The organism is Nitrococcus sp. (genome assembly GCF_059432795.1).
The window spans coordinates 1-50,705 of record NZ_JBXWZQ010000201.1 but is presented as its reverse complement, the minus strand read 5'-3'; the positions used below and the strand labels follow the sequence as shown (position 1 = coordinate 50,705).

The 50,705-nt window shown below is 61.4% G+C and carries 47 protein-coding genes; 28 read left to right on the top strand and 19 right to left on the bottom strand.

Features of this window, described 5'->3' with window-relative positions; all coding sequences use genetic code 11:
• The 9 genes from AC52Q4_RS14050 to AC52Q4_RS14010 all read left to right on the top strand — a co-directional run.
• Nucleotides 1-327, top strand: a 327-nt coding sequence (locus AC52Q4_RS14050; RefSeq protein WP_495537420.1) for an STAS domain-containing protein, incomplete at its 5' end; no start/stop codon positions are given.
• A 395-nt stretch (nt 328-722) separates the two neighbouring features.
• Complete coding sequence (locus AC52Q4_RS14045) at nt 723-2,759, top strand: chemotaxis protein CheA (RefSeq protein WP_495537419.1); 2,037 nt, start codon at nt 723-725, stop codon at nt 2,757-2,759.
• 43 nt (nt 2,760-2,802) lie between these two features.
• On the top strand, nt 2,803-3,345 hold the full coding sequence (locus tag AC52Q4_RS14040) for a chemotaxis protein CheW (RefSeq protein ID WP_495537418.1): 543 nt from the start codon (nt 2,803-2,805) through the stop codon (nt 3,343-3,345).
• 437 nt (nt 3,346-3,782) lie between these two features.
• Nucleotides 3,783-5,597: a methyl-accepting chemotaxis protein gene (locus AC52Q4_RS14035; protein WP_495537417.1), complete on the top strand. Its 1,815-nt coding sequence runs from the start codon at nt 3,783-3,785 to the stop codon at nt 5,595-5,597.
• A gap of 111 nt (nt 5,598-5,708) precedes the next feature.
• The gene (locus tag AC52Q4_RS14030; protein WP_495537416.1) at nt 5,709-6,566 is read left to right on the top strand and encodes a CheR family methyltransferase; all 858 of its coding nucleotides are present in this window, start codon (nt 5,709-5,711) and stop codon (nt 6,564-6,566) included.
• Nucleotides 6,566-7,231, top strand: coding sequence for a chemoreceptor glutamine deamidase CheD (locus tag AC52Q4_RS14025; protein ID WP_495537415.1), 666 nt, complete (start codon nt 6,566-6,568; stop codon nt 7,229-7,231). The genes AC52Q4_RS14030 and AC52Q4_RS14025 overlap by 1 nt, the downstream gene beginning before the upstream one ends.
• Nucleotides 7,228-8,355, top strand: coding sequence for a protein-glutamate methylesterase/protein-glutamine glutaminase (locus AC52Q4_RS14020; RefSeq protein WP_495537414.1), 1,128 nt, complete (start codon nt 7,228-7,230; stop codon nt 8,353-8,355). The genes AC52Q4_RS14025 and AC52Q4_RS14020 overlap by 4 nt, the downstream gene beginning before the upstream one ends.
• Nucleotides 8,356-8,457: 102 nt before the next feature.
• On the top strand, nt 8,458-9,618 hold the full coding sequence (locus AC52Q4_RS14015) for an isocitrate/isopropylmalate dehydrogenase family protein (RefSeq protein WP_495537413.1): 1,161 nt from the start codon (nt 8,458-8,460) through the stop codon (nt 9,616-9,618).
• Between the two features lie 134 nt (nt 9,619-9,752).
• On the top strand, nt 9,753-11,018 hold the full coding sequence (locus AC52Q4_RS14010; protein ID WP_495537412.1) for an aspartate aminotransferase family protein: 1,266 nt from the start codon (nt 9,753-9,755) through the stop codon (nt 11,016-11,018).
• Nucleotides 11,019-11,076: 58 nt separating this feature from the next.
• Here the strand turns inward: AC52Q4_RS14010 and AC52Q4_RS14005 are convergent, their stop codons facing one another.
• The 3 genes from AC52Q4_RS14005 to AC52Q4_RS13995 are packed head-to-tail and all read right to left on the bottom strand — an operon-like array spanning nt 11,077 to nt 14,977.
• Nucleotides 11,077-12,519 (bottom strand): NAD-dependent succinate-semialdehyde dehydrogenase, encoded by a 1,443-nt coding sequence (locus tag AC52Q4_RS14005; protein ID WP_495537411.1) that lies wholly within the window; start codon nt 12,517-12,519, stop codon nt 11,077-11,079.
• Between the two features lie 36 nt (nt 12,520-12,555).
• On the bottom strand, nt 12,556-13,977 hold the full coding sequence (locus AC52Q4_RS14000) for an amidase (protein ID WP_495537410.1): 1,422 nt from the start codon (nt 13,975-13,977) through the stop codon (nt 12,556-12,558).
• Between the two features lie 4 nt (nt 13,978-13,981).
• Nucleotides 13,982-14,977, bottom strand: a complete 996-nt coding sequence (locus AC52Q4_RS13995; protein ID WP_495537409.1) for a D-2-hydroxyacid dehydrogenase — start codon at nt 14,975-14,977, stop codon at nt 13,982-13,984.
• 172 nt (nt 14,978-15,149) lie between these two features.
• On the opposite strand from AC52Q4_RS13995, the gene AC52Q4_RS13990 reads away from it, so the two are divergent.
• Entirely contained in the window at nt 15,150-16,361 is a 1,212-nt protein-coding gene (locus tag AC52Q4_RS13990) for a pyridoxal phosphate-dependent aminotransferase (RefSeq protein ID WP_495537408.1), read from the top strand.
• Nucleotides 16,362-16,377: 16 nt separating this feature from the next.
• On the opposite strand, the gene AC52Q4_RS13985 is transcribed toward AC52Q4_RS13990, so the two are convergent.
• Entirely contained in the window at nt 16,378-17,940 is a 1,563-nt protein-coding gene (locus AC52Q4_RS13985; protein WP_495537407.1) for a GNAT family N-acetyltransferase, read from the bottom strand.
• A 159-nt stretch (nt 17,941-18,099) separates the two neighbouring features.
• Here AC52Q4_RS13985 and AC52Q4_RS13980 point away from each other — a divergent pair, with 159 nt between their 5' ends.
• On the top strand, nt 18,100-18,498 hold the full coding sequence (locus AC52Q4_RS13980; RefSeq protein WP_495537406.1) for a TraR/DksA family transcriptional regulator: 399 nt from the start codon (nt 18,100-18,102) through the stop codon (nt 18,496-18,498).
• Between the two features lie 125 nt (nt 18,499-18,623).
• Here the strand turns inward: AC52Q4_RS13980 and aroB are convergent, their stop codons facing one another.
• The 7 genes from aroB to AC52Q4_RS13945 form a co-directional block, all read right to left on the bottom strand.
• Nucleotides 18,624-19,730 carry a 3-dehydroquinate synthase gene (gene aroB, locus AC52Q4_RS13975; protein ID WP_495537405.1) on the bottom strand — a complete coding sequence of 369 codons (1,107 nt, stop codon included), beginning with the start codon at nt 19,728-19,730 and terminating at the stop codon, nt 18,624-18,626.
• Complete coding sequence (gene aroK, locus AC52Q4_RS13970; RefSeq protein ID WP_495537404.1) at nt 19,723-20,247, bottom strand: shikimate kinase AroK; 525 nt, start codon at nt 20,245-20,247, stop codon at nt 19,723-19,725. The genes aroB and aroK overlap by 8 nt, the downstream gene beginning before the upstream one ends.
• A gap of 128 nt (nt 20,248-20,375) precedes the next feature.
• On the bottom strand, nt 20,376-22,502 hold the full coding sequence (locus AC52Q4_RS13965; RefSeq protein ID WP_495537403.1) for a type IV pilus secretin PilQ: 2,127 nt from the start codon (nt 22,500-22,502) through the stop codon (nt 20,376-20,378).
• Nucleotides 22,503-22,549: 47 nt separating this feature from the next.
• Entirely contained in the window at nt 22,550-23,104 is a 555-nt protein-coding gene (locus tag AC52Q4_RS13960) for a pilus assembly protein PilP (RefSeq protein WP_495537402.1), read from the bottom strand.
• On the bottom strand, nt 23,104-23,721 hold the full coding sequence (locus AC52Q4_RS13955) for a type IV pilus inner membrane component PilO (protein ID WP_495537401.1): 618 nt from the start codon (nt 23,719-23,721) through the stop codon (nt 23,104-23,106). The genes AC52Q4_RS13960 and AC52Q4_RS13955 overlap by 1 nt, the downstream gene beginning before the upstream one ends.
• Entirely contained in the window at nt 23,721-24,296 is a 576-nt protein-coding gene (locus AC52Q4_RS13950; protein ID WP_495537400.1) for a PilN domain-containing protein, read from the bottom strand. Before AC52Q4_RS13950 ends, AC52Q4_RS13955 begins: the two co-directional genes overlap by 1 nt.
• A gap of 1 nt (nt 24,297) precedes the next feature.
• Nucleotides 24,298-25,383, bottom strand: coding sequence for a pilus assembly protein PilM (locus tag AC52Q4_RS13945; RefSeq protein WP_495537399.1), 1,086 nt, complete (start codon nt 25,381-25,383; stop codon nt 24,298-24,300).
• Nucleotides 25,384-25,529: 146 nt separating this feature from the next.
• On the opposite strand from AC52Q4_RS13945, the gene AC52Q4_RS13940 reads away from it, so the two are divergent.
• Entirely contained in the window at nt 25,530-27,965 is a 2,436-nt protein-coding gene (locus tag AC52Q4_RS13940) for a penicillin-binding protein 1A (protein ID WP_495537398.1), read from the top strand.
• 49 nt (nt 27,966-28,014) lie between these two features.
• Nucleotides 28,015-28,599, top strand: coding sequence for a hypothetical protein (locus tag AC52Q4_RS13935; protein WP_495537397.1), 585 nt, complete (start codon nt 28,015-28,017; stop codon nt 28,597-28,599).
• A gap of 80 nt (nt 28,600-28,679) precedes the next feature.
• Here AC52Q4_RS13935 and AC52Q4_RS13930 read toward each other — a convergent pair whose 3' ends face one another.
• The 4 genes from AC52Q4_RS13930 to AC52Q4_RS13915 all read right to left on the bottom strand — a co-directional run bounded on the left by AC52Q4_RS13930 (nt 28,680) and on the right by AC52Q4_RS13915 (nt 31,736).
• Nucleotides 28,680-29,981, bottom strand: a complete 1,302-nt coding sequence (locus AC52Q4_RS13930) for a citrate synthase (RefSeq protein WP_495537396.1) — start codon at nt 29,979-29,981, stop codon at nt 28,680-28,682.
• Nucleotides 29,982-30,579: 598 nt separating this feature from the next.
• On the bottom strand, nt 30,580-30,837 hold the full coding sequence (locus tag AC52Q4_RS13925) for a type B 50S ribosomal protein L31 (RefSeq protein ID WP_495537395.1): 258 nt from the start codon (nt 30,835-30,837) through the stop codon (nt 30,580-30,582).
• A gap of 136 nt (nt 30,838-30,973) precedes the next feature.
• The gene (locus tag AC52Q4_RS13920) at nt 30,974-31,342 is read right to left on the bottom strand and encodes a DUF3135 domain-containing protein (protein WP_495537394.1); all 369 of its coding nucleotides are present in this window, start codon (nt 31,340-31,342) and stop codon (nt 30,974-30,976) included.
• A gap of 151 nt (nt 31,343-31,493) precedes the next feature.
• On the bottom strand, nt 31,494-31,736 hold the full coding sequence (locus tag AC52Q4_RS13915) for a Rho-binding antiterminator (RefSeq protein WP_495537393.1): 243 nt from the start codon (nt 31,734-31,736) through the stop codon (nt 31,494-31,496).
• A 64-nt stretch (nt 31,737-31,800) separates the two neighbouring features.
• Between AC52Q4_RS13915 and AC52Q4_RS13910 the strand changes: the two genes are divergently transcribed.
• Nucleotides 31,801-32,178 carry a SirB2 family protein gene (locus AC52Q4_RS13910; RefSeq protein WP_495537392.1) on the top strand — a complete coding sequence of 126 codons (378 nt, stop codon included), beginning with the start codon at nt 31,801-31,803 and terminating at the stop codon, nt 32,176-32,178.
• A 77-nt stretch (nt 32,179-32,255) separates the two neighbouring features.
• On the opposite strand, the gene hemW is transcribed toward AC52Q4_RS13910, so the two are convergent.
• From hemW to rph, 3 genes are read right to left on the bottom strand one after another with little or no spacing between them, the layout of a single operon-like run.
• The gene (gene hemW, locus AC52Q4_RS13905; protein ID WP_495537424.1) at nt 32,256-33,383 is read right to left on the bottom strand and encodes a radical SAM family heme chaperone HemW; all 1,128 of its coding nucleotides are present in this window, start codon (nt 33,381-33,383) and stop codon (nt 32,256-32,258) included.
• Nucleotides 33,384-33,426: 43 nt separating this feature from the next.
• Entirely contained in the window at nt 33,427-34,023 is a 597-nt protein-coding gene (rdgB, locus tag AC52Q4_RS13900) for an RdgB/HAM1 family non-canonical purine NTP pyrophosphatase (RefSeq protein WP_495537391.1), read from the bottom strand.
• Between the two features lie 5 nt (nt 34,024-34,028).
• Nucleotides 34,029-34,745: a ribonuclease PH gene (gene rph, locus AC52Q4_RS13895; RefSeq protein ID WP_495537423.1), complete on the bottom strand. Its 717-nt coding sequence runs from the start codon at nt 34,743-34,745 to the stop codon at nt 34,029-34,031.
• A 128-nt stretch (nt 34,746-34,873) separates the two neighbouring features.
• On the opposite strand from rph, the gene AC52Q4_RS13890 reads away from it, so the two are divergent.
• From AC52Q4_RS13890 to ubiA, 8 genes are all read left to right on the top strand, one after another.
• On the top strand, nt 34,874-35,740 hold the full coding sequence (locus AC52Q4_RS13890) for a YicC/YloC family endoribonuclease (protein ID WP_495537390.1): 867 nt from the start codon (nt 34,874-34,876) through the stop codon (nt 35,738-35,740).
• A 182-nt stretch (nt 35,741-35,922) separates the two neighbouring features.
• Complete coding sequence (gene gmk, locus AC52Q4_RS13885; protein ID WP_495537389.1) at nt 35,923-36,549, top strand: guanylate kinase; 627 nt, start codon at nt 35,923-35,925, stop codon at nt 36,547-36,549.
• 190 nt (nt 36,550-36,739) lie between these two features.
• Nucleotides 36,740-37,003 (top strand): DNA-directed RNA polymerase subunit omega, encoded by a 264-nt coding sequence (gene rpoZ / locus AC52Q4_RS13880; protein ID WP_495537388.1) that lies wholly within the window; start codon nt 36,740-36,742, stop codon nt 37,001-37,003.
• A gap of 6 nt (nt 37,004-37,009) precedes the next feature.
• The gene (locus AC52Q4_RS13875) at nt 37,010-39,190 is read left to right on the top strand and encodes a RelA/SpoT family protein (protein WP_495537422.1); all 2,181 of its coding nucleotides are present in this window, start codon (nt 37,010-37,012) and stop codon (nt 39,188-39,190) included.
• 104 nt (nt 39,191-39,294) lie between these two features.
• Entirely contained in the window at nt 39,295-39,681 is a 387-nt protein-coding gene (locus AC52Q4_RS13870; RefSeq protein ID WP_495537387.1) for a RidA family protein, read from the top strand.
• Nucleotides 39,682-39,701: 20 nt separating this feature from the next.
• A complete protein-coding gene (recG, locus tag AC52Q4_RS13865) occupies nt 39,702-41,786 on the top strand; it encodes an ATP-dependent DNA helicase RecG (RefSeq protein WP_495537386.1) in 2,085 nt (694 codons plus the stop codon).
• A 117-nt stretch (nt 41,787-41,903) separates the two neighbouring features.
• Complete coding sequence (locus AC52Q4_RS13860) at nt 41,904-42,419, top strand: chorismate--pyruvate lyase family protein (protein ID WP_495537385.1); 516 nt, start codon at nt 41,904-41,906, stop codon at nt 42,417-42,419.
• 37 nt (nt 42,420-42,456) lie between these two features.
• On the top strand, nt 42,457-43,314 hold the full coding sequence (gene ubiA, locus AC52Q4_RS13855) for a 4-hydroxybenzoate octaprenyltransferase (protein WP_495537421.1): 858 nt from the start codon (nt 42,457-42,459) through the stop codon (nt 43,312-43,314).
• On the opposite strand, the gene AC52Q4_RS13850 is transcribed toward ubiA, so the two are convergent.
• A complete protein-coding gene (locus tag AC52Q4_RS13850) occupies nt 43,299-44,039 on the bottom strand; it encodes a ComF family protein (RefSeq protein WP_495537384.1) in 741 nt (246 codons plus the stop codon). The two genes, ubiA and AC52Q4_RS13850, sit on opposite strands and share 16 nt — an antisense overlap.
• A gap of 71 nt (nt 44,040-44,110) precedes the next feature.
• Here AC52Q4_RS13850 and bioB point away from each other — a divergent pair, with 71 nt between their 5' ends.
• From bioB to AC52Q4_RS13820, 6 genes are all read left to right on the top strand, one after another.
• A complete protein-coding gene (gene bioB / locus AC52Q4_RS13845) occupies nt 44,111-45,133 on the top strand; it encodes a biotin synthase BioB (protein WP_495537383.1) in 1,023 nt (340 codons plus the stop codon).
• Between the two features lie 14 nt (nt 45,134-45,147).
• Nucleotides 45,148-46,035 (top strand): malonyl-ACP O-methyltransferase BioC, encoded by an 888-nt coding sequence (gene bioC / locus AC52Q4_RS13840; protein WP_495537382.1) that lies wholly within the window; start codon nt 45,148-45,150, stop codon nt 46,033-46,035.
• 144 nt (nt 46,036-46,179) lie between these two features.
• Nucleotides 46,180-46,740 (top strand): DUF2244 domain-containing protein, encoded by a 561-nt coding sequence (locus AC52Q4_RS13835; protein ID WP_495537381.1) that lies wholly within the window; start codon nt 46,180-46,182, stop codon nt 46,738-46,740.
• Nucleotides 46,741-46,921: 181 nt separating this feature from the next.
• Nucleotides 46,922-47,872: a cytochrome c oxidase subunit II gene (gene coxB, locus AC52Q4_RS13830; protein ID WP_495537380.1), complete on the top strand. Its 951-nt coding sequence runs from the start codon at nt 46,922-46,924 to the stop codon at nt 47,870-47,872.
• 46 nt (nt 47,873-47,918) lie between these two features.
• Nucleotides 47,919-49,523 (top strand): cytochrome c oxidase subunit I, encoded by a 1,605-nt coding sequence (gene ctaD / locus AC52Q4_RS13825; protein ID WP_495537379.1) that lies wholly within the window; start codon nt 47,919-47,921, stop codon nt 49,521-49,523.
• 328 nt (nt 49,524-49,851) lie between these two features.
• Nucleotides 49,852-50,705: cytochrome c oxidase subunit 3 (locus AC52Q4_RS13820; RefSeq protein WP_495537378.1), on the top strand; the 854-nt coding region annotated here is incomplete at its 3' end.

Genomic DNA, 50,705 nt, shown 5'->3' with positions numbered 1-50,705 from the left:
TGGGTACAAAAAATGCCAACAGGCAACGACGTCAAAAGCCGGGGAACAGCCACTTCGGTGGTTACGTTGATGCCGGAGCAGACCATCGGCGACGTGACTGGCTTACACACCAAGCTCCTCGACGGTTTGAACCGCTGTGCCAGAGTCCGCCTCGTGGCGGCGGATGTGGTTCACATCGACACGGCGACGCTGCAACTGCTCTGCGCGTTCGTCCTCGAGGGCCGACAACGCGGCGTCGCGGTGGAGTGGGAAACCCCCTCGGAAGCTTTCACGACGGCGGCTCGGCTGCTGGGACTCGATGAGGTGCTGGTGCTGGCGCTGGAGTAGGGGATATCACCCTCTGGCCGTGGACCGCAGGTGGAGGCGATGGCAAGCATTTTGGCGGTGAATGATCGGGTTTCGATGCGTACCGTGGTAACCGTGTCGATGCAAGCGGTCAGGCACGATGGCATCGCGGCGAGCGACGCAATTGCTGCGCTCGCACTGGCCGATCGGCTACGGATAGCTCGCAACGTGCCACACCGGTGCGCCAGTGCCCTGAACCATGTACCCCTTAGTGAGCGCCCTCACGGCCGCTCGATACCCGCTGTTTTGCTGATCGCCAGGCGGGCAGCAAAGCGCGAACCGGTGGTTTGCGAGGCGGGCACGACGACTTGGGTGGGCAAGCTCCTCGGAGCGGATCCGCTCATGGGGTTCATAAGCGGCATAGCCGGTTTGGCGTCATGAGTCTCGATCTCGCCCAATTCCACGCAACGTTTTTTGACGAGAGTTTCGAAGCGCTCGAGTCAATGGAACTCGCGTTGCTCAAGCTCAGCCCGGGCAAAGCGGAGGCGGAGCTTGTAAACACGATCTTCCGGGCTGCCCATTCGATCAAGGGAGCGGCGGCCATTTTCGGGTTCGCGCAGGTTACGTCTTTCACACACGCCGTGGAAACGTATCTCGATGCGCTGCGCGGTGGTCGGTTGGCAGTGAGCCAGCAAGGCATTGATCAGTTGCTGAAGGCAATCGATCTGCTGCGCGCTCTACTGCTCGGCATGCAGCAGGGCGGGAGCGTCGATCCGCAGCCGATCGAGGCGTTGCAATCCGAGCTCGAGCAGTTGCTGCGTGCGACGGGAGCGCAAGAGAGCCTTGGGTCCGAAAGGGGGACGGCGGGCGTCTCTGCCTCTGCGCTCGAGGCCGGCCACGTTTGCGGCGCGGCGCTCTCGGCGGGCGGCTGGCGCATCGATTTCAGACCGCACCTCGAGTTGCTCCAGCAAGGCAATGACGTCGTGCGTCTGTTCGCCGAGTTGGAGCGGCTCGGCACGCTGGCGTGCCGCGCGGACATTGGCCGGCTACCCTCGCTTACGGCTATGCGCCCGGAGCATTGCTATCTGAGCTGGGAGCTTGAAGTTCAGGGCAAAATCGACCAAACCGCCGTGGAAGAGATTTTTACCTGGGTGGCGGATGATTGTCGCGTGGCGATCGAGCCGATTGAAGCCGCCGACGCCTCGACATTGAGGCCGTCGGCGTTCCGACCGAGCGGCGAGCCGCCGCGCGACCGCATTGCGGAGTCGCCGACGGACGCTCCTGCGGCAGCATTCGCCGAGAGTGGTTCGATCCGGGTCAGTACCGACAAGCTCGACGACCTCATCAACCGGGTTGGGGAGCTGGTGATAATCCAGTCCATGCTCAACACGCTTGCCAGCGGCGCGGACGCAGCCGAGGCCGGTCGGCTGCAAGTTGGTCTGGAGCAGCTCGAGCGCAATACGCGGGAGTTGCAGGAGAGCGTCATGCGGATGCGTATGTTGCCGGTCAATGTCGTCTTTGCTCGCTTTCCCAGAATGGTTCGCGATCTCGGGCGCAAATTGGACAAGCGCGTGCAGCTCACGCTCTGCGGCGAGCAGACCGAGCTCGACAAGGGCGTGCTGGAGAAGATCAGCGATCCGCTGGTGCATCTGCTGCGAAATGCCATCGATCATGGCATCGAGACGCCCGAAAGGAGGCGTCAGCTCGGCAAGCCCGAAACCGGCCAGCTCGATCTCGAGGCCTGTCACAAGAGCGGCCGAATCCGTATTTGCTTGAGCGACGATGGGGCGGGGCTCGACCGCGAGAAAATCCTCGGCAAAGCGCGTTCCGCTGGTCTCGTCGGAGACGAGGAACTCAGCGATGAGGCCATCTGCGATCTCATATTTCATCCCGGTCTGTCCACTGCCGATAAAACAACGGACCTATCCGGGCGCGGCGTGGGTATGGATGTGGTGCGTAGGAACATCCGAGCGCTCGGTGGATCCGTCGAAGTCAGCAGTCAACCGGGGTTAGGTACGACGTTCAGCATCGTGCTGCCACTGACGATGGCGATCATGGACGGTCAATCCGTTGTGCTCGGCGACGAGCGCTACATTATTCCGCTCGCTTCGATCGTCGAGTCATTGCAGCCAAAACCCGAGTTGATCGCCAATGTGGGCGCTCGCAACGAGCTTCTCCTGTTTCGGGATAAATACGTGCCGGTTCTACGCCTGGACGAGCTTCTTGGTACCCGCATCCACAGGCGGGCGCTAACCGAGGGCTTGATTGTCATCGTGGAAAACGACGAGTGCCATCTGGGCATCGTTGTGGATGACCTGCTGGGACAGCAGCAGATCGTCATCAAATCGCTGGAGGAAAACTACCAAAAGGTCGAGGGGATCTCGGGCGCCACTATTCTCGGCGGCGGTTCGATCGCTTTGATCCTGGATATTCCAGAGCTGATTCGGATCGCCGAGAGGCGAGAAACCGCCTGAACCGCCACGCATTCGTTGCTGGATATTGAAAGGGGAAACAGACATGCCAACGCAGACCGAGCAGCAAACAGCGTCCACAGCGCAGGGCGGTGCGGCGCAAGAGAAGGGATCGCAATACCTCACGTTCATGCTTGCCGGCGAACATTATGCAGTAGAGATTCTCCGCGTGCGGGAAATACGTGGCTGGACGTCGGTGACGCGAATTCCGAAATCCCCGCCGTTCCTGTTGGGTGTTCTGAACCTCAGGGGTGCCATCGTGCCGATCATCGATCTGCGCCTGCGATTGAGCCTGGAGGCGGTGGAGTATACCTCCGTGACCGTCACCATCGTGCTGGCGGCGGATTCATCCCTGGGCAAGCGCAATTTCGGCATCGTCGTCGACGGCGTCTCGGATGTCCTGGAAGTGCCGCCTTCCGACATTCAGGGTCCGCCGGAAATGGGCAAAAGCGCGAACCCGGAATTCATCACCGGGCTTGCGACCATTGGCGAGAAGATGGTGATGCTGCTCGATATCGATCAACTAATGAACGAAAAGCAGCTTGCCGCGGCCGTGGAGAGTCCGGAAACGGCTCTCAACTCCGCCTGAGTTCCCGGTGAGCGCCCAACCTGCCGTTGGCTGATATCGCAAAGAAGCGGGATCTGCGGCGAAACGCGCTGGCAGTGGCCACGCAGTTTTGCCAAGGGATGCTTTTGGGCCGTGCTCGCAAGCCTTCAAGTTCGCGTGAGACGTTCCGATAACAATAAGGAGTGAGCCGGCGCAGGGCGATCGACGGGAACGGGAAAACGCTCCCCGACAGGCGAGCTGCGCTCGGGTGCCGGGGCGGGCGCCGCCTCGCTGGCGGCGGTTTCGCGGCCAGCGTCGATTAACCGTTCCAGGACGATGGCGGGGTTTCGGGTATCCCTGCGCATGCGGGGGACGAGCGAATCGATCTTCTGAAGGTAATTTGGATGTCTCGACGCCATGCCTCATGGTCCGTCGGACTGGACAGGCGGGACGGCAACGGCCGTCAAAAGGAGTTGACAATGGGTTTCTTCAACAAAAGTCTTTTTTGGAAGTTTGCCTTGCCGACCGGTGTGCTCTTCGTGATTTGCATTATCGCGATGGGGTTTTTTGTGCCGAATCTGCTCAAGCAGAGCGCCATTGATGGAGCCGTGGCAAACGCCAAGGAAACGGTCACCCAGTTCAAGACGTTACGTCAATACTATACCGAGAATGTGGTAAAAAAACTGGGCGATCGCGGCGACGTTGAATTCTCGGAAAACCACAAGCGTGACCAAACGTTGCCGCTGCCGGCCACCGTCATCCTCGACATGAGCGAGCTGTTGCGGAACGAGGGCACCACGCTGCAGCTCTATAGTCCTTATCCGTTTCCGAATCGCAAGGGTCGTGCCCTCGATGAGTTCAACCAGGAAGCGTGGGCCTATCTGAAGAACAATCCCGACGGCATCTACACCAAGACGGTGGAAGTGAACGGCAAGAAAATCGTGCGCGTGGGTATGCCCGACAAGATGAGCAGCCAGAGCTGTGTCGACTGTCACAATTCGCGCACGGACTCCGCCAAGCGTGACTGGCAGCTTGGCGAGTTGGGTGGCGTTCTGGAGGTCGATTCCAACATCGATGATGCGCTCGCCGCTGGCATGCGCACCAGCCAATGGGTGGTGCTCGCAGTCATCGTACTTGCGCTGGCTGTCATGGCTTTTGCCTATTACATCTTCAAAAAGCGCATCACCGCGCCGTTGTCAAATGCCAGTGCGGTTGCCAAGAGCATCAGTGAGGGCGATCTGTCCATCACCATCGATCAGGCATCTCAGGACGAGGTCGGCGAGCTGTTGGCATCCCTTCGGGTGATGCAGGCCAAGCTGACGGACATCCTCGGTGACATGCAGGGTGGCCCTGACGCCATTGCTCATGGTTCGCAAGAGATCTCCAGCGGCATCGACGATCTCTCCCAGCGCACGCAGGAGCAGGCGGCGGCGCTCGAGGAGACCGCCTCCAGCATGGAGGAGATGACGGCCACGGTGAAACAGAATTCGGACAATGCAAGCCGAGCAAATCAGCTCGCCATGAGCGCGAGGGAGCAGGCCGAGCGGGGCGGATCGGTGGTCTCGGAGGCGATTTCCGCCATGCAGGATATCAACCATTCGAGCCAGAAGATCTCCGAGATCATCGGTGTAATCGATGAGATCGCATTCCAGACCAACCTGCTGGCGCTCAATGCCGCGGTGGAGGCGGCTCGTGCCGGCGATCAGGGCCGGGGCTTCGCGGTGGTGGCAAGCGAGGTCCGCAGCCTCGCCCAACGTAGCGCCGGTGCTGCCAAGGAGATCAAGGAACTGATCCAGGACAGCGGCAGCAAGGTCGAGGCGGGTAGCGCGCTCGTGGATCGTTCCGGCGCAACGCTCAAGGAGATCATGGAGGGTATCAAGAAGGTATCCGATATCGTGGCGGAAATCTCGGCCGCCAGCCAGGAGCAGTCCGCCGGCATCGATCAGGTCAACAATGCCGTCATGCAAATGGATGAGGTGACCCAGCAGAACGCGGCGCTGGTCGAGCAGACGGCGGCGGCCAGCCACTCCATGTCGCAGCAGGCTATAGAACTGCGTGACCGTCTCGGATACTTCCGGTTCGCAAAGGAGGCGACCGCCATCCCCACTGGCGAGCAAACGCCAAGTCCGGTGCGCGAGCATTCCAAGGCTAAGGCGCCGCAGGCCCGTTTGAGCGCGCACTCTGGGCACAACGCGAGCCAGCAGCGCTCACAGCACAGTGCCGCCCGGCCTAACGGCAAAAGTTCCGCGGCGCGCTACAACGGCGACGACCACGGTATTTTGCAGGAGTTCTGACCACGGCGTTTGAATCGTTGGCGCCGGACGAGCCGTCGGCTCGGACGTAGGGTTCGACGGCGGATCGTCCGGCACCGTAGCGAGAATGACCGGGCCGGGAAGTGAGAGTGCATGATGCTAGCGGCGGGCGCACCCAGTTATTCGACGGAAGCGATCAGCGAGGCTGACTTTCGTTATATTCAGGCGCTCATCGCCGAGCATGCGGGTATTCAGATCACCGAGCAGAAGCGCTCGATGGTGCTCGGCCGCCTCTCCAAGCGTGTACGCCAGCTGGGGCTTTCGAGCATAGCGGCGTATTGCGAGCAGGTACGCGACTATCCGGAGCGTGAGCTCGCCGAGTTGATCAGTGCGCTCACCACGAACGTCACCGCCTTCTTCCGCGAAGCTCATCATTTCGTCTTCCTGGCCGAACGCGTCATTCCCGAGCTACTGGTGCGCAACGCTGCCACTCGCCGTATCCGTATCTGGTCAGCAGGTTGCTCGACGGGGGAGGAGCCGTACTCGATTGCGATAGCGGTGCTCGAAGCGCTTCCCGCGGGTCAGTCCTGGGATGTCAAAGTGCTTGCAACCGACCTCGATCAGCAGGTCATCGCGGTGGGCCGGGAAGGAGTATACCGCAGGGACCGGCTCGACCCGATTCCGTTGGAGCGACGCCGTCGCTGGTTTAACGGCGCCGGGGGGAAGTCGCCCGATCAGATCCAGGTGGTCGAGGAGTTGCGCGATCACGTGCGATTCGCGCGTCTCAATCTGATGGGCCCATGGCCCATGAAAGGGCCTTTCGATGTGATCTTCTGCCGCAACGTCATCATCTATTTCGACAAGGAACGCAGGGAGCGGCTCATCGGGCGCTTTGCCGAGTTGACCGCCCCCGAGGGCCATCTGGTTATCGGCCATTCCGAGTCGCTCTACGGTTTGACGGAGCGTTTTCGACCGATCGGCAAGACAATATACAGGAAGGGCGAGGCGTAATGCTGAAACCACTGCCGCAGCGGGCGCTTGGCGCCATCGCCGATCGGATGACCGGGTTGCCCGGTTTCGATCATATAGGACGCTATCGCGACAAGGGCAGGACCATCGCGAAGATTCTGCCCGGCGAGTACTACGTGACCACTGGGCAGGAGGTTCTGGCCACTGTGCTCGGTTCCTGCGTGGCGGCATGTATACGCGATGTGAAACTCGGAATCGGTGGCATGAACCACTTCCTGCTGCCCGCCTCGGGCGCCGAGGGCGCTCGGTGGGGCGGCTCGCTTGGCCGGGCGACGCGGTACGGCGCCGCCGCTATGGAGCAGTTAATCAACGATATCCTGAAATACGGCGGCAGCTGGGAGCGCTTGGAAGTGAAAATCTTCGGCGGCAGCAAGGTGCTCGCGCGGATGCGCGATATCGGCGAGAGCAATATCCGATTCGTCCGTGAGTATCTCGCGCGCGAGGGCCTGTCACTGGTGGCGGCGGATGTGGGCGGGTCATCGCCACGCCACCTGCAGTACTTCCCGCACACCGGCAAGGCTTTGGTTCGGCGGCTCGCGGCCTTGCAGGATACGGATGTCGCGCAGCGTGAGCATGCCTACCTGCGTGCATTGCAGAGGCAGCCGGTGACCGGTGAGATCGATTTGCTCGGAGGTGGCGCCCCATGAAACCGATTCGTGTGCTAATCGTCGATGATTCGGCTTTGGTCAGGCAGATACTCACCCAGATCTTCGATGCGCAACCGGATATGGAGGTCGTCGGTACCGCCTCGGATCCGTATGTGGCGAGGCAGCGGATCAAGCAACTCGACCCGGATGTGCTGACGCTGGACGTGGAAATGCCGAAGATGGATGGTGTCACGTTCCTTGAGAATCTGATGCGGCTGCGCCCCATGCCCGTGGTAATGGTTTCCTCGCTGACCGAGCTGGGCGCCGAGGTGACGTTGCGCGCCCTCGAGCTGGGGGCGGTCGATTTCGTCGCCAAGCCGCGCACGGACATTTCCGGCAGTCTTCGCGACTACAGTGAGGAGATCGTAGGAAAAGTGCGCACCGCCGCTCGGGCCCGGGTCGGACGGCTCAACGTCAGCCGGCGCCAGCCGGCGGTGGTCCCGAAGTACACGGCCGACGCGGTGATCGGGGCACGTGCGTCGCCGCGACGATTCCGCACGACCGACCGGATGATCGCTATCGGCGCATCGACAGGCGGAACCGAGGCAATCAAGACCATATTGGCGACCATGCCGCCAGATGCGCCGGCGATCGTCATCACGCAGCACATACCGGCAGCATTCAGTGCACCTTTCGCGGCACGGATGAACTCGATATCGGCCATGTCCGTCTGCCAGGCGGCGGACGGTCAGCAAATCCTTCCCGGGCATGCCTACATCGCCCCGGGTGGGTTGCACCTTCTGGTCGAACAGGACGGCGCCCGCAATGTGTGCCGGTTGAGCGAGGGCTCGCCGGTCAACCGTCACCGCCCGAGCGTGGATGTCCTCTTTCGTTCGGTTGCACAGAACGTCGGTTTCAACGGCGTCGGCGTACTTCTTACAGGTATGGGCGAGGACGGCGCGCGTGGTCTGAAGGAGATGCAACAAGCCGGGGCCCCGACCTTGGCTCAGGACGAGCGCAGCAGTGTGGTATGGGGCATGCCGGGGGCGGCCGTGCGCTTGGGGGCCGCCGATTTCGTCCTGGCGCTGGACGAGATCGCCTGCCGGGTGTTGCAGCTCTGTGCGCAATCCCCCCAGTCAGGCTCGATGCACACCCTGGCAGGTGCCGCCCGCGAACCAGGATAACGAGTCATCGAAACTCGACGGGAGCGGCCGCTCAGCACTCAGCTACTGTGCCACCTTCGTTCTAGTCTGCTATGGTGGAAAAAAGCAGTTTGATAAGGGACTATGGGCAGGCGATCGGGTTGGAAGGTGGCCGTGCTGCCGGGCGACGGCATCGGCCCCGAGGTGATGGCGGTAACCCTCGAAGCGCTCGAGGCATTGAGCACGGGAGGCGAGCTGCAGCTGGAGCTGACCGAGCTTCTGTGGCCGTCGCACTCCTGGCATCGAACTCACGGTGAGATGTGGCCTGCCGACTGGCACCAGAGGCTGGGAGCGTTTGATGCGATTCTGCTGGGCGCGCTGGGTGATCCCGGGCCTGCCGATGACGCACACCGCTACCTCCTGCCGGACGCCGTCGCGTTATCGCCGTTGCTGGAGATCCGCAAGGGATTCGATCAATGGGCTTGCGAACGACCGGCGTTGCACTTTCAGGGAGCGCCTCAGTACTTGGCCGATGCCAGGGCCGAGACGACCGACGTGCTCGTGGTTCGTGAGAACAGTGAGGGCGAGTACGTGGGGCAAGGCGGCCGGCTGGCGCCGGGCACGCCGCGGGAGGTTGCCACTCAGATTGAGGTTTTCACCCATGGCGGCGCGAAGCGCATTTTCCACCATGCTTTCCAACGTGCCCGCCTTAGAGCGGCGGAGCGTTCGGCGGGCAGTCGTCGGGACCGCGAGTTTACGCTGCCCGGTGGAGGGCTCGCCAGAAGCGAGGTGTGCCTGATTACCAAGCGTAATGCGCTTCGTTATTGGGGCGAGATGTACTCGGAGGTTTTCGCGAGCGTGGCGCGCGAGTACCCGGACGTGGCTACTCATCACGAGCTGGTCGACGCCGCGTGTATGAAATTCGTGACGGCGCCTTGGCGTTTCGACGTCGTGGTGGCGAGCAATTTGCACGGTGATATTCTGACCGACCTGGCCGCCGTGCTCTCCGGTGGCATGGGTGTCGCTCCCTCGTGCAACCTCAATCCGGGCGATCGCAGTCAGCCGCCCATGTTCGAGCCGACGCACGGTAGCGCGCCGGACATCGCGGGCCGAAACCAAGCGGGTCCCCAAGCGATGTTGCTCACGGCGGCCATGATGCTCGAATGGATGGGTGAGGAGGATGCAGCGGTGGCTGACCAGGCTCGCAGACTACGTGAGGCGGTGGCGATGGATTTGCGTGAGTACGGCCTGCGTCCCAGATCGACCACTGAGGTGGGAGAGGCGGTGATCAGGCGGCTTGGGTGAGCGCCGGGCGCGTAGCTACGCAGCGATGGTGGCTGGCGAGTCGTCGAATGAGCCACGGCTCGCTCGTCGATGCAGCCAAAGCGCGATGTGCGCTGCTGCGCAACGAGACCACGGGTTGGCCGAGGGAGGCATAAATGAGCGAGCACATTGGCCGTCTGTCGCCGCTGCTAAAGCAATCCAGCGATATTCTGGCCGTTCGAGGCGAAGGGGCCTACCTCTTCGATCAACACGGCGATCGCTATCTGGATTTCACCTCGGGAATCGGTGTCACCAGCACGGGCCATTGCCATCCTCGCGTGGTCGAGGCAGCACAGCAGCAGGTCGCGGAGCTGATTCACGGACAATACGCCATCGTGCGCCATCCCCGTATCCTGGAGCTCTCAGAGCGGCTCGGAGAGCTCATGCCGGGCCGCATTGACAGCTTCTTGTATGCCAGTGCCGGCACCGAGGCGATCGAGGCGGCGTTGCGGCTCTGCCGCCAAGCGACGGGCAAGCCGAATATGATTGCCTTTCGCGGGGGGTTCCACGGCCGAACGATGGGGTCATTGTCGATGACCACCTCCAGCGCGCCCATCCGCGCCGGCCTGCAACCCATGATGGGCGGCGTTGTAGTGGCCCCGTTTCCCGACACTTATTGGTACGGTTGGGACGAAGAGACGACCAGCCGGTTTTGCCTTCGCGAGCTCGACCACATACTCCAGACGTACAGCGTTCCCCGCGAGACGGCTGGTATGTTGGTCGAGCCAGTGCAGGGCGAGAGCGGCTACGTTCCGGCGAACCGGACCTTCATGCAGGGTCTGCGGGAGCGCTGCGATCACCATGGAATGCTTCTCGTCGTAGACGAGGTGCAGGCGGGTAATGGCCGCACGGGTCGCTATTGGGGCCATGATCACTTCGAGACCGTTCCCGATCTGCTGGTAACCGCAAAAGGGCTCGCCAGCGGTTTTCCGTTGTCGCTCGTGGCCGCACCGGGCGAGCTCATGAACCGCGGTTGGCCCGGATCCCAAGGCGGAACTTACGGCGGCAACGCGGTGGCTTGTGCGGCGGCGCTGGCGACGTTGGAGGTTATTCGCGAGGAAGGCTTGGTCGAGAACGCTCGCCAGCGCGGTGCACAACTACGCCACAATCTTACTGGCCTTGCGCCGGACTATCCGGAAATAGGCGATATACGAGGGTTGGGATTGATGCAAGGCGTTTACATCGTCGACAGCCGCGGTAAGCCTGATGGAGAACGTGCCGGGCGGCTGCTCAAGGCGGCGGAGCAGCGCGGGCTGCTGCTCATTCGCTGTGGCGCCTACGGCGGCCAGGTGGTTCGTTGGCTGCCGCCGCTGATCGTGACCGCTGACCAGATCGATTGGGGGGTCAAGCAGTTCGAAGAGGCGCTGAAGGAGACGCGTTGAGCGCGCCTCGAGCTGCGCAGCCCGCTCCGGATAAATGCGGGGTGGAAGCGTGTGACAGCTATTCGGGGCTCGGCAGCGTCTGCGCCTCGGCAAACTCGTGCAAGCCTTCGATACCGCCTTCCCGCCCGTAGCCCGAACACTTCATGCCCCCGAAAGGTGCTTCCGGCGTCGGTCCGGTTCCAGTATTAAGGCCGACATGCCCGAACTGCAGCTGCTCGGCCACACGCCGGGCGCGTGCGAGGTCACCCGAGAAGACATACGCGGCCAAGCCGGCATCGGTGTCATTGGCCGCGCGAACAACCTCGTTCTCATCGTGGAACGTGGTGATGGGAACGAGCGGGCCGAAGGTCTCCTCACGGTTGCAAAGTGCGCTCTTCGGCACGTCGATGAGAACGGTCGGGGGATAGTAGCTGCCGCTCAGGCCGGTGGTATCCCCGCCCGCGAGCCGGCGTGCGCCCTTGCTCACCGCGTCCTCCACATGCCGCCGAACCTTGGCGACCGCATTGTCATCGATCAGCGGTCCAAGGTTGGTGCCCTCATCGAGCCCATTGCCGACGCGCATTTGATTTACCCGCTGTACCACCTTGTCAGCGAACGAATCCGCCACATCGCGATGGACAAAAACGCGGTTGGCGCAAACGCAGGTTTGTCCGCCGCCCCGGAATTTATTGGCGATCAGATTATCGGCGGCCTGTTCCAAGTCTGCATCCTCGAAGACGATGTACGGTGCGTTGCCGCCCAATTCCAGCGTGAGCCGCTTGATGCCGTCCGCGCTCTTGCGAATGAGCTCCTGACCGATTTCCGTTGAGCCCGTGAAACTGATCACGCGTACGGCCGGGTGCTCGAACAGGGCGTCGGTAATTTCCCGCGCCGGGCCGGTGATCAGATTGACTTTGCCTGGCGGGAGATCAAGCTCACGGTGCAGCAAAGAAAACAACGCGATCATCGTGAGCGGGGTTTTTGCCGACGGTTTGATGATACAGGCACAATCCGCTGCCAAGGCGGCACTGAGCTTTTTGGCAATCATGCCGATCGGGAAATTCCACGGCGTGATCAAACCCACCACGCCCGCCGGCCGGTACGCGACGCTCCAGCGGCAATTGCGCGGCCGCTCTTCCAGCGTGCGAGGTCCGAGCTGATCGATATGATCGGCGCTGAAGCGAAAGAAGCCCGCGGCGTAATCCACTTCAGCTTGTGCCTCCTTCCACGGTTTGCCGTGTTCCATGGTAAGGATTCGACCAATCTCCTCGCGCTGCGAGTGCAACGCCTCGGTAATCTGGCGCAGCCATTGGGCGCGTCGCTCCAACGTAGCCGGCTCGCCGAGCGCTACCGCGCCGGCATCGACGGCCCGCAGGGTTTCGGCACGGCCCATTTTGGGAATGTCGGCAAGATGAGTTCCGTCGGCTGGATTCGACACCGGCAATGTCTCACCGGAGTCAGCCGCGACCCACTTGCCGTCGATGTAACCCATGAGATGACTGAGCAATGGTGATTCGAGCATGGCGTGACCTGTATTTGCCGAGGTGAGTCGGGCCGCTCACCCTCGTGGTTGACCGAACAGCGCAGGGCGGCGTTCGGTAAAGGGCTGAATGCCTTGATAGGTATGCGCTGCCCGCAACACCCACTCGTCGCGATGACGCGGCCCCACTATTTGTAATCCTATGGGCAATCCTGCGCGGGTAAAACCGCAGGGCACCGAAATCGCGGGTTGACCGGTCATGTTGAAGGGATACGTAAACGGCGTCCACGAGGGCCAGCGCTCATCCTGCCAGCCGGGGGGTACTTCCAATCCGCTCTCGAATGCGGTGATTGGCACAGTGGGGGTGACCAGCAGCTGATAGCGTTCATGAAACCGGCTCATGCAATCGATCAGCGCAGCCCGTTCATTGATTGCCGCGAGATAGCTCAGCATCGAGAGCTGTTCCGCCCACTCGGCAACACGCACGAGGTTGGGATCCATCTCGCGACGCTGACTTTCCGAAACCGTACGCAGCGCGTTCGCCGCGCCGCTGTAGAACAGCCGATCGAAGGCCTCGCGCGGATTCGCAAAGCCGGGATCCACCTCTTCGACGTGGGCGCCGAGGTCCTCGAACCATTTCACTGCGCGAGCCACGGCCTCGGCCACCTCAGGGTCCACGTCGACGTAACCCAAGGCGGGGCTGAAGGCCACATGCCAGCCTTTGATGCCTCCCTTTAGCGCGGCGACAAAGTCGACCTTGTTCGGCGGCAAAGTCGTATCCCGCCCATCCGGCTCACAGATGACATTCATCATGTGAGCCGCGTCCTGCACGGTCCAGGTCATCGGCCCCGGGTGGGCGAGTTGACCAAACGGGCTGGCCGGCCAGAACGGCACTCGCCCTTGCGTCGGTTTCAAACCAACGCCACCGCAGAAGCTCGCCGGGATCCGGATCGAGCCGCCCGCGTCGGTACCAAGCGCTAGCGCCCCCATGCCAAGGGGCACCGCCGCGGCGCTGCCGCCACTGGAGCCACCGGCCCCTTTGGTCGGATCCCACGGGTTGCGGGTGTCTCCGCAGAGCGGGCTGTCGGTGACCCCCTTCCAACCGAACTCCGGCGTAGTGGTCTTGCCGAGCGGGACAAAGCCGTGGCGACGCAAGCTCGCGACGGCTGGGGAGTCAACCGGCGAGGGGCTCTCATCAATGATTTTCGAGCCCTTGCGAGTGGGCCAGCCGCGGAACATGAAAACGTCCTTGATTGCGACCGGCAGACCATCGACCAAGCCCACGGTGAGTTTACGGCGCCGGCGCTCCTGGGCCTGGCGCGCTTCGGCGCGTGTGGTCTGCTCGTCCAGGAAGCAATAGGCGTTGACGGTGTCGTTGTGCAGCTGGATTCGCTCCAGCGCCGCTTCGGTAACCTCCATGGGCGAGAGCTCGCCGCGCTCGAAACACTCAAGCATCTCCATGGCCGTCAGGCCGGCGATATCGTCAGTTTTCGGGCTCATGTTTCTACTCTCTGGTTGCGGGCACGTAGCCGCGACGCTTGTCGACCAGGTTGTGCAGCGGCTCGCCCCGATGCCAGCGCTGGAATTGCTCGATGAACTGCTCGATGAGCGCTTCGCGCCATCCGCGGAAGTCTCCCGCCATATGGGCGGAGAGCAGGGTGTTCGGGGCCTCCCACAGCGGGTGGCTGGCTGGCAGCGGCTCTTCCTCGAAGACATCCAGGGCCGCGCCGGCGATCCAACCCTCCTGCAACGCTTGCACCAGAGCTTCGGTAACGACGAGCGGGCCGCGGCCGACATTGATCAGTCGCGCCGAGGATTTCATGCATCTGAGCGCGGCGGCATCGAACAGGCCCCTTGTCGCTGGGGTCAGCGGAGCGGCGATGATCACGAAATCCGCCTCCGGCAGGCGGGCATGCAGATCATCAGCGGCGTGAACCGCCTCGAAGTCCGGGTCCGTGCTGCGTGCCGAACGGGCGATCCCTTCGACACTCATTCCCACGGCGCGAAGCAAGCGGGCCACCTCACGGCCGATTCCCCCGGCACCTACCACCACGGCGCGTTTGCCTTGCACGCGTTCGGTGTCGCGGTGGCGCCATTCATGGCGTTGCTTGAGTTCCCAGTTGCGTTGAAAGTCTTTGGCGAACGTAAGAATCTGGCCAAGCACATACTCAGCGATCGGCCGATCGAAGATGCCCCGTGCATTGGTCAGCACAACATCGCTCTCGCGCACTTCCGGAATGAGTACCGCATCCACCCCGGCGCTGGTTGCGTGGATCCATTGAAGGCGATCCGCGGCCGGCCAGGCTTGACTCAGGGCACTCGTACGAAAGTCCGTCACGCACAGGACGTCGGTGCCCGGCAATGCCTCGCGCAGCGATTGGGCATCGTGGGCTTGGCGTAGCGTAGCCGAGTCGGCGAGACGGTCAATGCTTGCCGGCAGGTCATCTCCCGGGGCGCTCAAGACCGTAATCGCGGGCTTCGCGGGAGTGGGTTGGGCCATGTCCATATGCCTCCTCGAATTCGGCGAGGCGCGCCGCTTCAATTCGACGTTACCTAGCCCGTCGTGTCGCGGTCAACTGCCGGCGGCGGCATTTTCGCGACAGGTTGACCGATGTTCCCGGCGGCCCTAGTCTCGACTGTGGATCCCAGCATTTGAGCGGAGGTGGCTCGCGATGGCCGAGGGTGCGCGTCTGATCGATACCGACGAATTTCATTCCACGCCGGGCACGCTGTTCAGCCCGTCCCTGCAGGCGATACCGATGCCGGGTATTCGCCGCATGATCAACACCGCGGCGAAAATGGAAGATGTACTGCATTTGTCCATTGGGCAACCGGATTTCCCCACTCCGCGCCATATCATTGATGCGCACATCGAAGCTCTAGAGGCGGGTCAGACGGGGTATACACTTGATGCCGGGTTGCCGGAGCTGCTCAGTGCACTCCGGGATTATTACAGCGCCCGCTACGAGCGTGAGCTCACGGAAGATAATTTCATCGTCACCACCGGGGCCACCGAGGCGATGTATTTGGCGTTGAGCGCCACGGCCGCGCCAGGGCGGCAGTTCATCCTAACCGATCCGACTTTCGTGCTCTATGCGCCGCTCATCCGCATGAATGGCGGCGAGGTGAAGGTCATTCCCACCCGCGCCGAGCATGGCCACCAGATCGATCCCCAGGAGGTGATCGATGCCATCAGCATGCGGACCTTCGCCATCGTGCTCAACTCACCGAGCAATCCCACCGGGACGGTCTATCCGCGCGAGACGATGGAGGCGATCGTTCAGGAGGCCGCCTACCGCGGGATCTATGTTTTCAGTGATGAGGTCTATGATCACCTGCTGCTCGACGACATGGAGTATCCGAGTGTTATCCGCTGCACATCGGATCTCGATCACATTATGTCGATCAGCAGTTTTTCCAAGACCTTCAGTATGGCGGGCTTGAGAATCGGCTGGATTATCTCCAGCCAGGGAGCCATCAAGAAGCTGCGCCGCTATCATATGTTCACCACCACGGTCGCGAATACCCCGGCGCAATGGGCCGGCGTGGCGGCCTTGCGCGGCGATCGCACCTGTGTCGATGAGATGGTGGCTGAATATCGCCGGCGACGAGACCGGGTGGTGCATCTGGTCAGCGAGACCCCGCATTTGACCGGCTATTGGCCGCAGGGGGCCTTCTATATTTTTCCAGCGCTGCCGCCGCGAACCGACGGTTCTTTGTTGGCGTTGCGGCTACTCGAGGAGACTGGTGTGTGCGTGATTCCCGGGGATGCGTTCGGTGATTCGTGCGCCAATGCGATCCGCATCAGCTATTCCAACTCCATGGAGCGTATCGAAGAGGCGTTCGAGCGCATCATTCCCTGGATGGCAAACCAGCGATTCTAAAGACCCAGGCGCGCGGTCATTCGTTTTGCTGGTCTAGCCACTCGATACGATAGAGGTCGAGCCGTCGGTCCTTGATATTGCGCACCGAGCCCTCTGCTCGAAGCGTTTTGAGCTTATCCATATCGAGATCGACGATCAATGTCATCTCGGTATTGGGCGTGCTCTCCGCCACGATGCCATCATGCGGGAAAGCGAATTCCGCGGGTGAGAACACGGCGGCTTGCGAATACTGGATCTCGATGTTCTCCACTTGGGGCAGGTTGCCGACGCTGCCGGTGATGGCTACATAGCACTCGTTTTCGATAGCGCGTGCCTGCGCGCACCGGCGAACACGCAGGTAGGCGTTGTTGGTGTCGGTCCAGAAGGGCACGAACAAAATCTGCATGCCCTGGTCCGCCAAGAGGCGCCCGAGCTCGGGGAATTCGACGTCGTAACAGATCAGGATGCCGATTTTAGCGACGTCGGTGTCGATGACGGCCAAGGACTCGCCTCCTTGAACCCCCCAATAAAAGCGCTCATCCGGCGTGGCGTGCAGCTTGTATTGATTGGCCGTGGTGCCGTCGCGCCGGCAGAGATAGGCGACATTGAAGAGTTTGCTGTTTTCGTAGACGGGCATGCTGCCGCAGATGATATTCGTGTTGTAGCTCACTGCCAGCCCGAGCATCGCTTCGCGCATCTCTTCGGTGTAGCGGGCGAGCCCGCGCATCGCCTCAGCCGGCTCGTCCTGATTGAACTGAGCCAGCAGCGGCGCATTGAACAGCTCGGGAAAGAGAATCAGATCGCAGTTGTATCCGGCCAGCGCGTCCACGAAAAACTCGACCTGTGTCATCAAATCGTCGAAATCGCGCACGCGGCGCATCTGCCATTGCACCGTGCCGACACGCACGGTCTGTTTTCGCCCGCCGATCAGCGGCGTGCGCTCAGCCTCGTAGAAGATGTTGTCCCATTGCACGAGCGTTGCGTACGCCCGCGATTCCACATCTTCCGGCAGGTAACCGGTGATGATGCGCCGGACATGGAAATCGTTGGCAAGCTGAAACGACAGGATGGGATCGTACAGCTCGCGCAGCTTGACCCGCTCGATATACTGCTCCGGCGTCAGCTCCCCGGCATGCCTCTGATAACCCGGGATTCGTCCTCCCGCGACGATGGCGCGCAAATTGAGCTTGCGACAGAGCTCTTTGCGCGCGTCGTAGAGGCGCCGGCCGAGTCGCATGTCGCGATAATCCGGGTGGACGAAGACATCCACGCCGTAGAGCACGTCGCCATTCGGATCATGGTTAGTGAGAAAGCCGTGGTCGGTGATCTCCTGATAGGTGTGTTTGTCGCCGAAGCGATCGTATTCGACGATCATGGAGATGGCTGCGGCTATGACTCGACCGTTGTCCTCGATGCAAATCTGGCCTTCGGCAAAACGATTGATTTGGGCGGCAAACTGTTTTCGGCTCCAAGCGCCGCCGAGGTCGGAGTAAACGTGGTCCATAATCTCTTTGATGTCGGGATAATCGGAGAGCCGCAAATTGCGCAAGCGCAAATGATGCTCCTCGATATCCCCGCGGCGCGTGTGTTCCGATTGCATCGGTCTAGTCGTTCGGTCTAGTCGTTCGGTCTAGTCGTGTGTATGGCGGCCCGGGTTGCGCCCGCGCCTCAAGACCAGCATATCATGCTGTAGGTGATGAACGATCGGCTGTCGGCCAGAGTTCGAGGAGCGACAGTCGCCAGGATGGGAGGAGTCGCAATGAACGAGCCGTTGACTCGTGAGCAGCGCCAGGAATTACAGCGCAGGCTGGAAGAGGAGTATCACGCTCTGCGTGCGAACGTGCGGGACGAGCTGCTGAGCGCTGATCAGAATACCTACGCGGTGCTGGCGGACAAGGTGCACGATCCGGGGGACGCCTCGGTTGCCGATCTCCTGGTTGATCTGGAGATTGCGGAAATCGACCGGCACGTACGTGACATCCAGCACATCGAGGCGGCCTTGCGCAGACTGGAGGACGGTCGGTACGGTTACTGTCTCGAATGCGGTGACCCCATTGCCGTCTCGCGCTTACAAGCAAGTCCGGCCGTGGCGCGGTGCTACGACTGTCAAGCCGAATTCGAGCGCCAGGGAAGTGCAGGCAAGCCCCCGACGCTGTAAAGCGCTACCGAATTCGCATCGTGGCCCGGTTGTCTGCGACAGATGCTCGGCGTTCGATCAGATCGCTCGCAGCGTCCCGGCCGGCCGCCAAGCGGGGTAGACGTTCGGCTCGTGCCCGAAGGTTATCAGGGCTGGCTTTCCACGGACAGAAAGTGCTCCAGCGTGGCTTCCAACGCCTGGTCATCGAACGCATCGGTGACGACGGCACTGCCGATTCCTTCGAGCAACACCAGGCGCAGTCGCCCGCTGTTTGCCTTCTTATCGATCGCCATGAGCTTGCGCAGCGTTTCGGGTGCCACGCGCGGCGGTGAAACGGGCAGGCCGGCCGCCTGAATCAGGGACGCCGTGCGTTCGCTGGCCTTGCTGGTCATCCAGCCCATGCTCGCTGAAAGGTGGGCGGCCATGCACATTCCCACGGCAACCGCCTCGCCATGCAACCACTCGCGGTAGCCGGTGGCCGTCTCGATGGCGTGGCCGAAGGTATGTCCCAGGTTTAGCAGAGCGCGCTGGCCGGCTTCGCGCTCATCGGCTGCAACGACGTAGGCCTTGTTGCGGCAAGACTGCTCGATGATATACATCAGCGCCGCCGGCTCGCGTGCCATTACCTGCGTCAAGTGGCGCTCCAACCACTGGAAAAAAGCATAGTCCTGTATCAGGCCGTACTTGATAACCTCGGCGATCCCGGCGCGGAATTCCCGCTCCGGTAACGTGCTCAGGGCATTCGTGTCCGCAAGGACGCAGCGCGGCTGGTGGAAGGCACCAATCATGTTTTTGCCGCGTGGGTGGTTCACGCCGGTCTTGCCGCCCACCGCCGAGTCCACCAAAGCGAGCAGCGTCGTGGGGATCTGGATAAAGTGCACGCCCCGCTGGTAAGTAGCGGCCACAAACCCAGTGATGTCGCCGACGACACCGCCGCCGAGGCCCACGAGCGTGGCTGAGCGGTTGCAGCCGTGATCGATCAGCGCGTCGTAGATGCGCGTGGTCGTCTCCAGGGTCTTGTGCTGCTCCCCGTCAGGCAGAATGACCCAGCTGAGATCGAATCCGCCAAGAGCCGCGCAGACGCGTTCGAGGTAGAGCGGAGCGACCGTCTCGTTGGTGACCACGAGCACCTGTTGGCCGGGGATATGCCGGTGCAGGAACTCGGCCTGCTCCATCAAACCTTGATCGATGTAGATGGGATAGGAGCGGTCCTGCAAGTCGACATGAACGGTGTGAGCAGGATGATTAGGCACGCACGCGCTCTCCGAGTCGTTGAATGATGTCGTCGACGATGGCGGCAATGGTGCCATGATCCGTGTCCACGGTGATATCCGCGAGCATTTGGTAGAGCGGGGTACGCTCGAGCATCAGCTCCTGGAGGCGTGCCCGCGGGTCGTCGGTGCGTAGCAGCGGTCGGTCGCTGTGTCTGGTTCGGAGGAGCTGCGTGTCAACGCTCGTGCGCAGGTAGACGCTGATGCCGCGCTCACGCAAGCAGTTACGGTTGCTCGCGCGGAGCACGCTACCGCCGCCGGTGGCGAGCACAACATGGCGGTGCCGGGTGAGTTCCTGCAGTATGGCTTCCTCCCGGGCGCGGAAGCCCGCCTCACCCTCGACGTCAAAAATCCTCGCGATATCGACGCCGGTACGCTCTTCCAGCACCTGATCGGAGTCCCAGAACCGCCATCCGAGCTGTTCGGCCAAAGGTCGGCCGACTGCGCTCTTACCCGCGCCCATGGGGCCGATCAGGAAAATTCGCTCCTCGCTCGGCATCCGGCCTCCGCCTCTACAAAATTCTCATTATATCTGCCGCACGGGGGTTGCGCGCCAGCTTTGCTCACGCATGACCGTGCTCCCGGCGCCCGCGAGGCGCGCCAGGACACGCGATTGCCCGTCCAGGGTTATTGATAAAGCGCCATGTTCTCCTTGAGGATTTTAGGCGTAACGAAAATGAGCAGCTCGCTGTTGTTGTTGACGCGTACCGTGTTGCGGAACAGCCAGCCGACCATCGGCAGCTCGCCGAAGAAGGGCACGCGGTTGATCGTTCGATTTTTGGTCCGCTCGTACACACCGCCGAGCACGACGGTTTCGCCATTACTTACCAGGACTTGGGTGCCGACGGCCTGGGTATTGATCGCCGGTCCAGCGTTCGTTTCTTCGCCGCGGCTGTCCTTGGTGACCTGTAGGTCGAGCAGGATACGATCATCCGGGGTGATCTGCGGTGTGACCGTGAGGCCGAGAACCGCTTCCTTGAACTGAACGCTGGTCGCACCACTGGAGGTGGCTCGCTGGAAAGGTATTTGCACACCCTGCTTGATGTAAGCCTCCTTTTGATTCGTCGTGATGACGCGCGGGCTGGAAATGACATCACCGCGATTCTCGCTCTCCATGGCCGAGAGCTCGAGTTGCAGGAGGTAGCTGCCGATCTTGCCCACCGCGAGGCCCACCGCGCCGGCCGCATTGGTCACCGGCAGATCGACCAGTAGCCCCTCGTTGCCGCTGCCGGCAGGCACCTCGAAACCAGTATTCTGGCCAAAATTGACATCTCCGGGAAGCTTGCCGCCGATGACCGCGCCTTCGCCGTCCCCCGCGAGATTGCCTTGATCGCGGCTGTAGCCGAAGCGCACGCCCAGCTCGTTGCTGAAATCGTCGTTGGCGATGACCACCCGGGATTCGATCAGCACCTGCCGCACTGGAATGTCGAGCTTGTTGACCAGACGTCGGATGTCGTCAAGGTTCTGCTCGGTATCGCGAACGATCAGTGTGTTGGTGCGCTCATCGACGTTGACCGTGCCACGCTCCGAGAGCAGCGAGCGTCCCTTCTGACCGCCTCCGAGGATGAGCTGGGCAAAGTCCTGGGCCTTGGCGTAATTGACCTGGAGGAACTCCGAGTGCACTGGCGCGAGCTGCTGTATTTGTTGCTTGGATTGCAGCTCCAGTTTCTCCCGGGCGGCGATCTCCGCCGCCGGCGCCACGAGCATGACGTTACCGGTCTGGCGTTTGCCGAGACCTTTGGTTTTCAGAATGATGTCCAGGGCCTGATCCCAGGGAACGTTCTGCAAGCGCAGGGTGATATTGCCGGTGACGCTGTCGCTTACCACCAGGTTGGTTCCGGTGAAGTCAGCGAGCAATTGGAGCACCGAGCGCACGGCGATGTCCTGGAAATTCAGCGATAAGCGCTCTCCGGTGTACTCGAACGCCTTTTTCTCCCGCTGCTTTTTCTCTGCGGTGGAGATCGGTTTGATCTCGATCGTGAACGTATCGTCGGCTTGATAGGCGATCTGGTCATACGTCCCGCTCGGCGTAATCGTGATGCGCGCCGATTCGCCGCGTTGCGTCGTGGCAATCGTCTGCACAGGCGTTGCGAAATCGGTGACATCAAGACGTCGTTGCAGCCGTGCCGGAACCTTGGTGCGCATGAAGTCGGCCACGACCTTGCCACCTTCTTGACGCACGTCCACGGCCGTGGAGGGGTCGGAAAGATTGACGACGATTTTTCCCGCCCCACCGGGGCCGCCCTGGAAATCTATTTTGGTAATCTTGCGATCGTCCGCGTCCATCGCGCCATTCGCGCGAGCGGTAGCCGCGCGCTGCGCCGCGCCGACCATGGAGGTGGGCTGCTGCAGCATGATACGGAATTCGTTGCCGTCCACCTGCGTCATGTAGGGGACCATTTGGGAGAGCTCTACGACCACACGCGTTCGGTTACCGGCCTCGGCGGTGGTGACCGAGTTGATGGCGCCGATGCCGATGTCCACGCTGCGTTGGGGGAGCGCGCTACGGGCGCCCATGAAATCCAGGGCAATGCGTGCCGGATTGCTGGTTTTGAAACTCTTCGGTGGTGTCACCGGCTGGTCCAGGGTAAGCGTGATCTCCACCCGGTTACCCGACAGGGTCGAATAATCCAGATGCCGAAGGACATTGTCCGCCGCCTGCGTGCCCGGCGCTCCGGTGATGATCAAAAGCAGCACGGGCGCCAATCGCCGGGCGACCGATGAAGCGAGCGCTGTTGTTGATATTGTCCTCATGGTGCCCCTCAGTCCTTGAAGCTTGTTCATTTGTACGGTCCGGACCATCAGTCGTTCATTGCCAGTGATCCCTCGTGCCGCAGCCAGCCCCCCTGCTGATTGGGGATGAGTTCGGTGAGCTCGATCGATCTAGGCGATATGTCGACGACGCGCCCGTAATGCTGGCCCATGTGGTCACCGTTCTGAACGCGATGGATGGTGCCGCCGGGATCGCGGATTAACGCCCAAAGCTGACCTTCCCGCCGCAGGGTCCCGACGTATGAGAGCGAATCGAGCGGGAACTGCTCGAGTATCTCGCGCGGTCGGGTGGGATCCGGTTTCGGACCGGAGGCCACCTGTTCCGCTGCCTGCTCCGGTTCGCCGAAGGACAGGGGAGCGAAGGGATCGCGAAGTGCCGTGTCCGGATAGTTGAAGGTGGCGAAAGGCTTCATTTCGGGGAGGGCGGCGATAGGACCGCCGGGTCGCTGCTTTACGCGGCGCAGATAGTCGCGCAGGTCATCCATGTCTTGTGAACAGCCCGTCAACAGCGTCATGAGTGCGAAAGGGAGGACCGCACGGACGATGAAGGGCCGATGGCGGCGGCCGCCTGGGGATGAGCTCATCAGTTAGCGCCTCCTTCCTCCAGATACCAATACGTTTTCGCGCGTAGCGCCATACGCAGCGGCGTGCCGTCGGTCTTGCTTCCCGACGCTTGCCCGGATCCCTTGCGGTTGATACTGATGTTGTGCAGCGTGACAATCCGAGGCAGATTCGCCACGGCACTGACGAAGCGGGCGAATTCTTGATAGGTGCCGCGAACCCGGATCGAGACCGGAAGTTCAGCGTAGAATTCCTTGCGAATGGGCTCGAGCGGTTTGAACAGCTCGAACTCCAGGCCGCTTGCCAAGCCCGTCTGGGAGATGTCCACCAGCAGCTTCGCGACCTCGGCGCGGCTGGGCAATTGTCGGAGCATGGCCCCGAAAGACGCCTCCATGTCTTTGAGCTGCTTTTTATAGGCACCCAGGTTCGCCGCCAGGCGCTGCTTGTGTTCGAATTGTTTTTTGAGCTCCGTTTCGCGCGAGCGCGTCTGCTGGAGCTCCTGCCATTGATGTTGCCAGTCGAAATACCAGCCGGCGGCGAGTACCAGCGAAAATACGATGACCATCGCCGCGAGCTTGACGGGTAGGGGCCAGCGCCCCGGTTGGTTGAGATCGATCTCACGCAGCTCGGCGAGGTCCATCAGCTGCCCTCCTCAGCGTTCTCGGTCGCGGCCGGGTGGGTTTGCGTCACGGCCAAGGTAAAGTTGCTCGTCCGAAACCCGCTGCGCTCTTTCACCTCGATGACGCTCAGATCCGGGTCGGTCAGCCATTGCGAGCCGTCCAAGTTTTCCATGTAGTTGGAGACCCGGGCATTCGATTCGGCGACCCCAGTGACCGTGACGCGGCTGCCGCGCTCCTGCAGGCTGGTCAGGTAGAGACCCTCGGGGAGCGTCGTTACGAACTGGTGAAAGAGGTGCACGATCTGCGGCCGACCTTGCTGGAGTTTCTGGATCACGCCCATGCGGGCAATGAGCTTTTTCTTGGTCGCTTCGAGCTCACGGATCTTGACGATCTTCTTTTCCAGGTGGGCGATCTCTTGCTTGACCAATTCGTTGCGGGCGCGCTGATAGTCGATTCGGCCATCGAGCTCGATATGAGTGAGCAGCCAAACTCCGGCGCCGAGCAGCACAGAGCCCGCCAGCGCAGCGTAGAAGTTACGTTCGCGCTTCTTGCGCAGCTCCTCGCGCCAGGGCAATAGATTGATGTTTATCGCCATCTCAGTCGTAGCTCCTCAAGGCCAGGCCGCAGGCGATCATCAACGACGGCGCGTCCTCGGCCAGGCTCTGTGGTTGAATCCTGGAGGAAACGACCATCCGGCCGAACGGATTCGCCACGGTTGTCGGTGTTCCGGTGTGCTCCTCGATTAGCTCGGCGGCGCCGGTGATGGCGGCGCAACCGCCAGCGAGCAGGATGTGATCCACGTTGTGGTGTTGACTGGCGCCAAAGAAAAACTGCAGTGAGCGAGCCACCTGTTGTGCCATGGCCTCCTTGAATGGTTCCAGAACCTCCACGTCATACCGATCCGGCAGGTCCCCCGAGCGCTTGGCGGAGTCGGCCTGCTCGTGGGACATCCCGTAGTAGCGCATGATTTCCTCAGTGAGCTGACGGCCACCGAAGGCTTGATCACGGGTATAGACGGTGCGTTCATCCTGAAAGACCGCCAGCGTGGTCATCGTCGCGCCAACGTCGACAACCGCCACTGCCTGGCGTTCGCCGTCCAGCAGCTCCGGGGCGATGAGTCGGAACGCCTTTTCCATGGCGTAGGTCTCGACATCGACGATCTTCGTTTTCAGCCCCGCCGCCTCGAGCGCGTCGACACGAATGTCGACGTTCTCGCTGCGCGAGGCGACCAAAAGCACTTCCACCTCCTCCGGGCTCTGCGCCGAGGGTCCGATGACCTGGAAATCGAGGTTGACCTCTTCCAACGGGAAAGGAATATTCTGATCGGCCTGAAGATTGACTTGAGCCTCCATGTCCTCATCGCGGAGATGAGCGGGTAAGGTCAAGGTCTTGCTGATAGCCGAGGACCCGGAGACGGCAACGACGGCTTCCTTGACTTTCGTCTGAGAGCGTTTCACCGCGGCGCGTATGCACTCGGAGACGGCTTCCAGGTTGGCGATGTTTTTCTCCACCACGGCATTCGGCGGTAGCGGCTCGATGGCGTAGCTTTCGACTCGAAAGCGGTCCGCACCCAACCGGCGCAACTCGATGAGCTTGACGGCTGTCGAGCTGATATCGACACCGAGCAAGGGTGAGCTTTGCTTGCGGAAAAACGTGGCTAGCTGTTGCGTATTGAGTCTCATCCCGCACCTATCCGTTGGCCGCAGCGCGCTCTGACCCGATCGCGTTGGCGTGGCAGCTTTGCGATGTCGTCAATGGGAATTGATGGTACATTGCAAGTGATATACTGCTCTTTGTTCGGGTCGCTTCACTTACACCGCCGCTTACGATGAAACGCCTGTTGCGCATCTCGGCCTACCTCCTTGCCAGCCTTTTGTCATTGAGTCTGCTGGGTTGCATCGCAGCCGGTGTGGGTTATCTCGTGCTCGCGCCAAGCCTGCCTTCGGTGAAAACCCTCAAAAATGTGGATTTTCAGGTGCCCTTGCGCATATACACTGCCGATGGCTCATTGATCGCCGCCTACGGCGTGAAAAAGCGCCTCCCGATTCACTACGATAAATTGCCCAAAGACCTGATTAATGCCGTTGTCGCTGCCGAGGATCAGCGCTTTTTTGCACACCCGGGAGTAGATTACCAAGGCATTCTCCGAGCGATCTGGTACCTAGTTCGCACTGGTGAAAAAGGGCCGGGCGGTAGCACCATCACCATGCAAGTGGCCCGGAACTTCTTTCTCAGCCGTGAGCGCTCGTTTATTCGCAAGGCCAAAGAAATCCTGCTCGCCTTGAGAATCGATCGCGAACTCAGCAAGCAGGAGATCCTCGAGCTCTACCTGAATAAAATCTACCTTGGTCATCACGCCTATGGCGTAGGCGCTGCCGCCGAGATCTATTACGGCAAATCGCCGATGGACTTGAATCTGGCACAGCTGGCGATGATCGCCGGCCTGCCGAAGGCGCCGTCGACTTTCAATCCCATCACCGATGAGCACCGTGCATTGATCCGGCGAGGCTATGTCCTCAGCCGGATGCGCGATATGGGATTCATCGATGAGCCTCGATATCGGCAGGCGATGGCCGCCCCGATCAGCGCGAAGTTGCATGTCGCCGACTATGACGTGGAGGCGAAGTACCTCGCGGAAATGGCCCGGGCCTTCGTGGCGGAGCGTTTCGGAGAGGAAGCTGCCTATTCGCGAGGCTATCGGGTGTATACCACGCTGCGGGCCAAGCACCAGCGCATTGCTCAGCGTTCACTGCGCCGGGCGCTGTACGCGTATGACGAACGCCATGGTTTCCGCGGGCCCGTGGATCACCTCGCGCTCGGAAAGACACGCGTGCCGAGCGACTGGCGGGAAATACTCGCCGGCTACTCTACGGTGGCCGATTTGCGCAACGCCCTGGTCGTCGCAGTCGAGCCGAACGGCGCCGAGTTGGTGAGTGAGGATCAAGCGCAGCCGTGGCATCTGGAGCGAAGCGCGATTCGTTGGGCTGCGCGTAAGCCGGGCGAGCGAGCGGCCGTAGGCGATGTGCTCGAGCGGGGTGATGTCGTTCGTATTCGAGTGACGGCTGAGGGCCCCAGACTGGCCGAGGTGCCCGAGGTGCAGGGCGCGCTTGCGTCCATTGCGCCTTCCGATGGGCGCATCGTCGCGCTCGTGGGAGGCTATGACTTCGAGTTGAGCAAATTCAACCGCGTGACTCAAGCGAAACGTCAACCCGGCTCGAGTTTCAAGCCGTTCATCTATTCGGCGGCTTTGCACAATGGCTTCACGCCAGCCACCGTTGTGAATGACGCGCCGGTCGTGTTTCAAGACTCGGCGCTGGAAGGCACCTGGCGCCCGCAAAATTATAGCGGTCATTTCTTCGGTCCGACGCGTCTGCGCGAGGCCCTCGTGCATTCACGCAATTTGGTCTCGATCCGGGTGCTACAACAGGTCGGTATTGCACGGACCCTTGAATATCTGCGTCGCTTCGGTTTCTCCGCCGAGGAGTTGCCGCGCAATCTTTCGTTGGCGCTTGGCAGCGCCAACGTGAGCTTGTTGGAGCTCGCCCGTGGTTACGCCGTGTTCGCCAATGGGGGGTTTCGGATTCAGCCTTATTTCATCGAGCGAATCGTCGACGGCGACGGGCACGTGCTCTTCGAGACGCACCCGGTCGTGGCCTGCCCGAACTGCGCCGATGAGCAAAGTGTCTTGCTCGAGAGTCCGTCACCATCGATGCAGTCACTTGACTTTGGCGTGGCCGCCGAATCCTTACCCGTTGCGCTGAGAGCGCCGGCGCCTCGCACGATTTCAGCAGAGAACGCTTATCTGCTTACCACGATGTTGCAGGATGTCATTCAACGCGGCACGGGCCGTAAAGCATCGGCATTGGGCCGCTCCGATCTCGCCGGAAAGACGGGGACAACCAACGATCAACGTGATGCCTGGTTTGCGGGTTTCAATGCCAATTTGGTAACCACTGTATGGGTCGGTTTCGATCGCCTGCAACCGCTCGGCCGTAGCGAGACCGGCGCCAAGGCGGCACTGCCGATGTGGATGGAATATATGGGTGGCGTCTTGCAGGGTGTTCCCGAGCAGTCGTTGCAGCGACCACCGGGCCTGGTAACGGTTCGCATCGACGCGAGCACGGGGCTGATGACGACCGCGGACAATCCCGACGCCATGTTCGAGACCTTCCGGGCGGACAGCGTGCCCGCCGCACAATCCCAGGCGGTTGGCGGCGCGGCCGGTACGAAGGAAATGCCTCCGGCGGCCCAGTCGCTATTCTGATAAACGAGGTAGCAGCATGTCACGGCGTGGCAATGCACGCGATAGCCGCATGCGCGAGCGCTTGATACAGCTGGCCGCTCGCCTCATGGCCGAAGAAGGCATCCGGGATTTCTATCTTGCCAAGCGTAAAGCGGCCGTTCGGCTGGGCGCGCCGGATACCCGAAATCTGCCCCAGAATCGGGAAATACAGGCAGCGTTGAGCGATTACCAGCGCCTTTTCGGCGGTGCGGCCCAGGCTTGCCACCTGCACCGGTTGCGCGGCATTGCGCTGGAAGCCATGGAGTTTTTCGCGCGCTTCCGCCCCCGCTTGGTCGGCTCGGTGCTGGAAGGTACGGCGGATGCGCATTCGGACATCAACCTGCACGTCTTTGCCGACACGCCGGAGGAGATTTCCCTGTTTCTTATGGAGCACCATATTCCTTTTGAAGAGGATTGGCGCCGTCTGCGATTCAGCGGCTCGGATGATTATGTGTTTCTGCCGGTCTGCCGCTTTGTTGCCGACGATACGCGAATCGATCTGACCGTGTTCGACCGCCTGGGATTGAGGCAATCCCCGCGGAGCCGAACCGACGGCCAACCCATGCAGCGCGCGAACCGGGCCGCGTTGCGGCGACTTTTGCAAGAGGCCACCTGAGACTCACGCGCCCGGCAGAAGGCCCGGGCCGCTGTGTGATAGGTGCCGGCTGGCGTGCTTTGCGTGAATCGCGAACATTCTCAGCTCGAGCGCCGGTGCAGGGGCACATAGTCGCGCTTGCAAGGCCCAGTATAGAGCTGGCGCGGACGCCCGATGCGCTGTTCCGGGTCGGTGACCAGCTCCATCCACTGGGCGAGCCATCCCGGGGCACGGCCGATTGCGAACATCACGGTGAAAAACTCGGTGGGGATGCCGAGTGCCCGATAGATGATGCCGGAATAGAAGTCGACGTTGGGGTAGAGTTTGCGCTCGACGAAATAATCGTCGGCCAGTGCGATCTCCTCGAGTTTCATGGCGAGCTCAAGCTGGGGATCATTGTAGATGCCCAGCTCGTCGAGCACCTCGTGGCACGTTTTGCGGATGATGCTGGCACGGGGGTCGTAGTGCTTGTAGACGCGATGTCCGAAACCCATCAGTCGGAAGGGATCATCCTTGTTCTTGGCTTTGTCGATGTACCGCGGCACATGGTTTAAGTCACCGATCTCCTCGAGCATGTTCAGCACGGCCTCATTGGCTCCGCCGTGGGCCGGCCCCCATAGGGCCGCACAACCGGCCGCCACGGCGGCGAATGGGTTGGTCCCGGTACTGCCGGTGAGACGAATCGTAGAAGCACTGGCGTTTTGTTCGTGGTCCGCGTGCAGGATCAGCAGCTGATCGAGGGCGCGTTCTGCCACCGGGTTGATCTCGAACTCCTCGGAGGGGCGGGAGAAAAGCATATTCAATAGATTGCCGCAATAACTGAGGCGATTCTGCGGATAGACGAACGGCTCACCGAGCATGTGCTTGAAGGCCGCGGCGGAAATGGTGGGCATTTTGGCGAAGATCCGGTAGGCGCACAGCATCCGATTATGCGGATCATTAACGTCCACGGTGTCATGGTAAAAGGCCGACAGCGACCCAACCACCCCCGTCAACATTGCCATCGGATGGGCATTGTAATGAAAGCCGTTGAAGAAGTTCTTCAAGCTTTCGTTGACCATCGTGTGGTGCGTTATCTGGCGATTGAAAGCTTCCAATTCGTGCTTGAGTGGCAGCTCACCGTGGAGCAGCAGGTAGGCCACTTCAAGAAATGAACTCTGCTCGGCCAACTGCTCGATCGGATAGCCTCGGTACCATAGTTCGCCCTGATCGCCGCCGATGAACGTGATGTCGCTGCGACAGCTCGCCGTGGCCGTAAATCCCGGATCGTAGGTGAAATACCCCATCTCTTTGTAGAGGTCTTTGATATCGATGACCGGTGGGCCGTGCGTTGCCTCGCGTACGGGTAAGTCCATGCTCTTACCCGTGGCGTTATCGATGATCGTGACGGTTTTCTGAGACATCATTGCTCTCCTGCATTATGCCTGGAGCATAGGCGGCAAAGGCGTAGCGCCGGGCCGGCTGCAAAGAATGGAGCCGGCGTCAAGCTACAGCAGGCATCGCGCTTTTGTACCTGGCTGTCGTCTTCCCTGCGACCTCCCCGTGTCTCGCGGATTGCTCGAGCGATGGCGCGCGCGGATCCGCAGGCGTCATGCAGGTGGCTGGTGAGGGCTATGTGGGGTTGCGAAACCGGCTGCTATCATCAAGAAGAATCGGCCCACTCGCAAGTGCAAGGGCGGAGGTTGCGATAATCAGGACTCTCAGGTGCCCGAGGTGGCGGGGGCAATGGGGAGAGGAGATCGTTGTTCTCGTCATGGCTTGCGCCGAGCCGATGGGGCGTGAGCCGCGTCGGCGGACGCTCGACGTGAGTCGCGGCGCGCGCTGTTCGTCTCGGCGCACGGCTACTGGGATTCGGCAGCGAAGAATGGCGGTGCGGCACAAACGCCATGGCGCGTTCCCACGTAAAGCGCCGCCCGCGTTTTGCTTACCCGCATGTCGACGAGGGCGTGGCCGCGACGAATGCGGCAAACCGCTGCCACGACCGGTGGGTCGGCGTGGCGGCTATTTGCCTTTTGCCGCGCTGCCGTAGCGCTTGCGAAACTGATCCACACGGCCGCCGCTACTGGCCACCCGCTGCTTACCGGTGAAGAACGGATGGCTCTTGCTGGACACCTCGATCTTGCACAATGGATATTCGTTCCCGTCTTCCCACTTGATCGTCTCGCTGGTTCGCAGCGTCGAGCGAGTGAGAAAAGAGAAATCGGAAGAAATATCCTGAAATACGACCGGGCGATACGCGGGATGAATGCCCTTTTTCATTTGGCTACCTGCTATGCTCGTCAACAAGGCCAGCGCGTGCACTAACCGCAAGGCGCGTCATGATAGACCCGGCGGGTAAGGGAAGGCAACTCCCGGCGCGGCTGTCATGGTGCGTTTCATGCCTCGGTGGGGGCGATTATACAGGGGAGCTTGTTTGGTCGCGGCGGGGGAAGGGTAGAATTTTTGCCGAGTGGGACTTTCGCCGGCCTTCCCGCGGCTCGGGCAATGCCCCGGCCAGCGTCTGCACGAGGCCGGCCGGGCCGGCGAAGGCGTCCCACATCAGCTGCGAGACGCGTTGGCAGGCAACCAAAGGTGTACTCGAGCTCTGGCGGATGCAATCCACCCGCCATTGCAGGCCGCGCAATCGTTGGCGACGCCCGACCGGCTGTGCCCTGATGAAGGAGTCCAGCAGGGCGCGTCGACGCGCCTCGAAGCCTTCGGGATCCCGTCGCGCAAGATTTGACCAGTCGTCGAAGTCAATGGTGAAACATCGCTTGCTATCCATGGACAGATCGCTCTCCAAGCTCCGGCGGCCGGTCTATAGAGGCAGCAGTATACGCGGCATCCGCTGACAGGCGCCACCGGGCTGTGCGTACCCTTTGGAGGCACCCCCCAGCAGTACGGTGCGGTTTGCTCGAGCCCGCCGGTGCGACGGGTCAGGGATCGATGGGATCGAACCGGACGATACGATCGAGGCGAATCTCAACGAGGTTTGCCTCGCTATCCTCGGAGATCAAGAACTCCTCGTGCTGGCGCGTCAGTAAATCCTTGGGCCGAAGTGTTGCTACGTGGTGTGTCCCATCACAGTCCCGCCATACGAGGCGAAGCCGCTTGTGCCGCAGGATGGCCAGTTCCAGCTCGGCGTATATTTCGCAGGCGACCGGGCGATAATCAGTCATGCAAAAAGATTAGAACATTCGACCGGTGCATGTCGCCGGAGTGTCACGGAAGGAGGCAACTGTCTTGTCCGCGTATGCGCTTGCCAAATCGCTTCACATCGTCCTGGTCGCCGCGACACTCACCTCCTTTACTCTTCGCGGCGTATGGATGCTCTACGACTCCTCATTGCTCGCTCGGCGTTGGGTGCGGGTGCTGCCCCATGCGATCGACGCGGTAGTGCTGGCGAGCGGCCTCTATTTGGCGGTGGCGTACTACGAGTTCCCGATGACCTTTCACCCCTGGATTGTCGCCAAGCTGCTCGGGCTGCTCGCCTACGTCGTTCTTGGCACCATCGCCCTGAAGCGCGGCCGGACGAAGCGCGCGCGCGTGTTGGCCTTCGCCGGCTCCCTCCTGCTGTTTGCCTATATCGTGTTCGTTGCCGTGACCAAAATGCCCCAGTAATTGGTGCTGACGCCGCCAAGGCGGCGATACCAATTGGGAACACCGCCGCTCGGATGCGCGCGCCGACTGGGAAACGCTTACTCGGAAGGCAGGAAACAGCCAAGCAGATCGTTCAGGAAACGCATCCCCAGCGACGTGGGCTGCAGTCGATCGTCCGCGGTGATTTCGAGCCAACCGCGCTCGCGTGCCTCGTTGACCGCCGCCTCGAACCAATTCCAGGAAAGACCGGTCCGTGCCGTGCATAAGCTGCGCGGAACGCCTTGCGGTAATCGCAGGGCGTTCATCATGAACTCCAGCACCGTATCAGGTGCTGTGAGTTGGCGAGCGTTCGCGACGAACTCATCGCTGGTCGCCTTACCCATGTAGGCCATCGGCCGGAGCACTTTCTCATAGCGCATAATCGAACCTTGGGCGACCTCGGTCACCTTGCCGTGCGCTCCGGCACCGATGCCGAGATAGTCGCCAAAGGTCCAGTAGTTGAGATTGTGCCGGCAGCGCCGGTCCGGACGAGCGTAGGCCGACACCTCGTAGTGTTGGTAGCCGGCTTCTGCGAGACGGGTCTGGCAGTCGAGCTGCATCGCGTAGACTGCATCGTCGTCGGGAAGCGGCGGCGGTCGCGCCGCAAACGCTGTATTAGGCTCCAGCGTCAGCTGATAGTGTGAAATATGCGCCGGTGCGAGTGCGATCGCCTGCGCTGTGTCGGCGACCGCCGCCCGCACGCTCTGGTTCGGTAGCCCGTACATGAGGTCGATATTGAAGTTGTCGAACCCGGCGGCATGTGCGGTCTCTGCCGCTGCGACAGCCGCCCGCGGGCCGTGGACGCGCCCGAGGTGGCGCAGACTCTCGGCGTGGAAGCTCTGCACGCCGATCGACAGACGATTGACGCCGGCGCTGCGGAAATCGGCGAAGCGAGCCTGATCCACCGTCCCCGGGTTCGCTTCCAGCGTAATTTCGCAGTCGGCGGCGAGCCGCAGTTGGCGGCGCAGCCCCTCCAGCAACCTGGCAAGCGCAACCGGCGGCAATAAGCTGGGAGTCCCGCCGCCAAAGAAAACGGCTGCGATTTGCCGTCCCTGGGCATGATCGACTTCCCCGCTCGCATCCGCGAGCAATGAATCCACATACGCCTTCGCAGGGAGGTCGCCGCGCAAGGCGTGTGAGTTGAAATCGCAATATGGGCATTTGCGCACGCACCAGGGCAGATGCACATAGAGCGCAAGCGGCGGTGCTGCCGTGAAATGGAACACGCTCTCAACCCTCGCCGTGAAGGCCGTCGAGCAATGCCCGCAGTGCCTGCCCCCGATGGCTGATACGATTCTTGGTTGGCGCGTCCAGCTCAGCGGCCGTGCACTCAAGCTCCGGCAGGTAGAACAACGGATCATAGCCGAAGCCGTTCGTGCCGCGCGGGCATTCAATGATTCGTCCCGCCCAGGTACCGCGGCAGATCAGCGGGTCCGGGTCTCGGGGATGGCGCAGGTAGGCAATGATGCAGATGTAACAAGCTTGACGCTCGCTCGTCGGCACGTCGATAAGCTCGTCCAGCAGGCGGCGATTGTTGGCGGTATCGTCGGCGTCCTCGCCGGCATAACGGGCCGAATAGATTCCCGGCTCGCCGGCCAGCGCGTCGACCTCGAGGCCGGAATCGTCGGCAATCGCGGCGAGGCCGGTGTGCTCGCAGGCATGGCGCGCTTTGATAAGCGCGTTTTCAACGAAGGTCAGCCCGGTCTCTGCGACATCGGGCACGTAGTAGAGAGTCTGCGGTACCAGATCGATCTGCACTCCACCCAGAAGTGCCTGCATCTCCCGCACCTTGCCCGGGTTGTTGCTGGCCAGCACGATCCGTTGCACGTTTACTACTCTTCCAGCGCCCGGCGTTGCGCCTGTATCAGGCTGCGGGTTCCCTCCTCGGCGAGGTCGATCATCCGCGCCAGCTCGATGCGCCGGAAGGCGTGGCCCTCGGCGGTGCCCTGGATCTCGATGAGCGCGCCCACCTCGTTCATTACGATGTTCATATCGGTCTCCGCCTCGGCGTCCTCGGCGTAGTCCAAGTCGAGCACCGCCTCACCTTGGTAGATCCCCACCGAGACGGCGGCTACGTGCCCGAACAATGGCTGGCGTTTGAGCAGGCCTTTCTCGGTCAGGGTTTGCAGCGCGTCCGCCAGGGCAACGTAGCCTCCGGTGATGGCGGCGGTGCGGGTGCCGCCGTCGGCTTGCAGAACGTCGCAATCGATGATGATCCGGCGCTCGCCCAAGGCCTGCAAATCGACCGCCGCGCGCAGTGAACGTCCGATCAAGCGTTGAATCTCGATGGTGCGGCCCTGCTGACGTCCCCGCGCCGCCTCGCGGTCGTTGCGGCTGTGAGTCGAGCGCGGGAGCATGCCGTACTCCGCGGTCACCCAGCCCTGACCGCTGTTTCGTAGCCAGGGTGGCACGCGTTCCTCGATGGAGGCACTACACAGAATCTTCGTGTCGCCAAACTCCACCAGCACGGAACCTTCAGCGTGCTTGGTGAAGTGACGTGTGAGACGCACGGCCCGCATTTCGTGGTTGCGTCGGCCACTGGGGCGCATGGTTTCCCTCATGCTGAGTTGCGCTGGTCAACGCAGCCTATCACAGCGGCGTGCGGCGCGGGAGCGACGTTTTCCTCGATGCGCCATTGCGCGTAGTATTCAGGCGACAGCTTGCAGGGAGATAGGCGATGATTCGCAGTATGACCGCCTTCGCGCGGCAAGAGCAGCAGGGCGAGAACGGCAAGCTCGTCTGGGAGGTGCGCTCCGTTAATCACCGCTATCTGGATATCCGCGTGCATTTGCCCGAGGAGTTGCGATCGCTCGAGCCGTCCTTGCGCGAGCGCGTGGGGCGCCGCCTGGGTCGGGGCAAAGTCGATTGCACCCTGCGCTACCGCCCGAGCGCCGCTGGTGGCAATTCGTTGCGGATCGATTGGTCTTATGCCGAGCAAGTCATCGAAGGATGCCTTTCGCTCGGGCGCTTACTTCCTCAAACGGCGTCGATCTCACCACTCGAGCTGTTGCGCCTGCCGGGCATTCTCCGTGAGAGTGATGCCGATCTGCAGCCGGTTGTGGAGACCACGCTCACGCTGCTCGAGGCAACGCTTGACGATCTGTTGAGCATGCGGGAGAGGGAGGGCAAACGGTTGGCGGCGATGCTGCGCGAGCGGGCGATGCAGATCCACAAGCTCACGCAGCAGGTTCAGGACAGGCGCCCGGCCGTCGTGCAGTCGGCCCAGACGCGGCTGCGTTCCCGTATCGAGGGCTTGAAAGCGGGCCCCGAGCCGGGTCGCCTGGAGCAGGAGCTGGTACTCATCGCCCAGCGCCTGGATGTCGATGAGGAGCTGCAGCGCCTGCTCAGCCACATCGACGAAGTCGAGCAGGTGCTGCTGCAGAATGAACCGATGGGCAGGCGGCTGGATTTTTTGATGCAAGAGCTAAACCGGGAGGCGAATACGCTGGCGGCGAAATCCGCGGACACCGAGACCACCAAGGCAGCGGTGACGATCAAGGTGCTCATCGATCAGATGCGCGAACAGGTGCAGAACATCGAATAGCGCGGGCTTCGGGGTTCGCTGGCCGCCTGCGATCGTTTCACGCGATTATATCGAAGCGGTGCCGGCCCGAGAGGCCCTGTCTCGTGCCTGCGATTTCCCCGGCCGGTCGCGCGATTTTCCGTGCTCAGCGGGTGTGAATGCGGCGGATGACACCTAAGTCCGCGTCTCATCAGGCAGACAGCATGACTGGAACACTATATATCGTTTCCGCTCCATCCGGCGGGGGTAAGACGAGCCTGGTGCGGGCTTTGCGCGAGAGCGAGGCGGGGTTGGTCATCTCGGTCTCCCACACCACACGCCAACGCCGCCCCAGCGAGCACGCGGGAGTGGATTATCATTTCGTGGATCGCGCGGCATTTGACCGCATGGTCGCGGCCGGTGAGTTTCTCGAGTACGCGCGTGTCTACGATCACTATTATGCGACGTCGCACGCGGGCGTCGACCAAGAGCTTGCCAAGGGTCTCGATGTTCTGCTCGACATCGATTGGCAGGGCGCTCGCCAAGTGCGTGCGGCGATGCCCGAGGCGGTTTCGATTTTTCTATTGCCGCCATCGCGCGCTGAGCTCGAGCGCCGATTGCGAGGTCGTGCGCAGGACAGTGATGTTGTGATCGCGGCGCGTATGCAGGCCGCGGTTGAGGAAATGACCCACTACGTTGAATACGATTATCTGGTGATCAACGATCATTTCGATCAGGCGCTGGCGGATTTACGGGCGATCGTCCGCGCACGGCGTCTGCACTGTGCTTTCCAGGCACAGCGTTGGTCCGGGGTGGTAAGCGAATTGCTGCGTCGAGAGGGCCCTCGCTGAAGCCAGCATCTGCAATAGCTCTGCAGCCGTGCCGAGACTTTCTGATTGGGCGGATGGCCGGTCGCTTCGCGCGCGTGGGTTGAAACGCTGATTGATCATTCGTCGGCCGCTTGACTTCACCGGCGACAGGCTTGTTACTAGAATAAAATTAGGGTGTTTATATCTGGAATCGATCGGAGGATGCAAGCGCATGGCGCGAGTAACGGTAGAGGATTGCCTGGAATACATCGACAATCGCTTTGAGCTCGTTTTGGCGGCGACTCGACGCGCCCGTCAAATTGCCCGTGGCGCCCAGCCTCAAGTGGAATGGGAAAACGACAAGCCCACGGTGGTGGCTTTGCGCGAGATTGCGGAGCGTTATGTCACGGCCGATATCCTGCGTGCAGACGAGCCGCCCAAGACCGAGGTCGAGCTGAGCGCGGATGCTTCGGCGGGACATGCGGATAGCGGTTAGGTGAACATGGCACGCGGCGACGCCGTAGTTCACGATCAGCATATCGGCGCCGAGCTTCCGGCGCAGGCGGCGGATCTGTGCACTTTGCTGGCGGGCTACATGGACGCAGGCGAAGTGGAGCGTGTGACTGAAGCCTACCGATTCGCGGCCTTGGCTCACAAGGATCAGCGCCGCCTCACCGGAGAGCCTTATATCACGCACCCCTTGGCCGTCGCAAAGATCCTGGCGGAAATGCGCCTCGAGGTGGAGAGCATCGTGGCGGCCATCCTGCATGATGTCATCGAGGATACCCCCACAGCCAAAGTCGAGATCGCCAGCCGCTTCGGCGAGCAGGTCGCCGAGCTCGTCGACGGCGTGAGCAAGCTCACGCAAATTGACTTCGGCAGCAAGGCCGAGGCGCAGGCCGAGAACTTCCGCAAGATGTTTTTGGCGATGGCGCAGGATATTCGCGTCATTCTGATCAAGCTTGCGGACCGGCTGCACAACATGCGCACTATCTGGGTGATGCCGGCTCACAAGCGCTGGCGGATTGCCCGCGAGACGCTGGAAATCTACGCCCCAATTGCCCAGCGTCTTGGTATCAATACCCTACGGGTGGAGCTCGAGGACCTCGGCTTCGCCGCGCTTTATCCCATGCGCTATCGTGTGCTCAAAGAAAAGCTACGCCAGCAGCGGGGTTCGCGCTCCGAGATCATCAGTAAAATTGGACACACGCTGGAGCAGCGTCTGGCCGAGGCCGATATCCACGGTCGGGTGGTCGGCCGGGAGAAGCATCTCTGGAGTATCTACCAGAAGATGCGCGCCAAGCATGGCAATTTTCATAGTATTTTCGATGTCTACGGCTTTCGCGTCATCGTCGATGCGGTAGGTACCTGTTATCAGGTGCTCGGCATGCTGCACGGCCTCTACAAGCCATTGCTCGGGCGCATCAAGGACTATATCGCGATACCCAAGGCGAATGGTTATCAGTCCCTGCATACGACGTTATTGGGTCCGCGGCGCATTCACCTCGAAGTTCAAATCCGCACGGTCGAAATGGACAAGGTGGCCGAGGCGGGAATCGCCGCTCATTGGTTGTACAAGGGCAATTCAGGCGCGAGCAACGTGGCCCATGCGCGGGCACGGGAGTGGTTGCGCGGGTTGCTCGAGCTACAGCGTAACGCGGGAAATTCGCTGGAGTTCATTGAAAACGTCAAAATTGACTTGCTGCCCGATGAGGTCTACGTGTTCACGCCGAGTGGCGAAATCATGGAGTTGCCGCGAGGCGCCACGGTCGTGGATTTCGCCTACATGGTGCACTCGGATATCGGTGACAGCTGCATCGCGGCCATGATCGATCATCGTTTGACGCCGTTGCGTACCGTGTTGGAGACCGGGCAAACCGTGGAGATTATTACCGCACCGGCGGCTCGGCCGAATCCGGCATGGCTGGATTTTGTCGTGACCGCCAAGGCCCGGACGGCCATTCGCCATAGTCTCAAACGCCTCAAGGGCGAGGAGGCCGTCAATCTTGGGCGCCGCTTGGTGGAGCAAGCTTTGGACGCTTTGGCGATGAAGCTCGACGACCTGCCGGAAGCCTGGATCGACGAAGCGGTAGAGGCCTTGGGCACGAAAAGCCTGGACGGATTACTGGAGCAAGTGGGCCTGGGGCAGCGGATGCCGTGGCTTGCCGCGCAGCGCCTATCCCGAGTTAGTGCCGAAGCCGCCGAGGCGCTCGGCTCCGTCAAGAACGGGCGTGCCACCGCGCCGCTTACGGTACGCGCCACCGAGGGCTCGGTGATCACCTTCGCGCGTTGCTGTCGACCCATCCCCGGCGATCCGATTGCCGGTTTCGCTAGCTCCGGACGGGGCGTCGTGGTGCACCATCAAGGCTGCCACAATATTCGCGAATACCGTAATCACCCGGAAAAATGGTTGGACGTTCAGTGGGATAAACAGGTCGCCGGGGAATTTCCAGTCGCCGTGGCCGTCGATGTGGTCAACCGTTGCGGGGTCCTCGCCGATGTGGCAACGACGGTTTCGGATCTCGATTCCAATATCAAGGCCGTGGATATCGACGAGAAGGACGGCGTCATCGCCACGATCCGGCTGGTGCTCATGGTGCGCGACCGGGTGCATTTGGCTCGCCTCATGCGCCGGTTACGCGTGCTCAACACCGTGCTGCGAATTACCCGCCGAAGGGGCTGAAGGCAGCTGATCGACCTGCGCACGCCGTCAAAAGCGGGATCGGCAGACGGGTGAGTGCGAGACGGGCGCTGAACACTGCCCATCGATTTATTTCAGGAGCCCTCATGAGTCGCGAGATAATTTGTACCGACAAGGCGCCAAGCGCCATTGGCCCTTACTCGCAGGCCGTGCGCGTGGGCGAGACAGTTTTTCTCTCCGGGCAGATTCCTTTGGACCCCGCGAGCATGGAACTGGTGAGCGGCGATATCGGGCCGCAGACGCGGCGTGTCTTCGAAAACCTTCGGGCCGTGTGTCAGGAGGCCGGGGGGGATCTCGCGGATATTGTCAAGCTCACTATTTATCTGACGGACTTGGGGCATTTCGCGGAAATCAACGAGATCATGAACCAATATTTTGTTGAGCCTTACCCGGCCCGGGCTGCCATCGGGGTGGCTGCCCTGCCGAAAGGAGCGGCGATAGAGATGGATGCCATAATGAGCCTTGCCGATTAAGTGCCAACGCGGAGAGCTTGATGAGCGCGGCAGCCGGTGCGCTCGACTCGTCATTCGTGGGCTGGGAGGAGGTGGGTCCACGACGGGTCGCTCGATTGGAGCGGCTCGGCATCCGGCGGGTCGAGGATCTACTGTTTCATTTGCCGCTGCGCTATGAGGATCGCTCCAAAATTACTCCCCTGGGCTGGCTTCAACCCGGGCAGAACGTGCTGGTTGCAGGGGTGATCGAACTCGCCGAGGTGGTGGGAGGTCGCCGTCGCCGATTGATGTGTCGGATCAGTGACGGCACGGGTCGGTTGACCGTGCAGTTCTTTCATTTCTACCCGAACCAACGTAAGAAACTCCGTGCGGGCGTGCAATTGCTGTGCTTCGGGGAGGTGCTGCGGGGTCCGCAAATGATTCACCCGCAGTGGAATGTGCTCGCCCCCGGCGAACCCGTTAGCGGCGAAACAGGGCTCATACCGGTTTATCCCTCGACTCGGGGTTTGAATCAGACGACGCTGCGTCGTCTGATTCACCGCGCGCTCAAGGAATCCGCCAGCGCACGCGTTGCGGCAGAGCTATTGCCGCAGCGAGCGCTGGAGGAACTTGGGCTGCCCACCTTGAAGGAGGCGCTTCATCTGCTCCATGCGCCGCCATGCGCTTCGGTCGCGGCCGAGTTGATGGAGCGGCGTCACCCCGCGGCGCGCCGGGTTATTTTCGAAGAGCTGCTGGCGCATCGATTGAGCCTGCTTCGATTGCGCGGCAAACGCCAGCATGCCAAGCCGGCACCGATACTCCGGGGGACTGGCGGGCTCACCCAGGCTTGGCTGGATGGCCTGACATTTCGGCTCACAGACGCACAGCGCCGAGTGATGGGCGATGTCACCGCGGATATGGAGCAAGCTCGCCCCATGTTGCGTTTGGTGCAAGGGGATGTCGGCTGCGGCAAGACCGTCATTGCGGTGCTCGCCGCGCTGACCGCCGTCGAGGGCGGCTGGCAAGTGGCGTTTATGGCACCCACGGAACTGTTGGCCGAGCAGCACTATCGCCACTGCCAGCGTTGGCTGACGCCGCTTGGTGTGGAGACCGCCTGGTTGACGGGTCGGTTGAGCATCAATAGCCGCCGCGAGCACATAAGACGACTGGCGAATGGTGAGATACGTGTGGCCGTCGGTACGCATGCGTTGTTTCAGGACTGGGTGGTCTTCAACCGTTTAGGCCTGGCCATTATCGATGAGCAGCATCGCTTCGGCGTCCACCAGCGCCTCGCGCTAAAGAGCAAGAGCGGCACGGAGGAGGTTCAGCCGCACCAGCTTATAATGACGGCGACGCCCATACCGCGCACGTTGGCGATGACCGCCTATGCGGATCTTGACGTATCGGTGATCGATGAGCTGCCGCCGGGTCGTCAGCCCATTACCACGGTGGCCATCCCCGATGTCCGACGGGGCCAGGTGATCGAGCGCATTCGACATGCCTGTGCCGAGGGCCGGCAAGCCTATTGGGTGTGTACCCTGGTGGAGGAATCGGAGGCCTGTCAGGCCGAAGCCGCGGAGGCGGCCGCACAGCGGCTGCGGGAGAGCCTCCCGGAGCTGCGGGTCGGCTTGGTGCATGGACGCATGAAAGGGGCGGACAAAGAGGCCGTCATGGCGGGGTTCGAGGCCGGTGAATTCCACTTGCTCGTCGCAACCACGGTAATCGAAGTCGGTGTGGATGTGCCTAATGCGAGCCTTATGGTCATCGAAAACGCCGAGCGACTCGGTCTGGCGCAGCTGCATCAGCTTCGCGGCCGCGTAGGTCGCGGCACGGCGGCAAGCAGTTGCGTGCTCATGTACCATGGGCCGCTTAGCCAAAGCGCCAAGGCCCGACTCGGGGTGCTGCGCCGCACGGGGGATGGCTTTCGTATCGCGCAGCGTGATCTCGAGCTGCGCGGCCCCGGAGAGCTGCTCGGTACCCGTCAAACCGGCGCGCTGCAGTTTCGGGTGGCGGACTTGCGTCGCGATACCGACCTGCTATCGCAGGTACAGCGCTGGGCCGCCGTGGTGCTGCGGGACCATCCGGACCGGGTCGATGCGTTGATCGCGCGATGGGTTGGTCAGGGCGAGCGCTACGCGCACGTATGAGACGGTGCTTGGATCGGGCTTGTAAACGCGGGCGGCAAGTGGGCGATCGATGAAACGGAGCAGGGGGTGAATCGAGGTGCCGGCGGGTGGTGCCCGCGACGATTGCCATTGCAGCGCATGGCGCCGCCGTGCCTGCGCCAGTGGCTGGAGGAGCCGGGTTCATTGACGCGGCGCATGCGCCGCAGCTGCCGCGAGTGCTTTCATGTCGAAGTGTTGGGTGAACGGTGGGGGCGGCCGTTTTTGGACGAGGCGCGTCGCCTACGTATGCGGCATAAGAATTGGGCTTGGCTGCGCGAAGTGCTTTTGTGCTGTGGTGACAGCCCCTGGGTCTATGGCCGCAGCGTAATTCCCCCGCAGGCACTGCGCGGACGGCTGCGCGGGTTGCGGCAGCTGGGACGACGACCACTTGGCAGCCTCCTTTTCGATCGCTATCCGGTTGGGCGCGGTAAGATCGAGATCGTGCGTTTGCATACGGGGGACCGTCTGTATCAGCGGGTGTCGCGCAGCACCACCGTCGCCCCGGGGTGTTGGGCCCGACGTTCGGTTTTTCGTGTTGCCGCGAGGCATCTACTGGTGACCGAGGTCTTTCTTCCTGACCTAGCCGCGCGAGTCGGCGCCGACCGGTTGCCCTAAGGCCGCTAATGGATAGCTGGAGCAGATGACAAGCACGATCCTGCGCCGCGTTACGCAGTATGCGCGTTTGACCCGTCTGCATCGTCCGATCGGCAATTTTCTGCTGCTCTGGCCCATGTTGTGGGCGTTATGGATCGCCGCCCTCGGCGCACCCGACCCTCGAGTGCTAATCGTTTTTCTGCTCGGCGTGTTGCTGATGCGCGCCGCCGGCTGTGTGATCAACGATTTCGCCGACCGGCGAATCGATGGGCAGGTCAGGCGCACCCGCGAGCGACCGATGGCCACAGGGGTGGTCTCCGCGCCGGAGGCGTTGGCCATATTCTTTGTGCTGTGCCTGACGGCATTCGGCTTGGTCCTAATGATGAACCCGCTCACTATCGCTTTGTCGTTCGTGGCCGTTGCATTGGCAGCAACTTATCCGTTCATGAAACGCCATACGCATTTGCCCCAAGTGCACCTCGGCGTCGCCTTTGGCTGGGCGGTTCCTATGGCCTTCGCGGCGCAAACCGAGGGTGTTCCGGTCATCGCGTGGTGGATCTTTCTGACTGCCGTCGTTTGGGCAGCCATCTATGACACCGAATACGCCATGGTGGACCGGGACGACGATCTGAAAATTGGAGTCAAGTCCATGGCAATCCTGCTCGGTCGCCAAGACCGCCTCGTGATCGGTCTTCTGCAGCTTCTCATGACCGCGATGCTGATTGGGATCGGTATCCTGGCGCACCTCGGGCCGGTGTATTGGCTCGCGCTGACGCTGGCCACGCTGCTGTTTGGCTATCAGCAATATTTGATCCGCGCGCGCCGCCGCGAGGACTGCTTCCGCGCTTTTCTCAATAACAACCTTTATGGTGGTGTGATTTTCAGCGGGATTGCCTTGCACTATCTAGTGAGCTGATGGGTGCGTGCGATGACCCAGACATCGATCTCCTCGACCCCGGCTCGTCTTAGCACTTTCACCAGTTCCGCGGCGGTGGCGCCCGTGGTCAAGACATCGTCAATCACGGCCACGTGCGTGGGCACGCGGCGGGCAGCCACCTGGAACGTTCCAAGCGTATTGGCGCGGCGCTCGCTCCTGGCGAAACCGGTTTGTGGGGCCGTTTCTCGGGTGCGGCGGACCCAATGCGTGGCTGGCGGGACGTTCAGGCGGCGAAGGAGTTCGCGGGCTTGGTTGAAGCCACGGTGAACCAAGCGCCGCGGATGTAGCGGAACGGGAATCACCGCGCTGGGCACGGGCGCGCGAGCCCGATGCAGATAATCGGCGAGCAGGTCGCCCAGCAGTCGACCGGCGGAAAGGTCGGCTCCGTACTTCAGGGCCTTGATCAATGCATCGACGGGCGGGCGGTAGTGGAATGGGGCATATACTCGCCGGAAAGGCGGAGAGCGGCGCAAACACTGCCCGCAATAAACGGCGTCCGCGGCATTATCAAGTGGCAGCGCGCATTGCCGGCATTGCGCCTCCAGCCAGGGCAGCGCTTCCGCGCAATGCTGGCACAACTCAAGTCCACGCGCTCCGGGTGACGCGCATAGCCGGCAGCGCATGGGGTAAAGCAGCGTGTGGGCACGTTCTAGCCAGCCGTAAACGCCGCGTGGGCGCTGTCGGTTGACAGTTGACGCCGTCACGCTACCATCGCCCCGTGATTCTTCGAGTCATGGCTGGGAGAATAAACGCTTTGCGCTGGAGAGTTGAGCCTATGGAAGCAATCGAGGGGGCAGACGTCCGCCACGATTGGCAACGCAGCGAGATCGAGGATCTGCTGCAGCGAGCCTTCAACGACCTGCTGTTCCACGCCCAGAGGATACATCGGCGGCACTTCGACCCGAACGAAATCCAGGTTTGCACGCTCCAAAGCATAAAAACCGGCGGCTGTCCCGAGGACTGCAAGTATTGTCCACAAAGCGTTCGGTATCATACCGGGGTGGATACGGAGCCGTTGATGAGCGTCGAGGCAGTGCGCGAGGCCGCCCAGCGGGCGCGTGCGGCGGGCGCAACGCGCTTTTGCATGGGCGCAGCCTGGAGGCGCCCCAAGGAGCGGGATCTGCTGCGCGTCGTCGAGATGGTGCGGGCGGTGAAGGCCATAGGCATGGAAACCTGCGTGACGCTGGGTATGCTCAGCGCTGCGCAGGCCCAGCGCCTGAGAGGAGCCGGGCTCGATTATTACAATCACAATATCGATACATCGCCGGAGCACTACCCGCGCGTCATCACCACCCGGACCTATCGGGATCGCCTCGAGACGCTTTCGCATGCCCGGGCGGCGGGGATCAAGCTCTGTTGCGGTGGGATAATCGGCATGGGCGAGAGCATTGCCGATCGAGCAGGCATGCTTCTAACCTTGGCGAACCTGCCGGAGCATCCGCAAAGTGTGCCGATCAATCAGCTGATCCAGGTGCCGGGCACGCCATTGTACGGTTCACCGTCGGTGGACCCGATTGAGATGGTGCGCATGGTGGCCGCGAGTCGGATCGTTTTGCCGCGGTCCTGGATCCGGCTCTCTGCGGGGCGCTCGGAGATGAGCGATGAGACTCAGGCGCTGTGTTTCTTGGCGGGCGCCAATAGCATCTTCTACGGGGAGCGCTTGCTCACCACGGAGAATCCCGATGAGCAACACGATCGGGTGCTTTTCGCCAAGCTCGGCCTGCGCTCTCAGCCGCAGGCGGATTGCAACGGCGGAGTTTACGGGGCAGCGGACCATCCGGTCTCGAGGCCGAATTGAGACAGGCGAATCGTATGCGCTTGGACAAACGCCTGTTGCGGCGTTCGTTTGACGCGGCGGCGAAGACCTATGACGCGACCGCGGTGCTCCAGCAGGAGGTCGGGGAGCGTCTGATCGAGCGCCTCGAGCTGATCCGGATGAAACCACGCTGGATTCTGGATATCGGGGCTGGCACGGGCTTCACCACGCGGCGGCTGATGCAACGCTACCCACGAGCGCGCTTCGTGGCGCTCGATATCGCTTCCCACATGCTTCGCCTGGCCCGTCGCCGTGCGCCTATGTTGCGGCGATTGCGGGCGGTCTGTGGCGATGCCGAGGCGCTTCCCTTCGAGGCGGACCGATTCGATCTCATTTTCTCCAACCTCACGTTTCAGTGGGTCAACGATCTGGACCGAGTCTATCGCGAAGTGCAGCGGGTGCTGCGTCCCGAGGGATTGCTGCTGTTCACGACTTTCGGGCCCGATACACTGAAAGAGTTGCGGCAATCCTGGGCGCGTGCCGATGACCACGTGCACGTAAACCGTTTCGTGGACATGCATGATATCGGTGACGGGCTGGTGCGGGCAGGCCTGGCCGATCCTGTCATGGAGATGGAGTGCTTCACCTTGAGGTACCGCCGCTCACGCCATCTGATGCGTGAGCTCAAAACGCTTGGGGCGCATAACGTCGCCATCGGGCGAAATGCGGGGCTGACCGGACGTGGGCGCTGGCTCGCGATGGAAGCGGAATACGAACAGTGGCGGTCAACGGAAGGTTATCTGCCTGCCACCTACGAGGTTGTCTACGGACATGCCTGGGGCACGGCGCGTCGTCATCAGAGCGTGGACAGCGCGGGCGCCGTCCGCGTCCCGCTTACCGAGCTTGGAACACGCCGCTCCGGGGCCCGTGCTGGCAGCCGTTAGCCGGCATTCCAGAGGCTTTGACAAGCCTAACCGATCTCGCTAAGGTTGTTTTGGAGTTGCGGGCTCATTAAAATACCCGGCAATGTGGAGTAACCGCGTGCAGCTTATGTAGGCGCGCACCGCCTCCCGGGGAGGTGGAGAGCCATGGTTGCTATACAGTACGATGAAAAGGGCGGGTCTTGGTGTCTCATCCTGCGGCCTAACGTAGCGTTATCCTGGCCGCAGACACGATTATTTCTGTGGATCGCAGCGGTCGTATGCCTCACGTTGGGCGGGGTCTTCGCTCTCCTGGGTATGTGGCTTATTCTGCCGTTTGCCGGGTTGGAGGTCGTGGTGCTGTCGCTCGCTCTGATCACCACGGCACAGCGGGCGTACGACACAGAGGTCGTGCATGTTTCGGAATCTACGGTCGAAATTGATAAAGGCCGGTGGCGGCCGGAGCGGCACTGGGATTTTGATCGGTTGTGGAGCGAGGTGATCCTCGTCGCGCCCGGGCATCCATGGTATCCCACACGACTGGCGGTGCGCTCACGGGGCGAGCAGGTTGAGTTGGGGCGCTTTCTCGCTGACGACGAACGGGCTCGGGTGGCCGGAGAGCTTCGCCATTGGATCGGTCCCATGGCTAAGCCAGGCATATCCATGAACGGGTGGAGATTTGGTTCGGCCACGGGGCGTGAGGATGGGGCTTCCCGCCGCAAGGCCTGATAGCCGCAAGGCCTGACAAAAGGCTGAGGCAAGAAGGGCACTTTTCGAGAAAGAAGGTCTATTCTGACTTGACTGGATGCAGCGGTAAGGAATCGCACGCGTCCGCGGGGATGCTGTGAGTTTTTTTTGGTTTTTTCGGGCAAGCCTTACTGACAATTCACCTTCGGGGAGGTTGCAGAGGATGAAATGGGATAAACGACTGGCCACGGTTGTATCTGGCCTGACTGCGGGGCTCGTGCTCGGCGCGACTCCGGCCTGGGCAGGATTCGGGGAACTGAACCTGCCATATGGCGTTACGAGCATTGCTCATACTAACTATGATCTGAACATGCTCGTTCTTTGGATCACGATTTTTATCGGAATCATTGTCTTCGGCGCGATGGGTTATTCAATGTATTACCATCGCAAGTCGAGGGGTGCCGTCGCGGCTCAGTTCCATCACAACACAACGATCGAGATCGTCTGGACGGTCATTCCGCTACTTATCCTGCTCGGCATGGCGATCGCCGCAACGCGCGGGTTAGTGCTGATGTACGATTCGAAAGACGCGGAGATGGATATCAAGGTCACCGGTTATCAGTGGCAGTGGCGTTATGACTACCTCGGCGAGGGAGTCAGCTTTTACAGCAAGCTCGACGAGCAAAGCAATCAAGCCCGGCAGCTGGGATCCTCTTTGCGCCCGTCACAGGTAAACAACTATATCCGGAACGTGGATAAGCCGGTGGTGGTGCCAATCAACACCAAGATCCGCTTTCTGATCACTTCCGAAGATGTTATCCACTCTTGGTGGGTGCCAGATCTTGGTTGGAAGATGGATGCCATCCCTGGATACATCAATAGAGGGTGGGCAAAGATTGAAAAACCCGGCGTATATCGGGGGCAATGCGCTGAGCTTTGCGGGCGCGACCACGCCTACATGCCGGTGGTGGTGATAGCCAAGACTCAGGAAGAGTACAAGAAGTGGCTGGCCGAGCAGAAGGAGGCTCAAGCGGTGACCGAAGGGGCTGAAAAAGCCGCTGCGAAAGAAAGTCAACCGTCTTCAGCCGACCGTGCTCAGGCGCAAGCTGATCAGCGTGACCCCGACCACACCAATGCGGATTCGGCATCCGGTGAACTGGTCGCGGCGCGCTAAGGGGATTGTTTCCGACGTATAGGAAATCGTGCCGAGGAGGTTTCAGATGAGTGCTGTTGAACACGCTGAAGGCCATCACGACGGGCCCGATCCAGGGCTTTTGCGGTGGGTCTTCACAACCAACCATAAAGATATCGGTACCTTGTACCTTTTGTTCTCGCTGCTGATGTTTTTCGTCGGCGGCACGATGGCGTTAATTATCCGGGCGGAGCTTTTCCAGCCGGGTATGCAGCTGGTCGACCCTTATTTCTTCAACCAGATGACCACCCTGCACGGGCTGGTGATGATCTTCGGTGCCATCATGCCGGGCTTCGTCGGCCTGGCCAACTGGCAGGTGCCGTTGATGCTTGGTGCGCCGGATATGGCGTTGCCGCGACTGAACAACTGGAGCTTCTGGTTGTTGCCGTTCGCCTTTACGTTGCTCCTCTCCGGCCTGTTCATGCCCGGTGGCGCCGTGGCGGGTGGTTGGACCATGTATCCGCCACTTATGCTGGAAACGGGCCAGACCTTCCCCTTCGTGATCTTCGCGGTGCACCTGATGGGCATGTCCTCCATCTTGGGGGCCATTAACATCGTGGCGACCATTCTCAACATGCGGGCGCCAGGGCTGACGTTGATGAAGATGCCCCTGTTCATTTGGACCTGGCTCATTACCGCCTTTCTGCTTATTGCCGCCATGCCCGTTCTCGCTGGCGCGGTCACGATGTTGCTGACTGATCAATACTTCGGTACCCACTTCTTCAATGCCGCGGGCGGTGGCGACCCCGTGATGTACCAGCATATTTTCTGGTTCTTCGGGCATCCGGAGGTCTACATCATGATCCTGCCGGCGTTCGGGATCGTCTCCCAAATCATCCCGACGTTCGCGCGTAAGCCATTGTTCGGCTATGCATCGATGGTCTATGCAACGGCGTCGATCGCCTTCCTCTCGTTCATCGTCTGGGCGCACCACATGTTTACGGTGGGAATGCCGCTTGCCGGTGAGCTCTTCTTCATGTACGCAACCATGTTGATCGCGGTACCAACGGGGGTGAAGGTGTTCAACTGGGTGGCGACCATGTGGGAAGGCGCCATGACCTTCGAGACCCCAATGCTGTTCGCGGTCGCGTTCGTGATTCTGTTCTCCATCGGCGGCTTTTCGGGCCTGATGTTGGCTATCGCTTCGGTCGACTTCCAGTATCAGGACGGGTATTTCGTCGTCGCCCACTTCCATTACGTCTTGGTGACCGGTGCGGCCTTCGCGATTATCGCGGCTGCCTACTACTGGATGCCCAAGTGGACGGGGCACATGTACGACGAGCAGCTCGGCAAGTTGCACTTCTGGTTGTCGCTGGTATCGGTGAACGTCCTCTACTTCCCGCAGCATTTCGTGGGCCTGGCTGGCATGCCGCGGCGTGTCCCGGACTATGCCGTTCAGTTCACCGAGTGGAACATGGTTTCGACGATCGGTGGCTTCGTGTTCGGCTTTTCTCAGCTCATCTTCCTGTGGATCGTTATCAAGGCGATTCGCGGCGGGGTCAAGGCGGATGCCAGAAGCTGGGAGGGGGCTCACGGGCTCGAGTGGGAAGTGCCCTCACCGGCACCCTACCACACGTTCCAGACGCCACCCGACATTGCGAAGATCGAGCTTAGCGGGGGCCTGCACTCTTAAGGTAACCGCATGAGCCTTTGAATCGGGGCACATCAAGCCCGGCGACCGAAACGCAGGGGTCGCCGGGCTTACTAGATGAAACGATGAAAACGATGTCACGGCAAATCGATACCGCAGCACGCAGACGCAAAGTCCGACGTACGGCCATCACGCTTGCAGTCGTGGCTTTTGCGATCTACATCGCATTCTACCTGGAGCGTATATTCTTCTAGACAGCAAGCTCTCGTGGGGCAGCAATAGTGCTGTGCTCAATCGAGGTGCGGGCTGCGGATTGCGCCGATTGTGACTGACATCAATATAACTGGGGCCTTACGGAGGTGTTTTGAAAATGGCTGCAGCACACGGTGGCTACTACTTACCCCACGGAAGCCATTGGCCGATCGTGGGAAGTATCTCGTTGTTCACGCTCGCGATCGGCACGGCGTCGTTTTTCCAGGGCGCGGCCTGGGGGCCGTGGGTAATGCTCGCCGGTTTTGCGATCCTGGTCTTCATGATGTTTGGCTGGCTCGGGACGGTTGTGGGCGAAAGCGAGGCCGGCTCGTACAATGACCAGGTCGACCGGTCTTTTCGCTGGGCGATGTCCTGGTTCATCTTCTCCGAGGTGATGTTCTTTGCCGCCTTCTTCGGCGCACTCTACTATGCGCGGATATTCTCGGTGCCGTGGCTAAGCGGCGGGGATCTCGAAACCAATCAGCTGTTGTGGAATGGGCTCAGTCTCAACTGGCCAACGGCCGGACCGGGGGCCGACTATGAGTGGGAGCATATGGGCCCCTGGCCGATCCCAACGATCAACACGATCCTTCTGCTCAGCTCCGGTGTAACGATCACGCTCGCTCACCACGCCTTGAAAGCTGGTGAACGCACCAAGCTGGTTCAGTGGATGTGGGCGACCGTTGCATTGGGCGCGATCTTCTTGATGTTCCAGGCCTATGAGTTCCACGAGGCGTGGACCGAGATGAATCTGACGCTGCATACCGGTGTCTATGGCTCGACATTCTTCATGCTGACCGGATTCCACGGCTTTCACGTGACCGTCGGGACCATCATGCTGATCGTGATCACCGCGCGCTGCATGAAAGGGCACTTTACGCCCGATCATCACTTCGCCTTCGAGGGCGTGGCATGGTATTGGCATTTTGTCGACGTCGTCTGGCTCGGCTTGTACATCTTTGTCTACGTTTT

What these genes read in the sequence shown, in the direction of transcription:
- AC52Q4_RS14045 (WP_495537419.1), top strand. Translation starts at nt 723, where the DNA reads ATGAGTCTCGATCTCGCCCAATTCCACGCAACGTTTTTTGACGAGAGT.
- AC52Q4_RS14040 (WP_495537418.1), top strand. Translation starts at nt 2,803, where the DNA reads ATGCCAACGCAGACCGAGCAGCAAACAGCGTCCACAGCGCAGGGCGGT.
- AC52Q4_RS14035 (WP_495537417.1), top strand. Translation starts at nt 3,783, where the DNA reads ATGGGTTTCTTCAACAAAAGTCTTTTTTGGAAGTTTGCCTTGCCGACC.
- AC52Q4_RS14030 (WP_495537416.1), top strand. Translation starts at nt 5,709, where the DNA reads ATGATGCTAGCGGCGGGCGCACCCAGTTATTCGACGGAAGCGATCAGC.
- AC52Q4_RS14025 (WP_495537415.1), top strand. Translation starts at nt 6,566, where the DNA reads ATGCTGAAACCACTGCCGCAGCGGGCGCTTGGCGCCATCGCCGATCGG.
- AC52Q4_RS14020 (WP_495537414.1), top strand. Translation starts at nt 7,228, where the DNA reads ATGAAACCGATTCGTGTGCTAATCGTCGATGATTCGGCTTTGGTCAGG.
- AC52Q4_RS14015 (WP_495537413.1), top strand. Translation starts at nt 8,458, where the DNA reads ATGGGCAGGCGATCGGGTTGGAAGGTGGCCGTGCTGCCGGGCGACGGC.
- AC52Q4_RS14010 (WP_495537412.1), top strand. Translation starts at nt 9,753, where the DNA reads ATGAGCGAGCACATTGGCCGTCTGTCGCCGCTGCTAAAGCAATCCAGC.
- AC52Q4_RS14005 (WP_495537411.1), bottom strand. Translation starts at nt 12,519, where the DNA reads ATGCTCGAATCACCATTGCTCAGTCATCTCATGGGTTACATCGACGGC.
- AC52Q4_RS14000 (WP_495537410.1), bottom strand. Translation starts at nt 13,977, where the DNA reads ATGAGCCCGAAAACTGACGATATCGCCGGCCTGACGGCCATGGAGATG.
- AC52Q4_RS13995 (WP_495537409.1), bottom strand. Translation starts at nt 14,977, where the DNA reads ATGGCCCAACCCACTCCCGCGAAGCCCGCGATTACGGTCTTGAGCGCC.
- AC52Q4_RS13990 (WP_495537408.1), top strand. Translation starts at nt 15,150, where the DNA reads ATGGCCGAGGGTGCGCGTCTGATCGATACCGACGAATTTCATTCCACG.
- AC52Q4_RS13985 (WP_495537407.1), bottom strand. Translation starts at nt 17,940, where the DNA reads ATGCAATCGGAACACACGCGCCGCGGGGATATCGAGGAGCATCATTTG.
- AC52Q4_RS13980 (WP_495537406.1), top strand. Translation starts at nt 18,100, where the DNA reads ATGAACGAGCCGTTGACTCGTGAGCAGCGCCAGGAATTACAGCGCAGG.
- aroK (WP_495537404.1), bottom strand. Translation starts at nt 20,247, where the DNA reads ATGCCGAGCGAGGAGCGAATTTTCCTGATCGGCCCCATGGGCGCGGGT.
- AC52Q4_RS13965 (WP_495537403.1), bottom strand. Translation starts at nt 22,502, where the DNA reads ATGAGGACAATATCAACAACAGCGCTCGCTTCATCGGTCGCCCGGCGA.
- AC52Q4_RS13960 (WP_495537402.1), bottom strand. Translation starts at nt 23,104, where the DNA reads ATGAGCTCATCCCCAGGCGGCCGCCGCCATCGGCCCTTCATCGTCCGT.
- AC52Q4_RS13955 (WP_495537401.1), bottom strand. Translation starts at nt 23,721, where the DNA reads ATGGACCTCGCCGAGCTGCGTGAGATCGATCTCAACCAACCGGGGCGC.
- AC52Q4_RS13950 (WP_495537400.1), bottom strand. Translation starts at nt 24,296, where the DNA reads ATGGCGATAAACATCAATCTATTGCCCTGGCGCGAGGAGCTGCGCAAG.
- AC52Q4_RS13945 (WP_495537399.1), bottom strand. Translation starts at nt 25,383, where the DNA reads ATGAGACTCAATACGCAACAGCTAGCCACGTTTTTCCGCAAGCAAAGC.
- AC52Q4_RS13940 (WP_495537398.1), top strand. Translation starts at nt 25,530, where the DNA reads ATGAAACGCCTGTTGCGCATCTCGGCCTACCTCCTTGCCAGCCTTTTG.
- AC52Q4_RS13935 (WP_495537397.1), top strand. Translation starts at nt 28,015, where the DNA reads ATGCGCGAGCGCTTGATACAGCTGGCCGCTCGCCTCATGGCCGAAGAA.
- AC52Q4_RS13930 (WP_495537396.1), bottom strand. Translation starts at nt 29,981, where the DNA reads ATGTCTCAGAAAACCGTCACGATCATCGATAACGCCACGGGTAAGAGC.
- AC52Q4_RS13925 (WP_495537395.1), bottom strand. Translation starts at nt 30,837, where the DNA reads ATGAAAAAGGGCATTCATCCCGCGTATCGCCCGGTCGTATTTCAGGAT.
- AC52Q4_RS13920 (WP_495537394.1), bottom strand. Translation starts at nt 31,342, where the DNA reads ATGGATAGCAAGCGATGTTTCACCATTGACTTCGACGACTGGTCAAAT.
- AC52Q4_RS13915 (WP_495537393.1), bottom strand. Translation starts at nt 31,736, where the DNA reads ATGACTGATTATCGCCCGGTCGCCTGCGAAATATACGCCGAGCTGGAA.
- rph (WP_495537423.1), bottom strand. Translation starts at nt 34,745, where the DNA reads ATGCGCCCCAGTGGCCGACGCAACCACGAAATGCGGGCCGTGCGTCTC.
- AC52Q4_RS13890 (WP_495537390.1), top strand. Translation starts at nt 34,874, where the DNA reads ATGATTCGCAGTATGACCGCCTTCGCGCGGCAAGAGCAGCAGGGCGAG.
- gmk (WP_495537389.1), top strand. Translation starts at nt 35,923, where the DNA reads ATGACTGGAACACTATATATCGTTTCCGCTCCATCCGGCGGGGGTAAG.
- rpoZ (WP_495537388.1), top strand. Translation starts at nt 36,740, where the DNA reads ATGGCGCGAGTAACGGTAGAGGATTGCCTGGAATACATCGACAATCGC.
- AC52Q4_RS13875 (WP_495537422.1), top strand. Translation starts at nt 37,010, where the DNA reads ATGGCACGCGGCGACGCCGTAGTTCACGATCAGCATATCGGCGCCGAG.
- AC52Q4_RS13870 (WP_495537387.1), top strand. Translation starts at nt 39,295, where the DNA reads ATGAGTCGCGAGATAATTTGTACCGACAAGGCGCCAAGCGCCATTGGC.
- recG (WP_495537386.1), top strand. Translation starts at nt 39,702, where the DNA reads ATGAGCGCGGCAGCCGGTGCGCTCGACTCGTCATTCGTGGGCTGGGAG.
- AC52Q4_RS13860 (WP_495537385.1), top strand. Translation starts at nt 41,904, where the DNA reads ATGGCGCCGCCGTGCCTGCGCCAGTGGCTGGAGGAGCCGGGTTCATTG.
- bioB (WP_495537383.1), top strand. Translation starts at nt 44,111, where the DNA reads ATGGAAGCAATCGAGGGGGCAGACGTCCGCCACGATTGGCAACGCAGC.
- bioC (WP_495537382.1), top strand. Translation starts at nt 45,148, where the DNA reads ATGCGCTTGGACAAACGCCTGTTGCGGCGTTCGTTTGACGCGGCGGCG.
- AC52Q4_RS13835 (WP_495537381.1), top strand. Translation starts at nt 46,180, where the DNA reads ATGGTTGCTATACAGTACGATGAAAAGGGCGGGTCTTGGTGTCTCATC.
- coxB (WP_495537380.1), top strand. Translation starts at nt 46,922, where the DNA reads ATGAAATGGGATAAACGACTGGCCACGGTTGTATCTGGCCTGACTGCG.
- ctaD (WP_495537379.1), top strand. Translation starts at nt 47,919, where the DNA reads ATGAGTGCTGTTGAACACGCTGAAGGCCATCACGACGGGCCCGATCCA.